Annotated in this window: 54 protein-coding genes and 1 tRNA gene (1 of these 55 running past the window's edge); 26 read left to right on the plus strand and 29 right to left on the minus strand. The window is 65.5% G+C overall.

What is annotated here, in order from left to right; all coding sequences use genetic code 11:
* Positions 1–78: 78 nt before the first annotated feature.
* A complete protein-coding gene (gene tsf / locus A1351_RS21270; RefSeq protein WP_024878975.1) occupies positions 79–1,002 on the plus strand; it encodes a translation elongation factor Ts in 924 nt (307 codons plus the stop codon).
* A 178-nt stretch (positions 1,003–1,180) separates the two neighbouring features.
* On the opposite strand, the gene A1351_RS21275 is transcribed toward tsf, so the two are convergent.
* Positions 1,181–1,807, minus strand: a complete 627-nt coding sequence (locus A1351_RS21275; protein ID WP_024878976.1) for an outer membrane protein — start codon at positions 1,805–1,807, stop codon at positions 1,181–1,183.
* 340 nt (positions 1,808–2,147) lie between these two features.
* Between A1351_RS21275 and A1351_RS21280 the strand changes: the two genes are divergently transcribed.
* Positions 2,148–2,738 carry a TetR/AcrR family transcriptional regulator gene (locus tag A1351_RS21280; protein ID WP_024878977.1) on the plus strand — a complete coding sequence of 197 codons (591 nt, stop codon included), beginning with the start codon at positions 2,148–2,150 and terminating at the stop codon, positions 2,736–2,738.
* Here A1351_RS21280 and A1351_RS21285 read toward each other — a convergent pair.
* The 5 genes from A1351_RS21285 to A1351_RS21305 form a co-directional block, all read right to left on the minus strand.
* Complete coding sequence (locus tag A1351_RS21285; protein WP_064033854.1) at positions 2,714–4,666, minus strand: methyl-accepting chemotaxis protein; 1,953 nt, start codon at positions 4,664–4,666, stop codon at positions 2,714–2,716. The genes A1351_RS21280 and A1351_RS21285 overlap by 25 nt on opposite strands.
* A gap of 225 nt (positions 4,667–4,891) precedes the next feature.
* A complete protein-coding gene (locus A1351_RS21290; RefSeq protein WP_064033855.1) occupies positions 4,892–6,829 on the minus strand; it encodes a methyl-accepting chemotaxis protein in 1,938 nt (645 codons plus the stop codon).
* 243 nt (positions 6,830–7,072) lie between these two features.
* On the minus strand, positions 7,073–8,527 hold the full coding sequence (locus A1351_RS21295) for a hypothetical protein (RefSeq protein WP_064033856.1): 1,455 nt from the start codon (positions 8,525–8,527) through the stop codon (positions 7,073–7,075).
* 36 nt (positions 8,528–8,563) lie between these two features.
* Positions 8,564–9,211, minus strand: a complete 648-nt coding sequence (locus tag A1351_RS21300; protein WP_157096429.1) for a bifunctional 2-polyprenyl-6-hydroxyphenol methylase/3-demethylubiquinol 3-O-methyltransferase UbiG — start codon at positions 9,209–9,211, stop codon at positions 8,564–8,566.
* Positions 9,212–9,403: 192 nt separating this feature from the next.
* The gene (locus A1351_RS21305) at positions 9,404–11,581 is read right to left on the minus strand and encodes a glycosyltransferase family 2 protein (RefSeq protein WP_245291703.1); all 2,178 of its coding nucleotides are present in this window, start codon (positions 11,579–11,581) and stop codon (positions 9,404–9,406) included.
* Positions 11,582–11,832: 251 nt separating this feature from the next.
* Here A1351_RS21305 and A1351_RS21310 point away from each other — a divergent pair, with 251 nt between their 5' ends.
* Both A1351_RS21310 and A1351_RS21315 read left to right on the plus strand, forming a co-directional pair.
* Complete coding sequence (locus A1351_RS21310) at positions 11,833–12,486, plus strand: ABC transporter ATP-binding protein (RefSeq protein WP_024878983.1); 654 nt, start codon at positions 11,833–11,835, stop codon at positions 12,484–12,486.
* Positions 12,487–12,494: 8 nt separating this feature from the next.
* Positions 12,495–13,769 carry a lipopolysaccharide biosynthesis protein gene (locus A1351_RS21315; protein ID WP_064033859.1) on the plus strand — a complete coding sequence of 425 codons (1,275 nt, stop codon included), beginning with the start codon at positions 12,495–12,497 and terminating at the stop codon, positions 13,767–13,769.
* Between the two features lie 7 nt (positions 13,770–13,776).
* On the opposite strand, the gene rfbA is transcribed toward A1351_RS21315, so the two are convergent.
* The 4 genes from rfbA to rfbB are packed head-to-tail and all read right to left on the minus strand — an operon-like array spanning position 13,777 to position 17,181.
* Entirely contained in the window at positions 13,777–14,646 is an 870-nt protein-coding gene (gene rfbA, locus A1351_RS21320) for a glucose-1-phosphate thymidylyltransferase RfbA (protein ID WP_064033880.1), read from the minus strand.
* Position 14,647: 1 nt separating this feature from the next.
* Positions 14,648–15,544 carry a dTDP-4-dehydrorhamnose reductase gene (gene rfbD, locus A1351_RS21325; protein WP_064033860.1) on the minus strand — a complete coding sequence of 299 codons (897 nt, stop codon included), beginning with the start codon at positions 15,542–15,544 and terminating at the stop codon, positions 14,648–14,650.
* An 8-nt stretch (positions 15,545–15,552) separates the two neighbouring features.
* Positions 15,553–16,110: a dTDP-4-dehydrorhamnose 3,5-epimerase gene (gene rfbC / locus A1351_RS21330; RefSeq protein ID WP_064033861.1), complete on the minus strand. Its 558-nt coding sequence runs from the start codon at positions 16,108–16,110 to the stop codon at positions 15,553–15,555.
* 18 nt (positions 16,111–16,128) lie between these two features.
* Entirely contained in the window at positions 16,129–17,181 is a 1,053-nt protein-coding gene (gene rfbB, locus A1351_RS21335; protein ID WP_064033862.1) for a dTDP-glucose 4,6-dehydratase, read from the minus strand.
* A gap of 342 nt (positions 17,182–17,523) precedes the next feature.
* Here rfbB and A1351_RS21340 point away from each other — a divergent pair, with 342 nt between their 5' ends.
* A complete protein-coding gene (locus tag A1351_RS21340) occupies positions 17,524–18,747 on the plus strand; it encodes a TCR/Tet family MFS transporter (RefSeq protein ID WP_064033863.1) in 1,224 nt (407 codons plus the stop codon).
* Positions 18,748–18,821: 74 nt separating this feature from the next.
* On the plus strand, positions 18,822–20,060 hold the full coding sequence (locus tag A1351_RS21345; RefSeq protein WP_064033881.1) for a M48 family metallopeptidase: 1,239 nt from the start codon (positions 18,822–18,824) through the stop codon (positions 20,058–20,060).
* Positions 20,061–20,063: 3 nt separating this feature from the next.
* Here the strand turns inward: A1351_RS21345 and phhA are convergent, their stop codons facing one another.
* Positions 20,064–20,930: a phenylalanine 4-monooxygenase gene (gene phhA / locus A1351_RS21350; protein ID WP_064033864.1), complete on the minus strand. Its 867-nt coding sequence runs from the start codon at positions 20,928–20,930 to the stop codon at positions 20,064–20,066.
* Between the two features lie 69 nt (positions 20,931–20,999).
* Entirely contained in the window at positions 21,000–22,367 is a 1,368-nt protein-coding gene (locus tag A1351_RS21355) for a tryptophanase (RefSeq protein ID WP_064033865.1), read from the minus strand.
* Positions 22,368–22,469: 102 nt separating this feature from the next.
* On the opposite strand from A1351_RS21355, the gene A1351_RS21360 reads away from it, so the two are divergent.
* Both A1351_RS21360 and A1351_RS21365 read left to right on the plus strand, forming a co-directional pair.
* Positions 22,470–23,201, plus strand: coding sequence for a cytochrome c biogenesis CcdA family protein (locus tag A1351_RS21360; protein WP_024878993.1), 732 nt, complete (start codon positions 22,470–22,472; stop codon positions 23,199–23,201).
* Between the two features lie 5 nt (positions 23,202–23,206).
* Positions 23,207–23,932: a class I SAM-dependent methyltransferase gene (locus A1351_RS21365; protein ID WP_083967448.1), complete on the plus strand. Its 726-nt coding sequence runs from the start codon at positions 23,207–23,209 to the stop codon at positions 23,930–23,932.
* Between the two features lie 277 nt (positions 23,933–24,209).
* Here A1351_RS21365 and A1351_RS21370 read toward each other — a convergent pair.
* From A1351_RS21370 to A1351_RS21395, 6 genes are all read right to left on the minus strand, one after another.
* Positions 24,210–24,285 (minus strand) — tRNA-Lys (locus A1351_RS21370).
* Positions 24,286–24,405: 120 nt separating this feature from the next.
* Positions 24,406–25,473, minus strand: coding sequence for a GTPase ObgE (obgE, locus tag A1351_RS21375; RefSeq protein ID WP_064033867.1), 1,068 nt, complete (start codon positions 25,471–25,473; stop codon positions 24,406–24,408).
* Between the two features lie 13 nt (positions 25,474–25,486).
* The gene (locus A1351_RS21380) at positions 25,487–26,089 is read right to left on the minus strand and encodes a GNAT family N-acetyltransferase (protein ID WP_064033868.1); all 603 of its coding nucleotides are present in this window, start codon (positions 26,087–26,089) and stop codon (positions 25,487–25,489) included.
* A 197-nt stretch (positions 26,090–26,286) separates the two neighbouring features.
* Positions 26,287–26,556 carry a 50S ribosomal protein L27 gene (gene rpmA, locus A1351_RS21385; RefSeq protein ID WP_024878997.1) on the minus strand — a complete coding sequence of 90 codons (270 nt, stop codon included), beginning with the start codon at positions 26,554–26,556 and terminating at the stop codon, positions 26,287–26,289.
* A gap of 144 nt (positions 26,557–26,700) precedes the next feature.
* Positions 26,701–27,018: a 50S ribosomal protein L21 gene (gene rplU, locus A1351_RS21390; RefSeq protein WP_064033869.1), complete on the minus strand. Its 318-nt coding sequence runs from the start codon at positions 27,016–27,018 to the stop codon at positions 26,701–26,703.
* Between the two features lie 147 nt (positions 27,019–27,165).
* Entirely contained in the window at positions 27,166–27,579 is a 414-nt protein-coding gene (locus A1351_RS21395; protein WP_371441515.1) for an ArsR/SmtB family transcription factor, read from the minus strand.
* 57 nt (positions 27,580–27,636) lie between these two features.
* Between A1351_RS21395 and A1351_RS21400 the strand changes: the two genes are divergently transcribed.
* Positions 27,637–28,386, plus strand: a complete 750-nt coding sequence (locus A1351_RS21400; RefSeq protein ID WP_064033871.1) for a glucose 1-dehydrogenase — start codon at positions 27,637–27,639, stop codon at positions 28,384–28,386.
* A gap of 63 nt (positions 28,387–28,449) precedes the next feature.
* Here the strand turns inward: A1351_RS21400 and A1351_RS21405 are convergent, their stop codons facing one another.
* From A1351_RS21405 to rfbF, 5 genes are all read right to left on the minus strand, one after another.
* Complete coding sequence (locus A1351_RS21405) at positions 28,450–28,947, minus strand: sigma-70 family RNA polymerase sigma factor (RefSeq protein ID WP_198162462.1); 498 nt, start codon at positions 28,945–28,947, stop codon at positions 28,450–28,452.
* 268 nt (positions 28,948–29,215) lie between these two features.
* Positions 29,216–29,539 carry a hypothetical protein gene (locus A1351_RS21410; protein ID WP_157096431.1) on the minus strand — a complete coding sequence of 108 codons (324 nt, stop codon included), beginning with the start codon at positions 29,537–29,539 and terminating at the stop codon, positions 29,216–29,218.
* 156 nt (positions 29,540–29,695) lie between these two features.
* The gene (rfbH, locus tag A1351_RS21415; protein ID WP_024879003.1) at positions 29,696–31,072 is read right to left on the minus strand and encodes a lipopolysaccharide biosynthesis protein RfbH; all 1,377 of its coding nucleotides are present in this window, start codon (positions 31,070–31,072) and stop codon (positions 29,696–29,698) included.
* Entirely contained in the window at positions 31,069–32,181 is a 1,113-nt protein-coding gene (rfbG, locus tag A1351_RS21420; RefSeq protein WP_064033882.1) for a CDP-glucose 4,6-dehydratase, read from the minus strand. The genes rfbH and rfbG overlap by 4 nt, the downstream gene beginning before the upstream one ends.
* On the minus strand, positions 32,178–32,951 hold the full coding sequence (gene rfbF, locus A1351_RS21425; protein ID WP_064033873.1) for a glucose-1-phosphate cytidylyltransferase: 774 nt from the start codon (positions 32,949–32,951) through the stop codon (positions 32,178–32,180). The genes rfbG and rfbF overlap by 4 nt, the downstream gene beginning before the upstream one ends.
* Before the next feature lie 204 nt (positions 32,952–33,155).
* Here rfbF and A1351_RS21430 point away from each other — a divergent pair, with 204 nt between their 5' ends.
* Both A1351_RS21430 and A1351_RS21435 read left to right on the plus strand, forming a co-directional pair.
* Positions 33,156–34,157, plus strand: a complete 1,002-nt coding sequence (locus A1351_RS21430) for a peptidoglycan-binding protein (protein ID WP_064033874.1) — start codon at positions 33,156–33,158, stop codon at positions 34,155–34,157.
* Between the two features lie 155 nt (positions 34,158–34,312).
* Positions 34,313–36,841 (plus strand): DNA translocase FtsK 4TM domain-containing protein, encoded by a 2,529-nt coding sequence (locus A1351_RS21435; RefSeq protein ID WP_083967446.1) that lies wholly within the window; start codon positions 34,313–34,315, stop codon positions 36,839–36,841.
* Between the two features lie 124 nt (positions 36,842–36,965).
* Here A1351_RS21435 and A1351_RS21440 read toward each other — a convergent pair whose 3' ends face one another.
* Positions 36,966–38,114 carry a hypothetical protein gene (locus tag A1351_RS21440; protein WP_157096433.1) on the minus strand — a complete coding sequence of 383 codons (1,149 nt, stop codon included), beginning with the start codon at positions 38,112–38,114 and terminating at the stop codon, positions 36,966–36,968.
* A gap of 246 nt (positions 38,115–38,360) precedes the next feature.
* Here A1351_RS21440 and A1351_RS21445 point away from each other — a divergent pair, with 246 nt between their 5' ends.
* A complete protein-coding gene (locus A1351_RS21445; protein ID WP_064033876.1) occupies positions 38,361–39,248 on the plus strand; it encodes an outer-membrane lipoprotein carrier protein LolA in 888 nt (295 codons plus the stop codon).
* Positions 39,249–39,325: 77 nt separating this feature from the next.
* Here A1351_RS21445 and A1351_RS21450 read toward each other — a convergent pair whose 3' ends face one another.
* Complete coding sequence (locus tag A1351_RS21450) at positions 39,326–40,381, minus strand: NAD(P)-dependent alcohol dehydrogenase (RefSeq protein WP_024879010.1); 1,056 nt, start codon at positions 40,379–40,381, stop codon at positions 39,326–39,328.
* 299 nt (positions 40,382–40,680) lie between these two features.
* Here A1351_RS21450 and A1351_RS24170 point away from each other — a divergent pair, with 299 nt between their 5' ends.
* Positions 40,681–41,007, plus strand: coding sequence for a HigA family addiction module antitoxin (locus A1351_RS24170; protein ID WP_024879011.1), 327 nt, complete (start codon positions 40,681–40,683; stop codon positions 41,005–41,007).
* Between the two features lie 28 nt (positions 41,008–41,035).
* Positions 41,036–41,497, plus strand: coding sequence for a hypothetical protein (locus A1351_RS21460; RefSeq protein ID WP_024879012.1), 462 nt, complete (start codon positions 41,036–41,038; stop codon positions 41,495–41,497).
* 36 nt (positions 41,498–41,533) lie between these two features.
* Here the strand turns inward: A1351_RS21460 and dgcA are convergent, their stop codons facing one another.
* Positions 41,534–42,517, minus strand: a complete 984-nt coding sequence (gene dgcA / locus A1351_RS21465) for an N-acetyl-D-Glu racemase DgcA (RefSeq protein WP_024879013.1) — start codon at positions 42,515–42,517, stop codon at positions 41,534–41,536.
* A 136-nt stretch (positions 42,518–42,653) separates the two neighbouring features.
* Here dgcA and A1351_RS21470 point away from each other — a divergent pair, with 136 nt between their 5' ends.
* From A1351_RS21470 to A1351_RS21505, 8 genes are all read left to right on the plus strand, one after another.
* Positions 42,654–43,799 (plus strand): ABC transporter permease, encoded by a 1,146-nt coding sequence (locus tag A1351_RS21470; protein ID WP_024879014.1) that lies wholly within the window; start codon positions 42,654–42,656, stop codon positions 43,797–43,799.
* A 4-nt stretch (positions 43,800–43,803) separates the two neighbouring features.
* The gene (locus A1351_RS21475; protein ID WP_024879015.1) at positions 43,804–44,643 is read left to right on the plus strand and encodes an ABC transporter ATP-binding protein; all 840 of its coding nucleotides are present in this window, start codon (positions 43,804–43,806) and stop codon (positions 44,641–44,643) included.
* 5 nt (positions 44,644–44,648) lie between these two features.
* On the plus strand, positions 44,649–45,533 hold the full coding sequence (locus tag A1351_RS21480; RefSeq protein WP_024879016.1) for an MlaD family protein: 885 nt from the start codon (positions 44,649–44,651) through the stop codon (positions 45,531–45,533).
* A gap of 330 nt (positions 45,534–45,863) precedes the next feature.
* Entirely contained in the window at positions 45,864–46,448 is a 585-nt protein-coding gene (locus A1351_RS21485) for an ABC-type transport auxiliary lipoprotein family protein (protein ID WP_024879017.1), read from the plus strand.
* Positions 46,449–46,636: 188 nt separating this feature from the next.
* Positions 46,637–47,026 carry a 2Fe-2S iron-sulfur cluster-binding protein gene (locus tag A1351_RS21490; protein ID WP_024879018.1) on the plus strand — a complete coding sequence of 130 codons (390 nt, stop codon included), beginning with the start codon at positions 46,637–46,639 and terminating at the stop codon, positions 47,024–47,026.
* 289 nt (positions 47,027–47,315) lie between these two features.
* Positions 47,316–48,350, plus strand: coding sequence for an NAD(P)/FAD-dependent oxidoreductase (locus tag A1351_RS21495; protein WP_024879019.1), 1,035 nt, complete (start codon positions 47,316–47,318; stop codon positions 48,348–48,350).
* A 40-nt stretch (positions 48,351–48,390) separates the two neighbouring features.
* Positions 48,391–49,053, plus strand: a complete 663-nt coding sequence (locus A1351_RS21500) for an O-methyltransferase (protein WP_024879020.1) — start codon at positions 48,391–48,393, stop codon at positions 49,051–49,053.
* A gap of 24 nt (positions 49,054–49,077) precedes the next feature.
* Positions 49,078–49,956 carry a hypothetical protein gene (locus A1351_RS21505; protein WP_024879021.1) on the plus strand — a complete coding sequence of 293 codons (879 nt, stop codon included), beginning with the start codon at positions 49,078–49,080 and terminating at the stop codon, positions 49,954–49,956.
* A 235-nt stretch (positions 49,957–50,191) separates the two neighbouring features.
* On the opposite strand, the gene A1351_RS21510 is transcribed toward A1351_RS21505, so the two are convergent.
* Together A1351_RS21510 and A1351_RS21515 are read right to left on the minus strand one after the other, a co-directional pair.
* Complete coding sequence (locus A1351_RS21510) at positions 50,192–50,578, minus strand: hypothetical protein (protein ID WP_024879022.1); 387 nt, start codon at positions 50,576–50,578, stop codon at positions 50,192–50,194.
* 163 nt (positions 50,579–50,741) lie between these two features.
* On the minus strand, positions 50,742–51,131 hold the full coding sequence (locus A1351_RS21515) for a DUF2946 family protein (protein ID WP_024879023.1): 390 nt from the start codon (positions 51,129–51,131) through the stop codon (positions 50,742–50,744).
* 201 nt (positions 51,132–51,332) lie between these two features.
* On the opposite strand from A1351_RS21515, the gene A1351_RS21520 reads away from it, so the two are divergent.
* The 4 genes from A1351_RS21520 (at position 51,333) to A1351_RS21535 (ending at position 55,322) form a co-directional block, all read left to right on the plus strand.
* A complete protein-coding gene (locus A1351_RS21520; protein ID WP_024879024.1) occupies positions 51,333–51,974 on the plus strand; it encodes a helix-turn-helix transcriptional regulator in 642 nt (213 codons plus the stop codon).
* Positions 51,975–52,171: 197 nt separating this feature from the next.
* Entirely contained in the window at positions 52,172–52,957 is a 786-nt protein-coding gene (locus A1351_RS21525) for a 3-hydroxybutyrate dehydrogenase (RefSeq protein WP_024879025.1), read from the plus strand.
* On the plus strand, positions 52,954–53,970 hold the full coding sequence (locus tag A1351_RS21530; protein ID WP_024879026.1) for a patatin-like phospholipase family protein: 1,017 nt from the start codon (positions 52,954–52,956) through the stop codon (positions 53,968–53,970). The genes A1351_RS21525 and A1351_RS21530 overlap by 4 nt, the downstream gene beginning before the upstream one ends.
* Positions 53,971–54,233: 263 nt before the next feature.
* A complete protein-coding gene (locus A1351_RS21535; protein WP_064033877.1) occupies positions 54,234–55,322 on the plus strand; it encodes a hypothetical protein in 1,089 nt (362 codons plus the stop codon).
* A 27-nt stretch (positions 55,323–55,349) separates the two neighbouring features.
* Here A1351_RS21535 and A1351_RS21540 read toward each other — a convergent pair whose 3' ends face one another.
* On the minus strand, positions 55,350–55,814 hold the 3' portion of the coding sequence (locus A1351_RS21540; RefSeq protein ID WP_083967447.1) for a bifunctional diguanylate cyclase/phosphodiesterase. Its footprint extends 1,656 nt past the window's final position; 465 of the gene's 2,121 nt are visible here — the last part of the coding sequence; the start codon falls outside the window, past its right edge; it ends in the stop codon at positions 55,350–55,352.

Genomic DNA, 55,814 nt, shown 5'->3' on the forward strand with positions numbered 1-55,814 from the left:
AGCGTCACATTCACGAAAGATTATCGCGCCGGCTCCCAAAGGGGCCGGCGTTAGCTCTAGCTAGAGGTGTCTAACCCCATGGCCCAGATCACCGCCGCTCTCGTCAAGGAACTGCGTGAGAGCACGGGCGCCGGCATGATGGATTGCAAGGCCGCCCTCAACGAGACCAATGGCGACATCGAGGCGGCCGTCGATTGGCTGCGCAAGAAGGGCCTCTCCAAGGCCGCCAAGAAGTCCGGCCGCGTGGCCGCCGAGGGTCTCGTCGCTGCGATCGTCGAGGACGGCGTCGGCGTCGTCGTCGAGGTGAATTCCGAGACCGACTTCGTCGCCCGCAACGACGACTTCCAGAAGCTCGTCAATAATATCGCGCGAGTCGCGCTGGAGACCGGCGCCACGAGCGCCGAGGAGCTCGCCGGCAAGCCCTATCCGGGCGGCGGCGTCGTCTCCGAGGCGATCACCACCGGCATCGCCACCATCGGCGAGAATCTGACGCTGCGTCGCGTCGCGCCGCTGAAGGTGGAGGGCGCGGTCAATCGCTACGTCCACACGCAGATCGCCGACGGCCTCGGCAAGATCGCGGTGATCGTGGCGCTCGAGTCCAAGGGCGACAAGGAAGTCCTGTCGACTCTCGCGCGTCAGATCGCCATGCATGTCGCCTCGGCCAATCCGCTGGCGCTCGACGCCTCCGGCCTCGACCAGGCGACGGTGGAGCGCGAGAAGGCGCTGCTCGCCGAGAAGAACGCGGGCAAGCCGGCCAATGTGCTGGAGAAGATCATCGATTCGGGCCTCAAGACCTATTACAAAGAGGTCCTGCTGCTCGATCAGGTCTCGAACCACCCGGATCACGGCGGCAAGACCATCACCCAGACGCTCAAGGAGCATGAGGGCAAGGCTGGCGCGCCTATCGCGATCAAGGGCTTCGCCCGCTATGCGCTCGGCGAGGGCATAGAGAAAGAGACCAGCGATTTCGCTGCGGAAGTGGCGGCGGCCGCCAAGGGCTGATCGCATCTGTCAAATCCCCGGTCGCTGCGGCGGCCGGGAATGGCGGGCCATAAGGCGCCGGCGATAAGACAAAGAAAAAGGCGAAGCGAGCCCGAGGGTCGCTTCGCCTTTTTGGTTTTGTCGCTGCCGTCCTCGCGCCCACATGGCCCCGTGTGGGGCCATGTGGCGCCTGCGAAGACTAGAACAGGTTGAAGTGGTAGTTGATGCCGGCGCGGACCGTGTGGAACTTGGCGCGCTGCGGGCCGATGGCGAAGCCGCCATTGTTGGTGAGGTCGGTGTAGAGATATTCGACCTTGGCCGACCAGTTCGGCAGGAAGGCGTATTCCACGCCGCCGCCGGCGGTCCAGCCGGTACGGGTGTCGCTGCCGAACGGCGTGTTCAGCTCGCCATAGGCGAAGCCGCCCGTGCCATAGACGAAGAGCTTCGACTCGAGCAGGGCGAAGCCGGCGCGGCCGCGCACAGTGCCGAACCAGGGCAGGCTGGCGTTGCCGAAGCCATTGTTGGAGCGCAGGCTCGTGCCCTGGAAGTCGGTCTCGAGGCCGACCACGAAGAGCGGCGAGATCTGGTAGTTGTAGCCGATCTGGCCGCCACCCACGACGCCGCTGACGTCGCCGCCGAAGCTGTTGTCCGCCTTGAAGCCGCCGCCGACATTGAGGCCGACATAGGCGCCCGTCCAGGAGAAGACCGGCGGCGGCGGCGCGAAGGCCGGCGCATCCTTGCGATAGGGCAGGTCGGCGGCGTGAGCGGCGCCGACGGAGAGAGCGGCGGCGACCGCGATAGCCGAAAGGCTGTTCTTGATATGCATGGAAACCTCCGAAGAGCACGAAAAAAGGACGCCCAGCCGCCGCCTCGGCTAGAACGTGACCATAGGCCGAAATTCGTCGAGTCGGCCTGATTTGTCAACCACTGTTGATATCTTCGGCGAGAACCCCGTCGAGCGCGTCGGACGTCTGGTCCGGTCGAGCCCCGCCGGAGGCTTCACCATGCGGTGGACGAGCGTGACCTTGGCCTGCGAAAGGTTCACATTTCCCTAATAGGTAAAATACCGCGAAATTTTGACGAGAAGTCGGCCGGTCGCTGGAATGCCGATTGACGGCGCGTCGCGCGCGATCGATTGTAAATACATATCGGGAGAAGGATTCTCGATGCGGCCGGATAAATCGGAGAAGCGTTCGGGGGAGGCGACGCGGCGGCGTATTCTCGCCGCGGCGATCGCGCGTTTCGCGCACGCCTCCTTCGAGGAGGTGAGGCTGCGCGACATTGCCGCAGATGTCGGCGTCGATGTGGCCCTGGTGCATCGCTCTTTCGGCTCAAAGGAGCAACTGTTCGCCGCCGCCGTCGTCGAGGCGTGCCCGGCGACTCTCCTATCGGCGGATCGCAGCCGGCTCGGCGCGGTGTTCGCGAGCTTCGCGCTCGAATCGCAGCAGCACGACGGGCTGCAGATCTTCATTCGCTCGCTGACGAGCCCGCTGGCGCGCGATCTCATTCGCGCCTGCTGCTATCGGGATTTCATCGGGCCGCTGGCCGCCAAGCTCGATGGGCAGGCGGCGCAGCAGCGGGCGGCGCTGTTCGTCTCCTGCCTCATCGGCTTCTCCATCATGCGGGAGGTGCTGCGGGTCGAACCGCTGCTCGCCGACGCCGACAGCGGGCCGATGATCCAGCGCCTGCTCGCCGCCTGTCTCGACGAGATCGGACCGCTCGTCGCGAGCGATCAAAACTCCTCCCAATCGTCCTGAGCCGGCTGCGGCTTACGCGCCGCGCCGCCGCCGCGTTCGGCGGAGACCGTCTTCAGCGCCGCCCGCGGCGCGTTGGCGTGCGTGCGGGAGCCGTGCTTGTCGCCGAGCTCGAAGCTCGCCACAGAGCGCGTCAGCGCCTCCGTCTCCTTGCGCAGGCTGTGGCTGGCGGCGGTGGTCTCCTCCACCATTGCGGCGTTCTTCTGCGTGTTCTGATCCATCTGGGTGACGGCGGTGTTGACCTCGGCGAGGCCCGTGGCCTGCTCGCGGGCGCCCGCGGCGATGTCGGCGACCACCTTGTCGATCTCCGCCACCTGGGCGACGATGGTGTCGAGCGCCTTGCCCGTCGCGCCGACGAGCTCGACGCCCTGATCCACCTCTACCGTGGAGGTGGAGATGAGGCCCTTGATCTCCTTGGCCGCCTCGGCGGAGCGCTGCGCCAGCGCGCGCACTTCCGAGGCCACCACCGCAAAGCCCTTGCCGGCTTCGCCCGCGCGCGCCGCCTCGACTCCGGCGTTGAGCGCCAGGAGATTGGTCTGGAAGGCGATCTCGTCGATGACGCCGATGATCTGGCCGATCTGCTGCGAGGAGCGCTCGATGCGGCCCATGGCGTCCACCGCCCGGCGGACGATCTCGCCGCTCTTCTCGGCCTCCATCTTGGTGGAGCCGACGATATTGCTGGCGTGAACGGCGCCCTCGGCGCTCTTCTTCACCGTGGTGGTGATCTCTTCCAGCGCGGCGGCCGTCTCTTCCAGGCTGGCGGCCTGCTGCTCGGTGCGGCGGGCGAGATCGTCGGCGGCGACGGCGATCTGGCTGGAGCCGGAATCGATGGCTCGCGCGCCGCCGGCGACGAGGCCGAGCGCGGCTTCCAGCTGGCTCATGGCCGCGTTGAAATCATTCTGCAGCCGGCGATAGGTCTCGGGCATGGCGTCGGAGAGCCGATAGACGAGATTTTTGGAGGCGAGCTTCTCGAGACCGTCGCCGATCGCCTGCAGCGCCGCCTCGCGCTCTCTTTCGACCACGGCCTGCTCGGCTTTGCGCCGCGAATCGGCCTCCTCGCTGCGACGGCGCTCCTCGGCGGCGCGGGCCTCGGCGGCGCGCAGCTCCTGCGCATTGCGCTTGAACGTGTCCAGCGCGCGCGCCATCGCGCCGACCTCGTCGCCGCGCTCCACGCCCGCCACGACGGCGCCGAGATCGCCCTTGGCGATATCGCCCATCTGCCCGGTGAGGCGCGCGATCGGCGCGCCGATTTTGCGGCCGGAAATATACAGCGACGCCGCGCAGCCGATGAGAACGGCGAGGGCGCCGACGCCGATCATCGTCCAGATCGTCTGCGCGGTCTGGCGGCGCAGCTCCTCGCCGACGCGCTTGTCCTCCGCCTCGGCGGCCCTATAGATGGAGCGCATCTCATCGACGATGGCGCGGATTTCCTCATCGGCGCCGCGCAGCAGCGACACGCATTTGGCGAGCTGCTCCAGCTCATGCGGCTTCAGGCGCGCGCCGAGCTCGAGCGCCGGCAGCTCCTGAGCGATTGCGATCGCGGGCTTCGCCTGCTCGAAGACCTTGGCGAAGCGGTCGCGATAACCTTTGATCTGCGCCGCATGTGCGGGATCGAGCTGCATCGCCTCGCCGAGCAGCGTGTCGACGCGCGGGCCGATAGAGGCGGCCTCCTGCGTGGCGGCGCGCGAGATCGGCGTATCCGCGTCATAAGCGATCATCTGATGGACCGAGAGGCCGAAATCGGTGATGGCGCGATTGGATCGCAGCAGCTTCACCACGGCGGCGTAGGAATGCTCGGTCAGATCTTCGTAGCGTCGTCCGAGCTCGCTCATGCGATGGACGCCCAGCCCGGTGACGCCGATGAAGAGCAGGCAGGTCAAAGCGAGTGGAAGAAGGCTCTTGGTGGTGAGCTTCAAATTGTCGAACCGCATCGAGAAAGCTTCCTTATGATCGACGGCGAGCCGGCGCAGTTGTCGCGGGAGTGGCGCTCGCGGGAATACGGTGGAGCCTAAGCAGCAAAAGGTTTCTGAAAAATCTATGTTTTCCTCTTTCGCATGCGCCGGCGCGGCCGGCGCGCAGCAGCCTCGGCGCCAAAAAAGAGAGGCCGCCGGGGCGTCCCCGGCGGCCTCTCGGATCGTCGAAAAGCGAGCGTCCGGTCAGAACTCCGTCCAATCCTCCTGCGCCGGGAGGGGCTGCGGCTTGCGGACCGCGCCGCCGCCGCCGGCGGAGACCGTCCTCAGCGCCGGGCGCCGCGCCTGCGGGCGCTCTGCGAGCCGGAAGCTCGCCACCGAGCGCGTCAGCCCCTCGGTCTCCTTGCGCAGGCTGTGGCTGGCGGCGGTGGTCTCCTCCACCATTGCGGCGTTCTTCTGCGTGTTCTGATCCATCTGGGTGACGGCGGTGTTGACCTCGGCGAGGCCCGTGGCCTGCTCGCGCGCGCCCGCGGCGATGTCGGCGACGACGCGATCGATCTCCGCCACCTGGGTGACGATCTTCTCCAGTGCGCGGCCGGTCGCGCCGACCAGCTCGACGCCTTGCTCCACCTCGACCGTCGAGGTGGAGATGAGGCTCTTGATCTCGCGCGCGGCCTCGGCGGAACGCTGCGCCAGAGCGCGCACTTCCGAGGCGACCACGGCGAAGCCCTTGCCGGCCTCGCCCGCGCGCGCCGCCTCGACGCCGGCGTTGAGCGCCAGAAGATTGGTCTGGAAGGCGATCTCGTCGATGACGCCGATGATCTGGCCGATCTCCTGAGAGGATTTCTCGATCCGCCCCATGGCGTCGACGGCGCGGCGGACGATCGCGCCGCTCTTCTCCGCCTCGGTCTTGGTGGAGCCGACGATGCCGCTCGCATTGACGGCGCCCTCGGCGCTCTTCTTCACCGTGGTGGTGATCTCCTCCAGCGCGGCGGCGGTCTCCTCGAGGCTGGCGGCCTGCTGCTCGGTGCGACGGGCGAGATCATCAGCGGCGACGGCGATCTGATCGACGCCGGAGCCGATCGCCTCCGCGCCGCCCGCCACCACGCCCAGCGCCGCCTCCAGCTGGCCGATGGCCGCGTTGAAATCGCTCTGCAGGCTGCGATAGGCGGCGGGCATGTCCTCCGAGAGGCGATAGACGAGATCCTTGGCGGCGAGCTTCTCGAGGCCTCTGCCTATCGCCCTCAGCGCCGCCTCGCGTTCCTTCTCGGCGGCCGCCTGCTCGGCCCGGCGCTCTGCGTCGGCCGCCTCGCCGCGCCGCTTCTCCTCGGCCGCGCGGGCCTCCGCCGCCCGCAGCTCCTGGGCGTTGCGCTTGAATGTGTCGAGCGCCTCGGCCATTGCCCCCACCTCGTCGCGCCGCGCGACGCCTTCCACGACGATGTCGAGATTGCCGCGGGCGATGGCGCTCATCTGTCCGGTGAGCCGCGCGATGGGCGCGCCGATCTTGCGGCTCGAGACATAGAGCGTGGCGGAGCCGCCGCCGAGCAGGGCCAGCGCGCCGACGATGAGCATGGTCCAGATCGTATGCTCGGTCTGGCGGCGCAGCTCGTCGCCGACATGCTGATTGTCCTCGAGCACCGAGTCGTTGAACTTCTTCATATCCTCGGTGAGCTTTTCCAGCTGCATGTCGACATTGCGCAGAATCGCCAGGCATTTGGCGAGCGCGTCGAGCTCGTGCGGCTGCAGGCGAGAGCCGACCTCGAGGCCCGGAACGTCCCGCGCGATGCGAACGGCGGGCTTGGCGTCCTCGATGATCTTGTCGATTCGCGCACGGAAGGTCTTGATCGCCGGGGCGCGGGCCGGATCGAGCTGCGCCGCCGCGTCGAGAAGCGCATTGACGCGCTCGCTGGCGGTCTCGAAATTCTTCTCGGCGAGCTTGAACAATTCCGTGTCGGATTCATAGGCGACCATCGAATGGACGGCATAGCCCACCTCGAACGCGGTGCGATTCGTTCGCAGCAGCCGCACCAGGGCGGCGTCCGAATGGTCGGTCAGATATTGGTAGCGGTGGCCGAGATCCTGGATTCGATAGACGCCGAGCGCCGTCACGCCGAGGAACAGCAGGCAGGTCAGGGCGAGCGGCAGCAGGCTTTTGGTGGTGAGCTTGAAATCGTCGAATCGCATGGAGCCGGGGTCCTTCGAGACGGAGATCGGGATGCGCGCCGTCGTCCGGCGAGCGCATTCGCTCCGCGGTGAGATGGGGACAGTCGCCGACGCGCTCGGAATCTCCGGCGGGCCTCATGCCTCGGGTCGGTCGAACAATATCCAGCCTAGACCCGGAAAAGTTTCAGAAATCTCTATGTTTTTGACAATACGGATGATTTTTGTATTTGAGCGACGAGACGGGGCGTCTGCTGCGGCGTCGCGTCACCCCTCGGCGCGGCGTTCCGGCGCGGCCCACAGCTCCTCCGCATAGCCGCGCCTGATCCAGCTGCGGAAGCGATAGCGGCGGGTAAAGCCGTAATCGGGCAGCAGCGCGCCCACCACCGATTGCCGGCCGGAGGAGCCGACCACGCGATTGGCCTCCTGATTGACGCTCAGCAGCAGCGGCGCCCAGCGGCCGATGCGGGCGAAATAGCTTCGGCAGACGGCGTCGCCCATCTCGGGAAAGGAATCGCAATTGACGATGACGTCGCTTTCGATGAGCGCTTCGTCGTCGATCTCCGGCGCGAGGACGAGATCGACGCCCACGCCGCGGGACGGCTCGCGCGGATGGCGGAACTGCACGCTCGCTTCGGGCAGGCCGCGCCGCAACGCGAAGAATTGCATGGCGGCGACCGTCGGCAGATCGACGATGGTGTAATGGCGCGCGCCGGCGAGCAGCGCATAGCGCGCCGCCTTGCCGAAGCCGCCGCCGATCTCGCAAATTCTGGGACGCGCGAGGCCGCTGGCCTCTATCGCGCGCAGAGCGAGATAGAGCGCCTGAATGTCGCGCCCATGCAGCACATTGCCGTCCATGGCGAGGCCATAGAGCCCGTCGAAGACGGCGGGCGGCGCGATGGGAAAGCCGAGCGCCGCCTCGATCTCGGCGACCAGCTCGCGCGAGGAGGCGACCAGCGTCTCGCCCACATAATCCTGCTCGGCGCATTCCACCCGCGCGAGGCCGATATATTGCGCGAGCGAGGCCAGCATGTCGTGGAAGGGCGCGACCGCGGCCCGGCGGCCCTCCGGCGAGGCGGCGAGAAAGTCCCGATAGGCCTGCACGCCCTGCTCGAGCCCGGTCGCGGCGGAGGATTTCTGCACATCGACGAGGCATTGCGCCAGCGCGCGAGGATCGCCGCCGTCGAGAAGCGCGAGCAGCGGCTGATGGCGATTCGAGACGATATCGGTCCACATGGCGCCGCCGCCGCCCAAGCGCCGCGCGCCGCGGCCGCTGGCGTGCTGCGCCCAGGCGCTCTGCAGCTCGGCGGCGATCTCTATGTCGCGCTCGTCGACCGGCCGCAGCGACAGCGTGGGCTCGAGCCGCGGCAGGCCGCGCCGCGTGGAATTGAGCAGCTCGGCCGCAAGGCTGCGCCGGCCCGCATTCTCCAGCAGCCAGAAATCCTCGCCGCGCACGCGGGCGGCCAGAGTCTCCTCGGGATAATCGCCGTTCGGCAGATCGAAATCGAAGCCGTAGCGTCCGTCGCCGAAGCCGGCGCGCGCCAAATCCTCGCGCGGCCGATCGGCGCGCGCGACGCCGATCACGGCGCCGGCGGAGCAGATCTCGACATCGAATCGATCGCGCGGCCGCAAACGGTCATAGACCCAGCCGGACACGCGGCCGCCGCTCGCGAGATCGACATAGCCCGAGAATTCCCGCAAGCGCTTGCGCGTGAAGAACATCGGCCGTGCTCCTATGGCGCGCGCGAGCGCTGCGTGTCACTTGCGCGCAAAAATCGAAAGCCCGGAGGAGTGGCCGCTCTCCGCCTCTCGTATGTTCGTAAAACCGGCTTCATGCAATGCGGCGATCAGATCGTCGCGGCGGAGCGAAGACGCCTCTCCACGCTGCGCGACTTGCGTGTGAATATACAGCGCGTCGGCGTGGCGCGCGAGAAGCGCTATGGCCGCGAGCGGATCGGCGAAACGGCGCAGCGCGTCGCAGGCGACGACGAGATCATAGCGCTTGTCCGTATCGCGCAGAAACGCCTCCATGTCGCCGAGCCAGAAGCGCGTTCGCGAGAGGCGCATCACCTCTTTGGCGACGAGGCAGCGGATGAATGCGGCGCGGCTCGGCTCGATCGCCTCGACGCGCGCGCCGGCGGATTCGAGAAGGAAGCTGTGGCCGGCCTCGCCGGGCGAAAGCTCGAGCACATTGCGGCCCTCGAGCGAGCCGAAGCAATCGATCGCCCATCGAATGCGCGCATCGTCGAAGGCTTCGATCCGACCGGCGGAGACGCCGCATGCGGGCGGAAAAGCGCAGCTCCATCCGCCGATCACATCGATGGCGTTCTGCAGGCGCGGAACGCTCGACACATAGGAGTCGAAAACCTCCGCCGGAGGACGCGACGCTCCGCGTTTCGGCAGCATGTCTCGCAGCTTCCTCAGCATCGATACGATCATCCCTCGGCGATGAGCAGAAATGCTTTCGAATCGCATCGAAAACACGACTGATTTTTCTGTTAAAGACATCAATTCCATGCGCGCCGGGAGCGCGCACGGGCGCCCGCGACGCGGCGCGACGGATTACGCTGTCGCGACGCTTTTGGCAATCGGCGGGCGTTACACGCGGAAATGACGGCCCGGCGGCAGGCTGCTGAGCAGTTGCAATCGCGGCGCCGCATTGTCGCGACTGTACCAGGGGTTGAATGCGGGATCGACATAATTGACGAGATCGTATTTTTTGCGCAGCGTGTCCTGCTCGCGGCGAAAGCGCGCGATATTGGCGTCGGTCTCGTCGCTGCCGCGGCTCGCCGATTCATGATGATAGAGCGTTGCGAAAGGCGTCCATACGACGCGAAATCCGGCGCGGCCGGCGCGCATGCAATAATCCGTGTCATTATAGGCGATGGCGAAATTCTCTTCATCCAATCCGCCGACGGCCTCGAGGCAGGCGCGTGTGATCAGCATGCAGGCGCCCGTCACCGCCGCCATGGATTGGCGGACGTCGAGCCGGCCCATGGGGCCGGGATAATCGCCGGGCATGCCGCAGAACCAATGTCCCGCCACCGAGCCGAGGCCCATGATGACCCCCGCATGCTGCAATGTTCCATTCGGATAGAGCAGCCGCGCGCCGACAATTCCCGTCGACGGATAGGCGAGGCAGGAGACCATCTCCTTCAGCCAGCCGGCGTCCATGACCTCTATGTCGTTATTGAGCAGCAGCACGCAATCGCCGCGCGCCGCCCGCAGGCCGCGATTGACCTGCCGTGAGAAGTTGAATTTCTCCTCGACGATGTCGACAGAGAAGAAAGAATGCGCCGCCTTCGTCTGCTCATAGAGATCGAGAACGCGCTCGTCCTTCGTGCCATTGTCGACGACGAGTATCTCCATGCGCGGATAATCGGTCCGCAAGGTGAGATCGTCGAAGAGGCGGGAGACGAGCGCGAAGGAATCGCGGCTCGGCACGATGATGGAGACGAGCGGCCAGGCGTCGTCCTTCGGCGAAAAGCGAACGCGATGCAGATCGGCGTTGCGCGCCGGCTCCACCACCGCCTGGACGCCGTCGAGGGCGTAGCTCTCCGCCAGCGAGCGGCGCGCGCTCGTCGTGGCGCGATCGAGAAAGCTCACCGAATAGCTCTTTCCGTCTCGGCGCCAGAGATAGGCGGGGTAGGGGAGATGGACGATCTCCTCCGTCGCGAGGCCGCGCGTGTAGCGCAGCAGCAGATCATAATCCTGCGAGCCTTCGTAGCCCTGGCGCAGGCCGCCGAGCGCCTGCAGCCGCTCGCGGCGATAGAGCGAGAGATGATTGACGTAATTGACGCCGGAGAGCAGCGCCGGATCGAAGGCGGGCTTCAGCGAGTAATGCTTGGGTTGCAGCTTGGCGTCGGCGACGATCTCGTCGGTGAAGACGAATTGCGCGCCGGGCGTGCGCTCGATCGTCTCCAGCAGCGCATCGACGGCGAAAGGCGCGAGCGCATCGTCGTGATCGATGAAGCCGACCCAATCGCCGCGCGCCGCGGCGAGGCCGCTATTGGTGGCGACGGCGATCCCGCCATTCTGCGCCGCGCGCAGAACCGTCACATGCGGCGTGTCGCGATGGCGCTCGAGCCAGTCGATCGTCTCGCGCGACGTCGAGCCGTCGTCCGAGAGGATCAGCTCATAGGCGCCGGCCCTTTGAATCCGAAAGGAGTCGAGCAGCTGATCGAGATAGAGCGCGGGCGCGTCATAGACCGGCGTTACAAAGGAGAATGCCGGCCGCTCGCCCGCCCATGCCGGCGCGCCGGCGTAGCGGGCGTTGCCCATGGCGATCACCTGCTCGAAATGCGGAGTCGCGCCGCGCACCTTGGCGACGCGCGCGCCGACGTCGGAAAGCTCCGGCGCGCCCGGCCGCGCTATGGTCTCGCAGAGCGGCGCCGCGCGCTCGCCCCGCGCGGCCTCGCGCAGCCTGCCGCCGACGAAGGCGCGCACGGATTTTTCATCATAGGCGATGAAGGCGCGAAAACGAAACCGTGAAGGGTAGGAGGAGGGATCGAAACGGACATGATGCACGCGGCCGAAGCTGCGCAGCGCGATCACATAGAGGCCGTCGCGCGTGTGCTTGAGCTCGATCTCGTCATCCGGCTCGAAGCCCTTGCCGAAATCGATATAGATGCGCGGGTCGAGCGTCTGATCGGCGTCGGCGACCTCGAGAATGATATAGGCGGCGCGCAAAAAGCCCGTGACGAAGACGAAGAGCGGGTCCGCATCCGTGGCCTGCCAGCTCTCCCAGCCGAGCCGGCGAAGGCCGGATCGACGCACAGAAGGAATTCTCAGCAACAAGACCGTGCTTTCCCGAATATGAGTCGCGGACCGGGGTTCCGCGCTCGCGTCATATAGTCGAGCCGCGGCGCCTTGGCCATAGCTCGGCGCCTGGCGCGCGTGATGCGGCCGTGGCGGAAAAGTGGCGAAATTAGGCCTTTGCGCCCGCGTGGACGCGGCGCTCGCGCTGGGCTATAAGGGCGCGGTTCGCGTCAATGGCGGTTCCCTGGCGAAGCCTGCTCGAAGAGAAGATGATCCAACTCTTAGACGTCTTCAAATTCTATAAGACCGAGCGACACTCGAAGGTCATATTGGATCATGTGTCGATGGTTTTCGACACGAGCTATTCCTATGGTCTGCTCGGCGTCAACGGCGCCGGCAAGACGACGACCCTCAAGGTCATAGCGGGCACCGAGCTGCCGAATTCCGGCAAGGTGCGACGCACGGTGCGCGTGTCTTGGCCGCTCGGCTTCGGCGGCGGCTTTCATCCGGCGATGACCGGCCGCGAGAATGTGCATTTCGTGGCGCGAATCTACGGCGCCGATCCGCGCAAGGCGGCGATGTTCGTCGAGGAGTTCTCCGAGCTCGGCGATTATTTCGACGCGCCGGTGAAGACCTATTCGTCCGGCATGGGCGCGCGTCTGGCCTTCGGCATGTCCATGTCCATCGACTTCGACGTCTATCTCATCGACGAGATCACCGGCGTCGGCGACATGCGATTTCAGAAGCGATGCCAGGAGGCTTTCGACCAGCGGCGCAAAAATTCGAGCGTCATCTTCGTCTCGCATTCGATGCAGGCCGTGGCGGATTATTGCGACCGCGGCGGCGTGCTCGTCGACGGCCGCCTCTTCATGTTCGACACGGTCGCCAAAGCGATCGAAATGTACAATCGAATGAACCGATAGAGGCGAGGATGGACGAACCTCCGAAGTCTCCCGATCTTCGCACGGTCAATGCGCTGGAGCGCGCCGAGGCCGTTCAGCGCTTCCTGGCCGAAGCCGCGCGGCGCGCGCGATTTTCGGCGCGGGCGCGCGGCGCCTATCAGAAATCCAGCTTCGCCGAGCGTCGCGGCGCAAAGGCGATGCGCATCGCCTTTCTCGTCCTCGCGATCGCCATGGTGGCGATCCCCAATGTCGTGGGCGGGCTCTATTACGGGCTGCTCGCTTCGGACCAATATGTCGCCGAGGCGAAATTCACCGTGAGCAGCGCGGCCATTCCTAAGCTCGACGGGCTCGGCTCCGTGACCGGCCTGCCGCAGATGATGATCTTTCAAGATTCGATGATCATCATCGAATATATCGAGAGCCGGACGCTGGTCGAGCAGCTCGAGCGCCAGGTGAATCTGCGCGAGCTCTATGGCTCGGATCGCGTCGATTGGTGGGCGCGCTTCAAAAAGTCGAAGCCGATCGAGAATTTCACCGAGTACTGGAAGAAGATGGCCACGGCGACGATCAGCTTCCCCTCCGGAATCGTCACGCTGACTGTCCGCGCCTTCTCGCCGGCCGACGCCAAGACGATCGCCGACAAGGTGATCGCCGACTGCGAGACTCTGGTCAATGATCTCAATGAGCGGATGCGTCAGGACACTGTGCGGGCCTCCGAGCAGGATGTCGAGCGCGCCGCCGAGCGGCTGAAGGTCGCGCGCGTGAATTTGGAGCGCGCGCGCAATACGGAAGGGCTGATCGACGTTCGCCAGACGAGCAAATCGCAGAGCGAAGTGCTCTCCGCCGTCCAGATCGAGCTGCTGAAATATCAGCAGGAATATCTCACCCAGTCGCGCTACGTCGATGAGAGCGCGCCGCAAATTCGTCATCTGAAGCGACAGATCGAATCGCTCGAGAAGCAGGTCGCGAGCCTGAAGGCGGAGATCACCACGCGCGAGCAGCAGGGGATCGACGCGCTGGCGAGCAAGACGCTCTCCGGCAAGATGACGACCTTCGCCAATCTCGACCTAGAGCATAAGATCGCCGAGACGAGCTATCAGATCGCGACCGCCTCGCTCGACGGCGCGCGGCTGTTCAGCGATCGCAAGCTGCTCTATCTCCATCAGATCGAGGCGCCTGCTCTGCCGGAGGACGCGCGCTATCCGCGGCGCTGGCTCTATACGGGCCTGCTGCTCGCCATTTCGCTCACCCTTTATGGCTTGGTCGTCGGACTCATCGCCTTCGTGCGCAACCATATGGCCTGAGCGCGCGTCAGCGCTCGCGCGCCACTTGCGTCAGATAGGCGCCATACTGGCTCTTGGCGAATTTCTGCGCGGCGGCGCGTAGCGTCTCGGCGTCGATCCAGCCTTGGCGGAAGGCGATCTCCTCGAGGCAAGCGATGCGCTGGCCCTGACGCAGCTCGATCGCGCGCACATATTCCGCCGCTTCCAGCAGCGAGGCCGGCGTGCCCGTGTCGAGCCAGGCGAAGCCGCGGCCCAGGCGCTCCACATTCAGCTCGCCGCGCTGCAGATAGATATTGTTGAGATCGGTGATCTCCAATTCGCCGCGCGGCGAAGGTCGCAGCTCCGCCGCATATTGCGGCGCGCGCTCGTCGTAGAAATAAAGGCCCGTGACCGCCCAATTGGATTTCGGCGCTTTCGGCTTTTCCTCGAGCGACAATGCGCGGCCCTGCGCGTCGAAATCGACGACGCCGTAACGCTCGGGATCGGCGACGTGATAGGCGAAGACCGTGGCGCCGCGGCGCGATTGCTTCGCCTTGCTCAGCGACTCCGTGAGGCCGTGGCCGTAGAAAATATTGTCGCCCAGCACCAGCACAGAGCTTTGCCCTTCGACGAAGCTCGCGCCGATGACATAGGCTTGCGCCAGTCCGTCCGGGCGCGGCTGCGCGGCATAGGTGAAGGAGACGCCCCATTGCGCGCCGGAGCCGAGCAGGCGCTTGAACGCCGCTTCGTCATCGGGCGTCGTGATGACGAGTATCTCGCGCACGCCGGCGAGCATCAGCGCGCTCAGCGGATAATAGATCATCGGCTTGTCATAGACCGGCAGCAATTGCTTGGAGACGGCGAGCGTCGCCGGATGAAGCCGCGTGCCGCTGCCGCCCGCGAGAATGATTCCGCGCATTTCATGCTCCTCCATCTGTGGGGCCGGCGAGCAGCCTGTCGACGCAGGCCGCGAGCGATGGGCGCCAGTCGGGCAGAGCGACGCCGTAGATTTGCGAAAGCTTCGTATTGTCGAGGCGCGAATTGGCCGGGCGCCGCGCCGGCGTCGGATAATCCGCCGTGGCGATGCGGCGAACGCGCACTGGCTTGCGGCCATGCGCTTCTGCGCGCGTGAAGATCGCTTCCGCCACATCGGCCCAGCAGGCGTCGCCCGCGCCGGTCATGTGAAAGACGCCGCGCAGCTGCGGCGCGCCGTCGCTGCAAAGGCGCCTCGCAATGCGCAATGTCGCCTCGGCTATGTCGATTGCGCTCGTCGGATTGCCGAGCTGATCGGCGACCACGCCGACCTCCTCGCGCGTCTCGCCGAGCCGCAACATCGTGCGCACGAAATTCGCGCCGAAGGGGCTGTAGACCCAGGCCGTGCGCAGTATAGCCGAGCTTGGACAGAGCGCAGCGACGCGCCTTTCGCCCTCGAGCTTGGAGCGGCCATAGGCGCCGAGCGGCGCCGTGGGATCATCCTCGCGATAGGGGCGCGCAGCGGAGCCGTCGAACACATAATCGGTCGAGAAATGAATGAGCGGAACGCCGAGCGCTGCCGCAGCCTCGGCGACATGGCCGGCGCCTTCGCCATTGACGCGCATGGCGAGCGCTTCTTCCTGTTCCGCTTTGTCCACCGCTGTATAGGCGGCGGCGTTGACGATCACATCGCAGCGCGCATCGTTCAACGCCGCGCGCACGCTATCGCGATCCGTCAAATCGAGCTGCGGCCGTCCGAGCGCGATGACTTGTGTTTCTTCGGACGCGCGCTCGCGCAGAGCGGTGACGATCTGGCCCTGCGTTCCAGTGACGGCGATGCGCATGGGCGTGCTCACGCGAATGTATCCGTGAGATCGCGCAGGCGCGGCCAGCGTCGATCCTTCTCCGACAGTATGGCGCGTGTGGGCGCGATCGGCCAGGCGATGTCGAGATCGCCATCGTCGAAGGCGAGGCCGCGATCATTGGGCGCCGAATAGAAATTCGTCACCTTATAGACGACCTCCGTATCCGGCTCGAGCGTGCAGAAGCCATGCGCGAAGCCGATGGGAACGAGCAATTGCCGCCAATTCTCGGCGGAGAGCTCCACCGCGACATGACGGCCGAATGTAGGAGACGAGCGGCGAATATCGACCGCCACATCCAATATGCGGCCGCGCGTGACGCGCACCAGCTTGTCCTGCGCGAAAGGCGCGGTCTGAAAATGCAGCCCGCGTATGACGCCTATATCGCGGGAGAGCGAATGATTGTCCTGAACGAAGCGCAATGGCGGCAGGCCGCGCTCCTCCCAGCGCCTTTCATTATAGCTCTCGGAGAAAAAGCCGCGCGCATCGCCGAAGCGATCGGGCGTGACGATCTTGACGCTATCGAGCGCCGTATCCTCGACTTTCATGCTGTCCTCACGCGCGCGTCAGGCGACGCAGCCGAGCCGCTCGCCGCGATATTTGCCGGAGCGTATGGCTTTCCACCATTCTTCATTTTCGAGATACCAGCGCACCGTCTTGGCGAGCCCGCTGGCAAAGCTCTCCTTGGCGCGCCAGCCGAGCTCGCGCTCGATCTTGGAGCAATCGATCGCATAGCGCAGATCATGGCCCGGCCGATCCTGCACGAAGGCGATCAGCTCGCGATAGGAGCCGCGCGCGCGGGGCCTCAACTCGTCGAGACAGTCGCAGATCGCCTGCACCACTTCTATGTTGCGCATCTCCGAGCGGCTGCCGACATTATAGGATTGTCCGACGACGCCGGCGCGCGCGACGGTGAGCAGCGCCTCGGCGTGATCCTCGACATAGAGCCAATCGCGCACATTCTCGCCGCGTCCATAGACGGGCAGCGGCTTCTCCTCGAGCGCATTGAGAATGGTGAGCGGAATGAGCTTTTCCGGGAAATGATAGGGGCCGTAATTATTGGAGCAATTGGTGACGATGGTCGGCAGCCCATAGGTCTCGCGCCATGCGCGCGCGAGATGATCCGAGCCCGCCTTGGATGCAGAATAAGGCGAGTTGGGCGCATAGGGCGTGTCCTCGTGGAACAGCCCTTCCGCGCCGAGCGCGCCGAACACTTCGTCGGTCGAGATATGCAGAAAGCGAAAACCGGCGGCGGTCTGCGCATCGAGACGGCGCCAATAATCGAGCGCCGCGGCGAGCAGAGTGAAAGTGCCGACGACATTGGTCTCGATGAAAGCGCCCGGCCCGTCGATGGAGCGATCGACATGGCTCTCGGCGGCGAGATGCATCACGACGTCGGGCCGAAACTCCTCGAAGGCGGCGGCGACGGCGTCGCGGTCGCATATGTCGGCGCGGCGGAAGCAATAGCGCGGATCGCCGGCGATGGGCGCGAGCGAGTCGAGATTGCCGGCATAGGTGAGCTTGTCATAGACGAGCAGCTCATGCGGCGTCGTCTCGATGATCCGGCGCGAGACCGCCGAGCCGATGAAGCCGGCGCCGCCGGTGACGAGAATGCGCATCTAGCGCCCGATCCGGGCGGCGTTCGCCGCTGTCTCATGGAGGAAGCGAGAGGGAAGACGCATCCGCGAAAAGCACCTTGTTCCTGGTCCCGAGGATTCGCCTCGTCGCCGCCGCCGCAAGATTTTTCTCTTCTATTCACGCCTATTGAAAGATCGCGGCGCTGGCTGTCAACTCCGGCGCGCCGAGCGAAAATATGTTTTTTATGCGGCGTTTTCCGGCGCGCTGGCGTCGGTTGCGAGAATTTGGACTCGTTCCAGACTGCTTGCGCAGCGTGTCGGTTTCGCGCTATCCCGCGATAGATCGGGCCGCGACGGATCGCCGGCCGTACAGAAGAGTAGTCGATGTTTCAGCGTCCCGGCAAGGCGGCCTTCGTCTTCATCCTCATCACTGTCGCGCTCGACATGCTGGCGCTCGGCGTGATGATCCCGGTGCTTCCCAAGCTCATCGTGGAGTTCGAGGGCGGCGATCTGCAAAGCGCTTCTATAGCGACGGGCGTCTTTGGTTTCGCCTGGGCCTTCATGCAATTTTTGTTTCAGCCCATGCTCGGCGCGCTGTCGGATCGTTTCGGCCGTCGGCCGGTCGTGCTGCTGTCCAATCTCGGCATGGGGCTCGATTATGTGTTCATGGCGCTCGCGCCATCCTTGTCCTTCCTCTTCATCGGCCGGCTGATATCGGGCGTGACGGCGGCCAGCGTCTCGACGGCGACGGCCTATATCGCGGACATCACCGAGCCGGAGAAGCGCGCCGGCCGCTTCGGCATGATCGGCGCGGCGTTCGGCGTCGGCTTCATCCTCGGCCCGGCGCTCGGCGGCGTGCTCGGCAATCATGGCTTGCGCTACCCGTTCTGGGCCGCGGCGGCGCTGAGCCTGCTCAATGCGGCCTATGGCTATTTCATCCTGCCGGAGTCGCTCTCGCCGGAAAAGCGCACCAGCTCGGTCCTCTGGCGCAGCGCCAATGTGCTCGGCTCGCTGGACTTCCTGCGCCGCGACCGCTCGCTCGCGCTGCTGGCGCTCGCCATCTTCCTCTCCTATCTGGCGCATGAATCGCTGCCGAGCCTCTTCGTGCTCTACACGGAATATCGTTACCATTGGGACGCGGAGACGACCGGCTGGGCGCTCGCCATCGTCGGCGTGTCGCAGACGGTGGTCTCCGGCGGATTGGTGCGGCCGGCGGTCAAGCGCTTCGGCGAGCGCGCGACGCTGGTCGTCGCTCTGGCGGCGGGGGCGCTCGGCTTCGCGGCCTACGCCTTCGCGCCCACGGGCGGGATCTTCATGGCGGCGCCCCCGCTCATCGCCCTCTGGGCGATGGCCAATCCGGCGTTCCAGGGCCTCGCCACGCGCTTCGCCTCGGCGTCGGAGCAGGGGCGGTTGCAAGGCGCGCTGTCGAGCTTGCGCGGCGTTTCCGGCATGGTGGGGCCGCTGTTCTTCACGCAGATCCTCTCCCTCTCCATCGGCGCCGGCGACTTTCCGGGGGCGGGCTATTTCGTCGCGGCGCTGCTGCTCGCGGCGAGCCTCTTCGTGGCGCGCAACGCCGTGAGCGGAGCCGTGCAGCCTCCCGCCGTCTGACGTCGCATTCCGCCGCGCGGCCGCTTATATTGAGGCCGCGCGCGGTCCATCGGCCGGCGCTTTCGGAGATGCGCATGAGCTTCGTCGCTGCGGCCGTTTATTTCGCCATTCTCGCCTCCGCGGCGCTGGGCGTCTATTTGAAGGCTCGCCAGAGCCGCGCCGCGCGCGCCGATCGCGATGCGCCTCCACCCGAATTCGCGGAGACGATCACTCCGCAAGAGCATCGCCGCTCCGCCGATTACACAGTCGCGCGCATGCGCCTCTCCGTCGGCGAGACCTTGCTGGACGCGGCGATCTCCGTCGCTTGGCTCGCTTTTCTGCTCGGCCCGCTCTATGCGCTGCTTGCGCAATTCATCGCGCCGGGCCTGACGCTCAGCGTCGCCGTCGTCGTCGCGGTGGCGATCGTCGATCATCTGCTGCGCCTGCCGCTGTCGCTGGTCGAGACTTTCGGCCTCGAGGCGCGCTTCGGCTTCAACCGCACCACGCCTTTCATGTTCGTCCTCGATGAGGCGAAGGGCGCGGCGCTCTGGCTGCTGTTCTTCATTCCCTTGCTCTATGGGCTGTTCTTCGCGGCGCGCTTCTCGCCCGATTATTGGTGGCTGGCGGGCTTCGTCGCGGCGGTGGCGCTGCTGCTGGCCATGACGGTGATCTACCCTTCCGTCATCGCGCCCATGTTCAATCATTTCACCCCGCTCGAGGATGCGGCGCTGAAGGCGCGCATGGAGGAGCTGCTGGCGCGCTGCGGATTTCAGTCGGGCGGGCTCTTTGTGATGGACGCCTCGACGCGCTCCACCCATGGCAACGCCTATTTCTCCGGCTTCGGCAAGGCGAAGCGCATCGTCTTCTTCGACACGCTGCTGCGCAAGCACAGCGCCGACGAGATACTCGCCATTCTCGCCCATGAGCTCGGCCATTATAAATTCGGCCATGTGCGGCAGCGGATCTTCCAGGCGGCGAGCTTTCTCTTCCTCGGCTTCGCGGCTCTGCATCTCGCCTTCGAGCGGGGGCTCGGCGGTGCCTTCGGCCTGCCCGATGATCCGGGAATCATTCTCGTCATCGCGCTGACGGCGGCCGCGCCCATTCTGCATCTTCTGTCGCCGCTCACCAATTTCCTGTCGCGCCGGGCGGAGTTCGAGGCCGACGGCTTCGCCAAATCCATTTATGGCAAGGAGCCGATGGTGAGCGCGCTCACCAAGCTCTCGCGCGACAATCTCTCGACGCTGACGCCGGACCGGCTCTATGCGCTGTTTTATTATTCGCATCCGCCGGCGCCGATCCGCATCGCCGCGCTGGAGGAGGCGAGGGGCGCCTGACCTTCAGGCGGCGTGCGCCTTGCCGCGGAAATAATGGAAATCGCCGCGCGTGATCAGCGCATCGCCGGGCGCGATCTCATGCGGCGCGAGATCGGCTTCTGACCGCAGACGGTCGTAGATGGGGCCGAAATCGCGATAGCAGGCCTCGAGCAGGCGCTCGAATCCATCGACGACGAAATAGCACTGCTGGAAATCGTCGATGATGTAATTGGTGCGCATCACCCGCTCGAGATCGAAGCCGATGCGATTGGGCGACGTGTCCTCGAGCGAGAAGACCGTCTCCGCCGGCGAGGAGAGGATGCCTGCGCCGAAGATGCGCAGCCCCGCAGGCGTCGCCAGCAGCCCGAACTCCACCGTATACCAATAGAGCCGCGCCAAATTGGCGAGCTGGCCGCGCGCCAGCGCCCGCCGTCCGCCCTCGCCATAGGCCTGTAGAAAGCGCGCATAGACGGGGTTCGCCAGCAGCGGCACATGGCCAAAGACGTCGTGGAAGACGTCCGGCTCCTCGAGATAATCGAGCTCCTCCTCCGGGCGAATGAAGGCGCCGGCGGGAAAGCGCCGATTGGCGAGATGCTCGAAGAAGACGTCGTCGGGAACGAGGCCGGCGACCGGAACGACGCGCCAGCCCGTCAGCGGCGAGAGCCGCGCGCTCAGCACGTCGAAATCGGGAACGCCGGCGGGCGAGAGCGCGAGCGCGTCCATTGCGGTGAGATATTCGTCGCAGGCGCGGCCGGGCAGAAGCTCGGCCTGGCGGGCGTAGAGCCGGCTCCAGCGATCATGCTCGGCCGCGCTATAGGAGGGCCAATTCTGCTCGATCGTCCAATCGGCGCGGCGGGGCGCGTCGGCGTAGCGGTTTTTGCCCTTCTCCATGCGGCCCTCCTTTAGCGAAAGCCGGGTTCTCGAAATAGATAGGCGCGCGCCGGCCGGCCGCAAAGCCGCTCAGCCGGGCGCGAAATGCGCGGTGAAATGGCGCAGGAAGGGCGCCTGCCTCACGATACGAAACGGCGGGATGGCGGCGCGCTCGCGGAATACGTTCTCGATCGCCTCGATCACATAATCGAAATGGCTCTGCGTGTAGACGCGGCGCGGAAAGGCGAGGCGCACCAATTCGCGCGGCGCCGGCGTCTCCGTTCCGTCTTCCGCGCGGCGGCCGAACATCACGCTGCCCAATTCGACGCCGCGCACGCCGCCCTCGAGGTAGAGCGCTGCGGTGAGGCCGACGCCCGGAAAATCCTTCGCCGAAAGATGCGGGCAAAAGCCCGCGGCGTCGATGAATACCGCATGGCCGCCGGCCGGCCGCACGATCGGAACGCCGCGCGCGATGAGGCGGGAAGCGAGATATTCCACCGTCGCATGGCGATAGCGTTGGTATTCCTCCTCCAGCGCTTCCTCGAGCCCAACGGCGATCGCCTCGAGATCGCGGCCCGCGAGTCCGCCATAGGTGGGAAATCCTTCCGTCAATATCAGCAGATTACGAAAATCCTCCGCCCAGCGATCGTCATTGCAGGCGAAGAATCCACCTATATTGGCGAGCCCGTCCTTCTTGGCGCTTATCGTCGCGCCATCGCAGAGAGAGAACATCTCCCGCGCTATGTCGATGAGCGCGCGATCCGCATAGCCGCGCTCCCAGAGCTTGATGAAATAGGCGTTCTCGGCGAAACGGCAGGCGTCGAGCACCAGAGGTATTCCGCGCCGCGTCAGCAGAGCCTTGGCCGCGCGAATATTGTCGAGAGAGATCGGCTGCCCGCCGCCTGTGTTGTTTGTCGCGGTGAGCATGCAGAAGGGAATTTTCTTTCCCTCGCGCTCCAGCGCACGCTCCAGCGCCGCGAGATCTATGTCGCCTTTGAAATGCGTCTCCGCATGAATATCGGCGGCCTTTGCGCTGGGCAGATCGAGCGCCGTCGCGCCGACATATTCGATATTGGCGCGCGTCGTATCGAAATGGCTGTTGTTGGGGACGATATCGCCGCGCTTCAGCCGCGTCGCAGCGAGAATGCGCTCCGCCGCGCGGCCTTGATGCGTAGGAAAAATATGCTTGAAACCCGTGATGTCGCGAATGGTCTTCTCGAAGCGGCGCCAGGACCTGCTTCCCGCATAGCTTTCGTCGCCCATCATGAGCGCGGCCCACTGCCGATCCGACATGGCGCCCGTGCCGCTGTCGGTCAGAAGATCGATGGTGATGTCTTCCGCATCGAGCAGAAAAACATTGTAATGCGCGGCCTTCAGCCGCTCCTCGCGCGTGTTCCGCCTTGTGATCGGCAGAGCTTCTGTCATCTTGATGCGGAAGGGCTCGATGATGGTGCGCATATGCCGCCTCCTTCGAGATGCGAAATAGGGCGCGGCGCCGACGCCGCTTTACGTAGCCTCGCCGGCTGTGGCAAAACCGTCGGCGCGATAAGAGGAGACCTCATGGCGGCCGACGTCACTTATCCTGCCGCTGCTGCGGCGGGCGTGCTCTCTTTCCTCAGCCCTTGCGTGCTGCCATTGGTGCCGCCCTATCTCACCTTCATCGCGGGCGCGACGCTCGAGGATCTCGCGGTCGAGGGAAAGAAGCGCGCCCGGCGTGACGTGTTCCTGGCCGCGATCTTGTTCGTCGCCGGCTTCTCCACCGTGTTCGTGGCGCTCGGCGCGACGGCGAGCGCGTTCGGACGAGCGCTGCACGCCTACCAATGGATATTGGAGAAAGCCTCAGGGTTCGCCATCATCCTGATGGGCCTGCACTTCCTCGGTGTCTTCCAGATCGGCCTGCTCTATCGTGAGAAACGCCTCGAGGTCGCAAAGCCGGTCGGCCTCCTCGGCGCCTATGTCATGGGCCTCGCCTTCGCCTTCGGTTGGACGCCCTGCATCGGTCCGATCCTCGCCGCCATTCTCGCCGTCGCCGGCTCGCAGGAGACGGTCGGCCGCGGCGCTGTCCTGCTCGGCGTCTATTCGGCGGGTCTCGGCCTGCCCTTCCTCGCCGCCGCGGCGGCGATGGGGCCGTTCATGGGCTTCATGCAGAAGTTCAAGAAGCATTTCGGCAAGGTGGAGAAGGTCGTCGGCGCGCTGCTGGTGCTCACGGGACTCGCCTTCCTCACCGGCGGAATGCAGAGCTTCTCCTTCTGGCTGCTCGAGACCTTTCCGGGTCTCGCGAATTTCGGATGATCGCCATGTCACAGCGCATCGATGAAAATCTCTTCACCGGGCCGATCGGCGCCGAATATCGCATGCTCGAGCTCATCTGCCCCAATGCGGCGCTGCTCGCCCGCCGCGTGGCGGAGCGCGTCGCGCATTGGCGCGAGGGTGTCGCGCTCGAGGTTCTGGAGATCGGCTGCGGCACGGGCGTGAGCACGCTGCCGCTGCTCGCCGGGCGCGACGATCTCCATGTCACCGCGATCGACAGCGCCGCCAAAATGCTGGATCAGGCGCGCTCTCACCTCGCGGGTTTCGTCGCCGCTGGCCGCGTGCAATTCGTGGAAGCCGACGCGCTCGCCTATCTTCGCGGCCTTCCCGCGGCCAGCGTCGATGTCGTCTCCTCCAATTACGCCGTGCATAATTTCCTCGACGATTATCGTCGGGAATTTCTCGCCGAGATTTTCCGCGTGCTGAAGCCAGGCGGCATCTTCGTCAATGGCGACCGCTATGCGATGGACGATCGCGCCGCGCATCTCTCCGCGACGCAGGCGGAGGTGCGCAGCTGGTTCGCAAAGCTCGGGACGATTGGCCGCTATGATCTGCTCGAGGATTGGGTCGCGCATCTCTTCAGCGACGAATCGCCCGAGCATGTGATGTATCTGGCGCCGGCGCTGGAGCGCATGACGGCGGCAGGCTTCGCCGATGTTCGTGTCGAATATCGCGAAGGCGTGGACACGCTGCTGACCGCGGTCAAGCCGTAACGGGTCCCAGAAAAGAAAAACGCCGGACGTACCTCCGGCCCGGCGTTAGAGCCCGCGGTGGCATGTAGCCATCGTTTGCTCTTCGTCACAACTAGCGCCGCGCCATGACCGGACAATGACAAGAGCGCGGCAATCCTATGATTGTCGGAGAGCGTGGGCTCTGCCTCGTCCCGCATGAGATTGGCTGAGTGAAGCGCAGCCGAGGCGGCTGCACACTAATGATGCGAAGACCGCGCTCTTACGGGTCTCGCCATGCCGATATCGGCTTTGATTTTAATGGTGGGCGCACAAGGGCTCGAACCTTGGACCCGCTGATTAAGAGTCAGCTGCTCTACCAACTGAGCTATGCGCCCGTCCGTCGCTTCGGCTTGCGCTGAATGAGCGGAACGAGGTGGCAAATACCCAATGACGCCGCTCATGTCCAGCGCTGAAAAGAAAAATCGTCACATTTTCTGTGTCGATCTCTCTTCGCCTCAGGGCCGCCATTCCGGCGCGGGTTCGGCCGCCGTCGCCTCCTCATGCGCCGCCGTCTCCTTGGCGACCGCCAGGGCGCGCAGAGCCGCCGTCACGCCTTCGCTGGTGGCAGAGGATAGCAGCAGCAGGGTAGGGCGCTCAGCGGCCCCCGCAGGGCCGGCGGAGGCCATTGCGCGTTTGAGCCGCTCTTTCTGCTTCTTCAAATGCTCGGGGTCGGCGGCGTCGATTTTCGACAGCGCGACGATCTCCCGTTTCTCGTCGAGCTCGGCGCCATAGGCCGCGAGCTCGCGGCGGACGATCTTGTAATCCTTGCCGGCGTGCTCGCCGGTGGCGTCCACGAGATGCAGCAGCGCGCGGCAGCGCTCCACATGGCCGAGGAAGCGGTCGCCGAGCCCATGGCCGTCATGCGCGCCCTCTATGAGGCCAGGAATGTCGGCGAGCACGAATTCGCGATCATCCACCCGCACCACGCCGAGGCCGGGATGCAAAGTGGTGAAGGGATAATCGGCGATCTTGGGCTTGGCGGCGCTGACCGTGGCCAGAAAGGTCGATTTGCCGGCGTTGGGCAGGCCGATCAGCCCGGCGTCGGCGATGAGCTTCAGCCGCAGGATGAGCGTGCGCTCTATCCCCTCCAGACCGGGATTGGCGCGGCGCGGGGCTCTGTTCGTCGAGGTGGTGAAGTGCAGATTGCCGAAGCCGCCATTGCCGCCGCGCGCGATGATCGCGGTCTGCCCGACCTCGGTCAGATCGGCGATCAGCGTCTCGCCGTCCTCCTCGAGAATCTGCGTGCCGGCGGGCACTTTCAGCACCGCGTCGGCGCCTTTCGCGCCATGGCGGTTCTTGCCCATGCCATGAACGCCGGTCTTGGCCTTGAAATGCTGCTGATAGCGATAGTCGATGAGCGTGTTGAGCCCATCGACGCAGATCGCCAACACATCGCCGCCGCGGCCGCCGTCGCCGCCGTCCGGCCCGCCGAACTCGATGAATTTCTCGCGACGGAAGGAGACGCAGCCGGCTCCGCCATCGCCCGAGCGCACGTAGATTTTCGCCTGATCCAGGAATTTCATGGCTGTTTCGAACTCATGTCGCTTGCAGCTTCGGGCGCCGAGCGCCGAAGCTCGTCGGAATGGCGCCGCGGCGCAGGTCGAAAAGCTCCACATCGACCTCGCCGCCGCGCGCCGGCGCCGGGAATTTGCCCTGTCCCGCGCGGGTGAAGCCCAGCTTCTCATGCACCCGCAGCGAGGCGGCGTTGCTCGGCAGCGCGCTGGAGACGATTCGCTCCAGCCCGGTCATGCCGAACACCATATCGATGAAGGCGCCCGCCGCTTCGCTCATCAAACCGCGTCCCCAATAGGGTTGTCCCAGCCAGAAGCCGATCATGCCCGCCCCGCGCGCATTCGCCCCATGCACGCCGATCACGCCGATCGCCTCGTCCGCCTGGCGCTTTTGCGTCAAGGCGAGGGTGAGGCCGGCGCCGCTGGCGTTCTCGGCGCGCGCGGCGAGAATGAAAGCCTCGGCGTGATATGCTTCATATGGGTGCGGAATGCGCGCCGTCTTCAAGGCGACCTCGGGATCGCCGGCCAGACGGCAGATCGAGCCCTCATCGGCGGCGCGCGGCCAGCGCAGCCACAGCCGCGAGGTCTCCAATCTGAAAATGTCGTCGCGGGCAATTTCCGGAAACATCCGAGGCTCCATAGCGGCCGAGTGCGAAAAAGGGCCGAAAAATGACGAAGGGGAAGCGGGCGTTCCGCTTCCCCTATCGACCCTTTGAGGCCTTTTTCCGGATTTTGCGCCTGGAGCGTCGCCTTTATCGCGACTGCTCGAGGACCAAATCCGCCGGGGATCGAAACGCCGGCGGAAGGTCCTCGCAGATCCTCCGCCTATTCGGCGGCTGCGGCCGCCGGCTCGACGACCGATACCGAGGCGCGGCCGCCGCTGGACTTGAACAGGACCACGCCATCGACGAGCGCGAACAGCGTGTGATCCTTGCCGATGCCGACATTACGGCCGGGATGCCATTTCGTGCCGCGCTGGCGAACGATGATGTTGCCGCCGATCACGGCCTCGCCACCGAACTTCTTCACGCCGAGACGGCGACCGTCGGAGTCGCGACCGTTGCGCGACGAGCCGCCCGCTTTCTTGTGAGCCATTGTTCTCGCTCCTCGATTTTCACGCCGAGCCGGCGCCCGCCGCTCGGGGGGACCGCGCAGGGCGGCCGCTGAATTGTCGCGCGCGCCGAACGCGCGGCGCGCTTGGTTCTTCTATACGCCGCTGGGCGGCGTTACGCCAAACTCTCAGGCGCCGGCTTCGATGCCGGTGATGCGCACGATCGTCAGGTCCTGACGATGGCCGCGCTTGCGCTTGGAGTTCTGGCGGCGGCGCTTCTTGAAGGCCAGCGTCTTGGGGCTGCGCGCCTGCTCGGCGATCTCGCCCGAAACGCTCGCGCCCGCGACCAGCGGCGCGCCGATCTTGGCGGAGCCCTCGGCGCCGACGAACAGAACCTCGTCGAAGGTGATCTTGTCGCCCGCCGCGCCCTCGAGGGCCATGACGGTTATCGTGTCTCCGGCGGTGACGCTATATTGCTTCCCGCCGGTCTTGATGACTGCGAACATCTCTTTTTCCTGTGTTCGTCCCGGCTCTGGCGACGATGCGCCGGCCGGCTTTTTTGCAGTTGACCGGTTTTTGCTCCGCTCCTCGCGCCGAAGCGTCGACGCAAAAAGAAAATCGCGGCGAAACCGCCGCGACGAAGCGGGAAAGGCCTAGACGGGCGCGGCGTCTTTGTCAATCGTCGGTCGCGGAGCCGATTCGGCCGCCGCCTCGATCTTCTGCCGCTCATAGGCCGAGATGATCGACTGCACCATGGGGCCGAAGCGCTCGGCCAGCTCTGCGCAGCGAGTCGAATTGATGAGCTCCACGCCGCGGCGCTCGCTGCGGATGAGCCCGGCCTCCCGCAAAATGCGGAAATGCTGCGAGAGCGTCGATTTGGCGAGCGGCGCCTGCTCGAGAACATTCAGGAATTGCGAGCAGTTCTGCGCGCATTCCGACGCCGCCAGCCGGGTGAATATCTGCACCCGCACCGGATCGGCCAGGGCGTAGAGAATCCCTTCGACTGTGATCTCTTCCGGCCGCGGATGGTGGAGCTTCCTCATGCGCCACACTAGCACGATTGACATTCATTCAGTAGTTCCGTATTACTGAACTAATGAATTTAGCGCGAAAGGAGCGCGGACATGGGTCGTCTTTCAGGAAAAATCGCGGTCGTCACCGGCGGCAATAGCGGCATAGGCCTCGCCACGGCGGAGCTTTTCGCCAAGGAGGGCGCGCAGGTCGTCGTCACCGGCCGGCGGAAGGCGGAACTTGACGCCGCGGTCGCGCGCATCGGCTCCGGCGTCGTCGGCGTGCAGGGGGATGTTTCGTCGCTCGAAGATCTCGATCGGCTCTACGCCGAGGTGAAGGAGCGCTTCGGCCGCATCGACATTCTCTTCGCCAATGCCGGAGTCGTCCGTCTCGCGCCGATCGAAGCGGTGAACGAGGCTTTCTTCGACCACATGTTCGACATCAACGTCAAAGGCCTGCTGTTCACCGTGCAGAAGGCGCTGCCGCTGTTTTCCGACGGCGGCGCGATCGTGCTCAACTCGTCGATCGCCAATACGGTGGGCACGCCCGGCTTCGGCGTCTATTCGGCGACGAAGGCGGCCGTGCGCTCCTTCGCCCGCACTTGGACGGCCGAACTGAAAGACCGCAAGATTCGCGTCAATGTCGTGAGCCCCGGCCCGATCGAGACGCCGATCTTCGACACGATGGGCCTCTCCGAGCAGCAGCACGACGAATTGGCGGGACAATTGGAGACCAGTGTTCCGCTCGGCCGCTTCGGCAGATCGGAGGAGGTGGCCGAGGCCGTGCTCTTCCTCGCCTCCAGCGCGAGCAGCTATGTCGCCGGCGTCGACCTCTATGTCGATGGCGGGATGGTGGCTGTCTGATCGACTCATTCTGCATGCGCCGCCGCCATGCGTCGGACCGACGCATGGCGGCGGCTCTTTCGTTCACGCGCCGAGATCACGCCTGATCTCGTCATTGGCCCGGGCGAGATGACGCTCGACTGTGCGGACAGACACGCCGACGCGGGCCGCGATCTCGGCGCTGGTCAGATGCTCGAGGCGTTTCAGCAGAAGTATTTCCCGATAGAGCGGCGGTAGCCGCTCCAGCGCGGCGCGCAGCTTTTGAAATTCCATGAGCGTGGCGATCGCGTCGCCGGAATTCGACCGCTCCGCCTGATCGGCGTCGCGCGCGGCCTCCTCTGCATAGCGCGAGCGGATGCGATCCCGGCGCATCGCGTCGACCGAGAGATTGGCGGCGATGCGGAAGAGATAGGCGCGCGGGCTGTCGAGCTTGGCGACATCGACGCGCTGCAGCGCGTGGAGATAGATGTCCTGCACCATATCTTCCGACTCTTGCATGCCGACGCGGCGACGCGCGAAGCGGCGGAGGGCCGGCGCATAATCCTGATAGAGCGCGCCGAGGGCTTTCTCCGAGGCGGTCATCGCACGCCCTCCCGCGTCCCGATGTGAGAAAATCTCGCGGCGGCGCCGCATGAGGATTTCGTTCTCGGCATTGGAAAATCCCTTCATCGAGGGCGGGGCTCCGTCGAGCCGCCATTGTTTTTCAAAAAAAAGCGACGTCGGGCGCTGCGCGCGACGAGCGTCGCGCACGACAAATCTCTGGCCGCGCGACAGGGCTCGCGGCGCGACATGTCCGGCCTCGGTGAGCGGCGACGCGCGAAGGGAATCGATAATGAGCGGTAGATGGAGATCAGATCGCGGCGGGCGGCCCGCGCGCGACGAAGAGAAGATGTGCAATCAGCGGGCGCGACCGCGCATCGCCCGGACGGCGCGTCGGCGTCGGCTTCGACCACGGGACGAGATGCGCCGAGGCGAACGCCGTTTCGAGCCAAGACGCGTCATGCAATGCGCAGCCGAACATGCAGCAGTCGAGCGTTCGGCAATGACGATCTATAGGCGCATCGCTCTTTTCCGTCGCGCTCGACGCGCAGGTCGAAGCCACAGCGTCATGCTGCGGCCGCGGCGCGGGGACGAGCGCGAACAGCGATTGAAAGACGAGAATGCAGAGCAGCATCGCGATATTTCGCGAAGCGCGGCGAGACAGGAACAATCGGCCGAAGATGCGCTGCATGTCGACGAAACTAGCATCGACGGCGCACAAATACAACTAATACGTGTGTTCAGAAATATTGCAATCTCATGCCGTAGGAGCCCGCCGCGTTTCGCGCCCTCAGGCGGCGCGCCAATGTCCTGCATCCGCGAGAAAGGCGCCGATCGACTCGGCGATATAGGCGATATGCGCCTCGCTCAATCCGGGATAGACGCCGACCCAGAAAGTGCGGCGCATGATGACATCGGTGGCGGAAAGCGCGCCGGCGACCCGATGCGGGCGGTCCTTCATATAAGGCTGGCGCAAAAGATTGCCGCCGAACAGCAGCCGCGATCCGATGCGGCGCTCGGCGAGATGCTGCAGCAGCGCCTCGCGTCCAAAAGGCGCATTCTCGCGCAGCGTCAGCGCGAAGCCGAACCAGGAGGGATCGCTGCGCGGCGTCGCCTCGGGCAGCAGGAAAACATCCTCATAGGGGCGCAGCGCCTCTTTCAGCAGCGCGAAATTGCGCTTGCGGGCCTCGATGAAGCCCGGCAGGCGCTCCATCTGCGCCAGCGCCACGGCGGCCTGCATATCGGTGATCTTCAGATTATAGCCGAGATGCTGATAGACATATTTGTGATCATAGCCGAAGGGCAGATCTCCTGATTGCCACTCATAGCGCTTCTTGCAAGTGTCGTCCTTGCCCGGCGCGCACCAGCAGTCGCGGCCCCAGTCGCGGAAGGATTCGACGCTGCGGCGCAGCACGGAGCGCGAGGTGAACACCGCGCCGCCTTCGCCCATTGTGATGTGATGCGCGGGATAGAAGCTCAGCGTGCCTATGTCGCCGAATGTGCCGACCTGGCGTCCATCATAGAGCGAGCCGAGCGCGTCGCAGCAATCCTCGACCAGCCACAGGCCGTACTTCTCGGCGATGCGCGTCACCTCTGCGAGATCGAACGGATTGCCGAGCGTATGGGCGATCATTATGGCGCGCGTGCGCGGCGAGATCGCCGCCTCTATGAGATCGGCGCGGATATTATAGGTCGGTATGTCGACATCGACGAAGACGGGCGTCATCCCATTCTGCAAAATGGGATTGAGCGTCGTCGGAAAGCCGGCGGCGACGGTGATGACCTCGTCGCCGGGCTGAAGCGCGCGCTCCTTCAGCAGCGGCGAGGTCAGCGCGGTGAGCGCCAGAAGATTGGCCGAGGACCCGGAATTGGCGGTCAACGCATGCCGGACGCCGATGAACTTTTCCAGCGCCTTCTCGAAAGCCGCATTGAATCGTCCGGTGGTGAGCCAAAAATCCAGCGCCGAATCGACGAGCGTCTGCATCTCGCGCGCACCATAGACCTTGCCGGAGACCGGGACGGCCGAGGCCCCGGGGCGAAACTCCGGCGTCGCATGGGCGATCTCGGCGTAGCGGCCGACAAGCGCCAAAATCTGCTCGCGCAGCGCGTCTTTCTCATCCGCCGTCTCGGCGGGGGCGTGCGAGGCGGCGGCTGCGGGCGGCGTCATATCATTGCTCCGGGCGTGCTCGCGCCGCGCTCAGCGGCGTCCATGCGTCTCTCATAGGCGTCGATCTGGGCGAGCGATGTGGTCGCCACATCCTCGCCGCGGCGGCGGCGCGATTCCCAATCGACGATCGCCTCCAGCGCCTCGAAGATCGACCATTGCGGGCGCCAGCCGAGCCGGCTGCGCGCCTTGGCGGAATCGAGTTTCAGCAAATGCGCCTCATGCGGCTCGTCGCCGCCGCTCTTCGTCCAGCCGGCGCCCTCGCCATAGGCGCGGCAGAGCGCGTCGGCCATCTCTCCCACCGTGCGCTCGCCGGAGGGATCGGGGCCGAAATTCCAGGCTTCCGCGAAGGGCGCGCCATCGCTCCACAGGCGCTCGGCCAGCGTCAGATAGCCGGCGAGCGGCTCCAGCACATGCTGCCAGGGACGCACCGCGCGCGGAAAACGTATTTGCGCCGTCTCGCCGCGCTCCAACGCGCGCAAAATATCGGGCACGAGCCGATCCGCCGCCCAATCGCCGCCGCCGATGACATTTCCGGCGCGGGCCGTGGCCAATGCTGCGCCTCGTGTGGGGTGATCGGCTGTTGCAAAATAGGAATTGCGGAAGGAGGCGGCGACGAGCTCCGCGCAGCCTTTGCTGGCGCTATAGGGATCGAAGCCGCCCATCGCCTCATTCTCGCGATAGGCCCAGGGCCATTCGCGATTCTCATAGCATTTGTCGCTGGTGACGATGACGATGGCGCGGGCCGAGGGCGCGCCGCGCAGCGCCTCCAGCAGATGCGCAGTGCCGAGGGCGTTGACCTCGAAGGTCTCGATCGGATTGGCGTAGGAGTAGCGCACGAGCGGCTGCGCCGCGAGATGGAAGACGATCTGCGGCTCGAGCTCCCGCACCGCGCGCGCCAGCCGCGCGGCGTCGCGAATGTCGCCGATGACGCTCGTCATCTTCTGGTCGAGGCGCGCGAGCGCGAAAAGGCTGGGCTCGGTCGGCGGCGCCAGGGCGTAGCCCGCCACATTCGCGCCGAGTCGCATCAGCCATAAGGAGAGCCAGCCGCCCTTGAAGCCGGTGTGCCCGGTGACGAGGACGCGCTTGCCGGCCCAGAAGGAGGCGTTCACGCCCAGACCTTCCAGGGCGCCTCGCCGCCGCTCCACAATTGCTCGAGGAAACGCTTGTCGCGCAGCGTGTCCATGCATTGCCAGAAGCCGTCGTGGCGATAGGCGCGCAATTGCCCGTCGGCCGCGATGCGGGTCAGCGGCTGCTGCTCGAGCGCGGTCAAATCACCGTCGATATAATCGAGCGCCTTCTTCCACATCACGAAGAAGCCGCCATTGATCCAGCCGCCGTCGCCGCGCGGCTTCTCGTCGAAGGAGAGAATGTGGTCGCCGTCCATGGTGACGGCGCCGAAGCGGCCGGGCGGACGCACCACCGTCATGGTCGCGAGCCGGCCATGGGCGCGGTGATAGTCGATCTCGCCGGCGATATCGATATCGGCGACGCCATCGCCATAGGTGAGGCAGAAGGGCTCGTTATCGGGGAGATAATCTGCGATGCGCTTCAGGCGTCCGCCGGTCATCGTCTCTATGCCGGTGTCGACCAGCGTGATCCGCCAGGGCTCGGCCATTTTATTGTGGACGATGGTCTTGTTCTCGGCGAGGTCGAAGGTGACGTCGCTCATATGAAGGAAGTAGTTCGTAAAATAGTCCTTGATGAAATAGCCTCTATAGCCGAGGCAGACGATGAACTCGTTGACCCCGTGCTGCGAGTAGATCTTCATTATGTGCCACAGGATCGGCTTGCCGCCGATCTCGATCATGGGCTTGGGGCGATTGTCGGTCTCCTCGCTGAGGCGCGTGCCGAGACCGCCTGCGAATATTACGGCCTTCACGCGCGGTCTCCTCGAGAATGCGAGGGCGCTCCTCGGCGAATCGGGACGCGCCTTTCACGCAGTCTAGCCGCGCGCCTTGCGCGAGCCTGTCGCTCTTGCCGCCTTCGGCGCGGCGGCCTCGCATCCTCTCGTGCGGGGCCGCACATTATTTTTCGTCGTGGCGGACGAGGATCGTTCTTCTTCGATCGAGGGCGGGGGCCGCGAATGCGTTGGTGTGTTTGCAAATCGCATGGCATTATCGACTATCGTTCCGCCGATGCGCCGCCCGCGCGCAAGCCGGACGAGGTTCGGATTTCCGAATCCGTCGGTCTCGGCGGCGTCAATTCCTATTCTGACGTGCTGAAGATTCAGCAGCTTCTCGACAAGATTCCGAAGATCAACGGCGGTCCCGCGCCGCCATTGGCGACAGACGGAATATGCGGACCGCTGACGCGAGGCGCTATTCTCGACTTCCAAAAGAAGCAGTTTCCGGCAAATCCGCAATTCCATGACGGCTGGCGCCCGGATGGGCGCGTCGATCCTGGAAAATGGACGATCGACAAGATGAATGTCATCGCCAATTGGGGGAGCCGAACCGATTTGCTGGAGATCGCGCGGAAACAGGCTCCGGTCGCGCGAGCGCGGGTGATGAACGCCCTCCACCGCCTTTCGGTCGTGCGGTCCTCCTACGCATTGCCGAGCCCGCTATTCTCCAACGCGCAGCTGAAACGCCAGGCGGATTGGCATTTCAAATTCCACAAGGCGACGTATCCGTTGGACAATATCGATGCGGTGTCGACGATCTACCAGCGTATGAACGCCGCTTTGACCAAATTCATCGCCGGCAGCTTCCCGCTTTTCCAATTGTCGGATCACTATCGCGAGGACGCTCTCGCCTATGCGCATGTGGGCGGATATTCTTTCAGCATCGCAGAAATCGAATCCGGCGAGCAGGGCGCTTACATTTATGTCGCCAATGAACGGTTCGGCAGCCTCCCGGTGATCATCCACGAGCTGGGTCATTATTGTGGCGGCCGTTTCCGATCCGGGCGCGAGATCGATCACGTCAGCACGCCGCATCCCAAGCCGAATGGCGCGGCGCGCGAAGCCGGACGGCACGACTACCGGCGCATGACGCCGCAGGAAGCATTGAAAAATGTCTATAGCTATCAGGTCTACGCCCTGCCGGAGATGGGCTATGGCCCGCCCGAGTCGGGACAGATCTGAGCGCGGCGGCCGGAACCGGCCGATGAGGCGGCGTCAGGGTTAATCGCCCCTTAACCCCGCCTGCCTACCCTCGGCCGTCACGTCAGCCGAGCGCGCCCGTTTTCGGCGCGCTTCGCTGTATTTTTCGATTCGTCGCACGAGTGGGCTCGTTCGTCATGATGCGCAGCAACGCATTCCGTCACGTTTCCGAGCCGGTGCGCGAATTCACGGCGCGCCGAGCCGCGGAGCTCGCCGGCGCGGCGCTGATAGCGGCCTCGGTCGCGGCGGCTCTGGCGCTGGTCTCCTGGTCGGCGCGCGATCCCTCCTTCAATCATGCGACCACCGGGCGGGTGCGCAATCTGCTCGGCTCCGGCGGCGCGGTCGCCGCCGATATATTGATGCAGCTGTTCGGCCTCGCGGCGATCGCGGCGATATTGCCGATCGCCGCGCAGGGCCTGCGGCTCGTCACGCAGCGCGCGCTGCATCGGCCGCTGCTGCGCTTCGGCTTGTGGATCATCGGCGCGCTCGCGGCGGCGGCGGTCGTCTCGCTTCTGCCCGTCACCGACCGCTGGCCGCTGCCCACCGGGCTCGGCGGCGTGCTCGGCGACGCCGTACTGGCGCTGCCGCGCCGCTTCTTCGGCGAATCGGCGGCGGCCATGGCGCTGGTGGCGCTGGTCGGCGCCGCAACCGCCATTCTCGCCCTCACCGGCGCCGCCGGCTTCGGCTTCGAGGCCGCCGCATCCGCCCATGCCGAGGACGAGCCCGCCGACCACCGAATCGACGAGGAGGAGGATGACGAGCCCGGCGTCGCCATCGTCTCGCTGGGCGCGCTCATTCACGCCGGCCTCACGATAAAAACGCTCGTGACGCGTCGTTTCGCCGCGCTGCTGGCGCGCCGTCGTAAGCCGGTCGAGATCGAGGAGCCGTCCGGCCCGCCTTTGCTCTCCGCCCGCCGCGAGCCGGTTTTCGACGCTTTCTCCTTTGTCCCGCCGCCGGCGCCCGCGCGCGCCGCCTCGGCCGCCGCTGCGCCGCGCGAGGAGGATTACGACGAGCCGCCGCCGGCCTCCGCCCGCGTGATGGAGCCCGTCGGTCCGCTGAAGCAGGGCAAGCGCGTGATGCGCGAGCGCCAGCCCACTTTGTTCGAGAGCCGCAATGAGCAGCATCGCTACGAGCTGCCGCCGCTGCTGCTGCTGAGCGAACCCAAGAAGCAGGCGGCGGCCGCCAAAATCTCGCAGGATGCGCTCGAGCAGAACGCCCGCCTGCTGGAGGGCGTGCTCGAGGATTTCGGCGTCAAGGGCGAGATCATCAACGTGCGGCCAGGCCCCGTGGTCACGCTCTATGAGCTCGAGCCCGCGCCGGGGATCAAATCGTCGCGCGTGATCGGCCTCGCCGACGATATCGCCCGCTCCATGTCGGCGGTCTCGGCGCGCGTCGCCGTGGTCTCCGGCCGCAACGCCATCGGCATAGAGCTGCCCAACCATCGCCGCGAGACCGTCTTCCTTCGCGAATTGCTCGCCTGCGAGGATTTCGAGAAGACCAAGCATCGTCTCGCCATAGCGCTCGGCAAGACGATCGGCGGCGAGCCGGTCATCGTCGATCTCGCGCGCATGCCGCATCTTCTCGTCGCCGGCACGACCGGCTCCGGCAAATCGGTCGCCATCAACACGATGATCCTGTCGCTGCTCTACCGGATGAAGCCGGAAGAGTGCCGCCTCATCATGGTCGATCCGAAAATGCTGGAGCTTTCTGTCTACGACAACATTCCCCATCTGCTGACGCCCGTCGTCACCGATCCCAAAAAGGCGGTGGTGGCCCTCAAATGGGCGGTGCGCGAGATGGAGGACCGCTACAAGAAAATGTCCAAGCTCGGCGTGCGCAATATCGAGGGTTTCAATCAGCGCGTCGTCGAGGCGCAGGCCAAGGGCGAGATCATCACCCGCACAGTGCAGACCGGCTTCGACCGCGAGACCGGCGAGGCGATCTTTGAGCGCGAGGAGATGGAGCTGCATCCTCTGCCCTTCATCGTCGTCATCGTCGACGAGATGGCGGATCTGATGCTCGTCGCCGGCAAGGACATTGAGGGCGCGATTCAACGCCTCGCGCAAATGGCGCGCGCGGCCGGCATTCACCTCATCATGGCGACGCAGCGTCCCTCGGTGGATGTCATCACCGGCACGATCAAGGCCAATTTCCCGACGCGCATCTCCTTCCAGGTGACGTCGAAGATCGACAGCCGCACCATTTTGGGCGAGCAGGGCGCCGAGCAGCTCTTGGGTCAGGGCGACATGCTCTATATGGCCGGCGGCGGCCGCATCTCGCGCGTGCACGGGCCTTTCGTTTCGGACAATGAGGTCGAGAAGATCGTCGCGCATTTGAAGACGCAAGGGCAGCCGCAATATCTCGACGCTATCACCACGGAGGACGAGCCCTCCGAGGAGGCGGTGGAGAGCGCCGCGCCCGGCTCCATGGATGCGGAGGAGGGCGCCGATCTCTACGACCGCGCCGTGGCGATCGTGCTGCGCGACCGCAAATGCTCGACGAGCTACATTCAGCGGCGCCTGTCGATCGGCTACAATAAGGCCGCCTCGCTGGTGGAGCAGATGGAGCGCGAAGGCGTGGTGGGCCAGGCCAATCACGCCGGCAAGCGCGAGATTCTGGTGGGCGGCGGGATAGATCGCGGGGCGTTCGACATAGACGCGGCGTGAGGGATTTCAGCGAATGTGGGGGTGAAGCTTTCCTCATCCTGAGGAGCTCGCGAAGCGGGCGTCTCGAAGGACGAGGAAAGCTTCACTTGCGCCTTTTGGAGCTCCCCCTCGCGCTTCGCGCCGCTCATCTCACGAGCATTCGGCCCATCTCGATCGCTTCCTTTGCGAGGTTCGTCGCGACGATCCGCACGCTCAGCACGGCGCCTTGCGCAGGCACGATCCGAACCCAGCTCTGCGCGCCGACTTTCAACGTCTCGACGGCCGCTCCGGCGGCGACCTCTATGTCGATATAGGTTCCGACGCCTGTCGCTCCCGCGTGCCAGGCGTAGACGCCCTCGCCATAATGGGCCGCCGCGCCCGTCGAGAGCCGCAGCGAGCCTTCCATCTCGATCCGCGCATAGCTGACGCCCGGCAGTTCCGATGTGAGCGTATGTCGAAATCGACGCGGCGCGGTCAGCAATTCGGCCGTTCGAATTGGGTTCTTGTCCTGCAGATCGGCAGCCGTCTTGGCGAGGCGGACCATCGCAGGGTGTAGAGCGTTGCGCTCCAAGGCCTTGCGGGCGGCCCTTTGCGCGAGCAGCTTCAAGACGACTCTGCCGCCCTTCGCAGCGAGCTTGACGAGACCATAGCCCGCTATCACATAGCTCAGCGGGTCTTCCGAAACGAGTCCGGGCTCGCTCCCGCCGGAACCAAGGATCGCCAGGATTCGGCCCTCGGGGTCGATCAGCAGCTCGAAGTAATTCGGCCCGATATTGTTGAAGTGAGCGAAGGAGCCCCAATCGCCCGCATTCGGATAATCCTCTTCCACATAGGCGATATCTTGATCCAATATCGCCCGAAGTTCCTTTATGCGCGTCTCGCCGTCGTTCTTGGTGGCGAATTTGCGTTGAACGATGATGTTCTCGACCAACACTCTTCCGATATGTCCGATCACCGGATAGGCGGCGAATTTGCCGACGACCGGATAATCATAAGCGTAGAAGGGCTTTTGATCGACGACCGGCGCGAGCGACATTTTCGTGCTGCGGTTGGCGAAGAGGAGGCTGTAGCGCTTCTCCCACCTCGTCGCGAAATCCTCGAATTTCGTGCTCGGCGAACGATAGAGATCCAACGGCCGCATTTGCGCGGGAAGCAGCTGAAAGCCCTGGATGGAATCCTGAAAAGGCACGCGAACCCGGCCGCCATGGGCGTTGTCGCCTACGGTCACCCATTCCTGCCGGGCCCATAAGGTCGCGTCGAGCAGGCTGCGGCTGGCAATGGCTTCGTAATCCATGAAATTCTCCGGCGGCAATTGGAGCGTTCTCGCTCCGGCGCCGTGATCTTGCGCGGATGCGCGCCGGCGACTGTGCGTCAGAGCACGCTCGCGCGAGAGCCGCCGCTCGCCGAGAGGGCGCCGACGTCAGGGCGACGCAATCGTGCTCCGCGTATATGATCCAACATTAGCCATATCGCCGTCCTAGTGAGGACGGCGGACGGCTCCCGATCAGCCGCGCCGAAATCGTCTGGAGCACCAATTCCTGTGAAATCGCCTCTCGCCGCCGCGCTGGTTCTCACCCTTCTCGCCGCCTCCGGCGCTCAGGCCGTGGAGCAGAAGAAAAAGCCGCATCCGACGCCGGCCGCCAAGGCTCAGGCGGGAAAGCCGGCGGCCAAGGGCAAGCCGGCCGCCGACGCCAAAGCGAAGCCGAAGCCCGCCGATCCCAAAACCGCTCAGGCCAAGCCTGCCGACCCCAAAGCCGCTCCCCCCGCCGCCAAGCCGCCTGCCCCGGCGCCCGCGGTTCCGGATGCGGCCAAGGCCGCGGTGGGCGCCGTCGCAGTGGGCGGAGCCGCCGCCGCCGTCGCTGTGGCGGCTCAGCCCCAGGCGCCGCTCACCCGTGACGAGGCGATCAAGCGCGCCGAGGCCTCGCTCAACTCCTCTCCCGTCATGACGGCCGATTTCGTGCAGATCGGCGGCGACGGCCGCCGGGCCGAGGGCAAGCTCTATGTGCATAAGGTCGGGCGCATGCGCTTCGAATATGCGCAGCCGGCCACGATGGAGGTTGTCTCCGACGGCGTGCAGGTCGCCGTGCGCGATCGCAAGCTCAATACGCAGGACCTCTATTTCATCAATCAGACGCCGCTGAAATTCCTTCTCAACGAGAAGATCGATCTGCAAAAGGATGTGAAGCTCGTCGATGTCGTGATCGACGACGCCGGCGCCTCCATCTCCATAGAGGACAAGGCGACCTTCGGCGGCACGTCGAAGATCAAGCTGATCTTCGATTCCAAGACCTTCCTGCTCAAGCAATGGCAGGTCTCCGACCCGCAGGGCTATGAGACCTTGGTGTCGCTGTTCAACGTCGACCGCAGCAGCGCGCCGGACGCCAATCTGTTCAAGATCGACAAGGGCTCGCTGCTCGACTTTCATTAGAGCGTTTCCAGCCGAAGTGGACGCTGGTTCGGCGTTGGAAACGCGTTGAAACTAGAGCCGGCGAGCCCTCGTGATGCTCACGCGGCTTTCAGCGACGCCATATCGATGACGAAGCGATATTTCACATCGCTCTTCACCATGCGCGCATAGGCCGTCTCGATCTCCTGCATGGCGATCGTTTCTATATCGGCGACAATGCCCTTCTCGGCGCAGAAATCGAGCATTTCCTGCGTCTCCTTTATGCCGCCGATCAGCGAGCCGGCGATCTGCCGCCGCTTGAAGATCAGCCCGCCCGCCGATGGCGAGGGATGCGGCGTCTCCGGCACGCCCACCAGAGTCAGCACGCCGTCGCGCTTCAGCAGATTCACATAGGCGTCGAGATCATGGCTGACGGCGACCGTATCGAGAATGAAGTCGAGGCTGCCCGCGCGGGCCGCCATGGCCTCCGCATCCTTGGAGACCACGACCTCGTCGGCCCCGAGCGCGAGAGCGGCCTCGCGTTTCGACGGCGAGGTGGTGAAGGCGACGACATGCGCGCCCAGCGCATGGGCGAGCTTCACGCCCATATGGCCGAGCCCGCCAATGCCGACGACGCCGACCTTCTTGCCCGGCCCGACGCCCCAATGTTTGAGCGGCGACCATGTGGTGATTCCGGCGCAGAGCAGCGGCGCGACGGCGGCGAGCTGCGCCTCCTCGTGATGAATGGCGAGCACGAAATGCTCGTCGACGACGATCGCCGTCGAATAGCCGCCGAAAGTGTTCTCGCCGGAGCCGTCGAGCGCGCCGTTGTAGGTGGCGACAAAGCCATGCTCGCAATATTGCTCGAGCCCATCGTCGCAGGAGACGCAGTGGCGGCAGCTGTCGACCATGCAGCCGACGGCGGCGATGTCTCCCACTTTGAACCGTGTCGCCTCCGCGCCGACGGCGGTCACGCGGCCGACGATCTCATGGCCCGGCACGCAAGGGTAACGCGTGCCCGGCCATTCGCTGCGCGCCGTGTGCAGATCGGAATGGCAGACGCCGCAAAAGAGAATGTCGATCGCGACATCCTTCGGTCCCGGCGCGCGGCGCTCGATGGAGAAGGGCGCGAAAGGCGCGGTGGCGGATTGGACCGCATAGGCCTTGGTGGGCATGGGTGGGCCTCGGGATTTTCGAAGGGGGGACTCGCCTCGGGCGGAGGCGGTTTCCAATAGCATGTTTCGAGGATTGGGTCGAAGGTGCGGAAGGGCGATCCCCCTCGCCCCTCACACTGAGGAGGCGGCGAAGCCGCCGTCTCGAAGCGCGAGGGCTCCAGAGGGCGGCGCTGACGGCTTCCTCGTCCTTCGAGACGCCCGCTTCGCGGGCTCCTCAGGATGAGGAAACCTTCGACCGGCGCCGTGGGGTGGACAATAGATGTCGATTTCATCGACTATCACTGATGAAGGCGCGGGCGATGATGAAAAATCCTGCCCATCCCGGTGGGCTCATCCGAGACAATATCGAGGAGCTGGGCCTGAGCGTCGCCGAGGCGGCGAAGGGGCTCGGCGTGACGCGGCAGCAGCTCTATCGACTGATCAACGGTCATCACGGACTCACGCCGGAAATGGCGCTGCGGCTCGAGCAGGCTTTCGGCGGATCGGCCGACGCCTGGATGCGGATGCAGATCGCCTATGACCTTCGCGCGGGCGCGGGCGCGCGCGAGCGTTTCCATTGCTCGGCTCGCGCCGAAGGTGGCGTGAATTCGTCAGGCTCTGCGAGGTCACATGCTCGAACGCGATAGACGAATTTATGGTCGATGTGTTCGACTGATGATCGATGGCGTCGAATCGCTTCTGTGTCATGAACCCGGCGAACTGTTTCGCGACGGGCGCGAAATCCCGCTCGCCACGCCATATTTCTTTCATGCATTTCAATCGGATCTGGAAGACTACGCCGAACAGCTCGAAAAGCTCGGACTGTTGCGGCCCTTGATCGATCCTCCGGGCCATGCCTGCTGCTTCGAGCTTGTTTGCGGTTCCGAAGAAGCAGAGCGGATCGCATATGAGCGCGCTTCGTCAGGGGCGCCGCTGCCGAGGCTCCTCGCGAGCCTGTTCTATTTCGCGAGCGACAAAGTAGGCATGACCGACGAAATCGGGGTCGAGTTTCCGCTCGGCTGCTACGCGCGTGACGTGATGCCCGATATGTGCGAACTCGGCTACGCCGCTCGAAAAGGGCAGGGGTACGTCTGGCTGCCTCGATTTCAAGAAATTCTCGATATCAAAGTCGTATAGCCGCGTCTGACGTCGTTGGTCTCGCTCCTTCGTCGCTCACCCCCACAGCTCCTTCTCCGGAGGATACACCAGCGACCCCTCGTACCGCAGCCCCGGCTCGCGGTCCTTCGCCAGCAGCAGCGGTCCGTCGAGATCGACGAACTCCGCCCCTTGCGCGACGATCAGCGCTGGGGCCATGGCCAGCGAGGTGCCGACCATGCAGCCGGCCATGATCGAGAAGCCGAGCCGCCGCGCCTCGGCGGCGAGCGCCAGCGCCTCGGTGAGGCCGCCGGTCTTGTCCAGCTTTATGTTCACCGCGTCATAGCGCCCGACCAGCGCGACGAGGCTGATGCGGTCGTGGACGCTCTCATCGGCGCAGATCGGCACGGGGCGGGGGAGGCGCGCGAGCGCTTCATCGGCGTCCGCCGGCAGCGGCTGCTCGATCAGCTTCACGCCGGCTTTCGCGCAAGCTTCGCTATTGGCGACGAAATTTTCTTCGCGCCATGCCTCGTTGGCGTCCACGATCAGCGCCGAATCGCTCGCACCGGCGCGCACGGCCGCAATGCGCTCGGCGTCGCCATCGCCGGCGAGCTTCACCTTCAGCAGCGGGCGATGCGCGGCCTTGGCCGCGGCCTCGCGCATTTCTTCCGGCGTTCCGACCGAGATCGTATAGGCGGTGACGAGCGGCTCCATGCGCAGGAGGCCGGCGAGCCGATAGGCGGAAACGCCGGTGCGCTTCGCCTCCAAATCCCAGAGCGCGCAATCGGCGGCGTTGCGGGCCGCGCCCGGCGGCAGCAGAGCGGCCAGCGCTGCGCGATCGGCGCCGGCCTCCAGCAGATCGCGCACGCTCTCCAGCTGATCGACGACGCTCTCGACGCTCTCGCCATAGCGGGCGTAGGGCACGCATTCGCCGTGGCCAATGGCGTCGCGGTCGGCGAGCTGAGCCACCACCACGACGGCCTCGGTCTTGGCGCCGCGCGAGATGACGAATCGCCCGGCGATGGGGAAACGTTCGACGGAAATGGTCAGTTGGACGCCCATAGCGATTTTTCCAGTTGAAACAGAGAGACTGCGGGCGCCGCGGCCAGGCTCGCGCTCGACTCTGGCTGCGGCGGAAGTTAAGACGCTGCGGGGCGCGGAGAAAGGGAGCCGCCGGCCCATAGGGCCGAAAATAGGCATGGCCACGGACCTCGACCATACGGCCCGCCTCTCGTCGCGACGAGAGGGCGAGACCGCGCGCTTCGCGCTGGGCGGCGAATGGGTGCTCGCCGATTCCGCCGCGCTGGAGAAGGACGCCGCCGGCATGGCCGCCGCCGCCCGCGGCGCCGCTCGCGCTATCGTCGATCTCGCGCAAATCGTCCGGCTCGACACCGCCGGCGCCTGGATCATCGGCCGCGCCATGGACGAGCTCGCCCATGCCGGGGTCTCCGTCTCGCTGGAGGGCGCGCGGCCGGAGCATGTCATCTTGCTGCAAGAGACGAAGTTTCGTCCCTTCGAGGCGCCGTCGCGCTGCCGTCGCCTGCTCGTCGTCGATATTCTCGCCGATCTCGGCCGCTCCGTCGTCTCGGCGGCGCAGGACGCCTATAGCGGCGTGGGCTTTCTCGGCGAGTTCGTCGTCGCCTCGGGCGTCTCGCTCATGGCGGCGGGACGCTTTCGCTTCACCTCGCTCGTCTATCATATGGAGAGCTTCGGCTTTCGCAGCCTGCCGATCATCGCGCTCATCAATCTGCTCGTCGGCGCCATTGTCGCGCAGCAGGGCATATTCCAGCTGCGACGCTTCGGCGCCGGCGCCTATGCGGTCGATCTCATCGGCATTTTGGTGCTGCGCGAGCTCGGCGTGCTGCTCACCTCCATCATGATCGCCGGCCGCTCCGGCTCCGCCATCACCGCCGAGCTCGGCTCGATGAAGATGCGGGAGGAGGTCGACGCCCTGCGCGTCATGGGCCTCTCGCCGGTCGAGGTGCTGGTGACGCCGCGCGTCTTGGCGCTGGTTCTGTCGCTGCCGCTGCTCACCTTCATCGCCGATATGTCGGCGCTGTTCGGCGGCCTTCTGGTGTGCTGGGTCTATGAGGGCATCAGCCCGGCGGCCTATCTCTCGCTGCTGCAGGCGGCGATCGGCCGCAACACTTTCATCGTCGGCCTCATAAAGGCGCCATTCATGGCGCTGGTCATCGGCATGGTGGCCGCTATGGAGGGCATGGCGACCAGAGGCTCGGCCGAATCGCTCGGCCGCCATGTCACGGCTTCTGTGGTGAAGGCGATCTTCATGGTCATCGTGCTCGACGGCTTCTTCGCCATCTTCTTCGCCGCGATCAAATATTAGCCCGATGACCGACCTCGCCTCGCAGACGATCGAAAAGCCCGCCGCGACGCGCGAGACGGTCATTCGCGTGCGCGATCTCTTCGTCGCCTTCGGGCAGAGCTTGGTGATGCGCGGCCTCGATCTCGATGTCTATCGCGGCGAGGTGCTGGGCTTCGTCGGCGGCTCGGGGCAGGGCAAATCGGTGCTGATGCGCACCATTCTCGGCCTCGTCGATAAGCGCTCCGGCCTCATAGAGCTGTTCGGGCGCGATCGCGACGCGCTGACCTCGGCCGAGCGCCGGCGCGTCGAGCGGCGCTGGGGCGTGCTGTTTCAGAACGGCGCGCTGTTTTCCAGCCTCACCGTGCGGCAGAACATTCAAATGCCCATGCGCGAGACCGGGCATATTTCGGCGCGGCTGATGGACGAGCTGGCGATGCTGAAGCTCGAGCTGGTCGGCCTGCCCGCGAGCGCGGCGGACAAATTTCCGGCCGAATTATCGGGCGGCATGATCAAGCGCGCGGCGCTCGCCCGCGCGCTCGCCCTCGACCCGGAGCTGGTCTTTCTCGACGAGCCGACCTCCGGCCTCGACCCCATAGGCGCGGCGGAATTCGACGAGCTGATCGCCACTCTGCAACATACGCTCGGATTGACCGTCTTCATGGTGACGCATGATCTCGACAGCCTCTATTCCATCTGCGACCGCATCGCCGCGCTCGCCGAGGGAAAGGTTATCGCCGCCGGGCCGATGGAGGAGATGCTCGCCTGCGAGCATCCTTGGCTGAAGGCTTATTTCCACGGCGTGCGCGGATCGCGCCTCTCCGGCGCGCTCGACGCGCGCAAGACGAATATGCGAGGACGAGAGTAGGCCCCATGGAAACCCGCGCCAATTTCGCCCTCATCGGCGCTTTCACCCTCGCCGTGGTGTTCGCGGCCTTCGGCTTCGTCTTCTGGTTCTCGGGAGCGAGCCAGACGGCGCAATACAAGACCTATGAGGTTCATTTCAACGGCTCGGTCAGCGGGCTGCTGCGCGGCGGCGACGTGCGCTTCAACGGGCTGAAGGTGGGCGAGGTGACGCAGCTCGCCATTTCCGAACAGGATCCGAGCCGCGTCGACGTGCTCGTCAGCATAGACCGCAAGACGCCGGTGAAGACCAACACGCGCGCGCGTCTCGAGCAGGCCGGCTTCACCGGCGTCTCCTATGTGTCGCTCACCGGCGGCACGTCGGGCGCGGAGGAGCTGCGCGCCAAGCAGGGCGAGACCTATCCCGTCATCGAGGGCGAGCGCTCCGAGTTTCAGAATATTCTCGAGAATGTGCAGAAGCTCTCGTCCACCGCCACCGAAGTTCTCGAGAGAGTGGGCAAATTGCTCGACGCCAATTCGCAGACCATCTCGGACACGCTGCGAAACACCGAGAAATTCACCAAGGCGCTCGCCGATAATTCGGGCGGAATCGACTCCTTCATCCATGACATGTCGGAGATCAGCGCCTCGATGAAGCCGCTGCCGGCGCGTATCGACAAGCTTCTCGCCGCGATCGATCCCAAGAAGCTGAACAGCATTGCTGCCGACATCGCCGGCGCCTCGGCCAATCTCAAGAATTTCTCCGGCGGCGGCCTGAAGCAATATGAGCAGCTCGCCGTCGATGCGCGCAAGACGCTGGAGACGGTGGAGCGCGCCGTGCGCTCGCTGGAGAAGAATCCGCAGCAGGTGATCTTCGGCGCGAGCCCGTCTCTGCCCGAATATCGCGGCAAGTGACCGAGCGCTCGGGTGAGACGCCACGATCCTCGCCCTCATGCCGAGGAGGCTCCGCAGGAGCTGTCTCGAAGCACGAGGGCGAGCCCCAGAAGGCGGCGCGTGACGCTTTCCTCGTCCTTCGAGACGCCGGCTTCGCCGGCTTCTCAGGATGAGGAAAGCTTCGTTCAGCCGTTCTCGAGCGGCTTTGATGACCAGCGACGTTCGAGTAAGCTTGGAATCACGACAGCGTTCCAGCCGAAGTGGACGCCGGTTCGGCGTTGGAAACGCGTCGAAAAAGGTAACAGGGAAAGCGGCGCGGCGTCGCGCGCGATCAGCGGGAAGGATCGGTCCATGACGCCGTCGAGAGCGTCGCTCTCACTCATTCTGCTCGCCGCTCTGGCGCTCGCGGCTTGCGGCGGCGCGCCGCAGCGCGAGAGCTTCGATCTCGGCGGTCCCGGCGAGGCTGGGCGCGCGCTGGCGCGGCCCTTGCGCGGCACGCTCGCCGTCGCCGAGCCGCAGGCGGTGCAGCCCATCGACTCCGATCGCATCGTCGTGCGCACCGGGCCGAACGAGGTCGCCAATCTCGCCGAGGCGCAATGGGTGGATCGGCTGCCGCGGCTCGTGCAGGCGCGGCTCATCGCCGGCTTCGACATCGGCCGCCGCGCCGGCTCGGTCGTGCGCGCCGGAATGATCGCGGATCATGTGCTTTCGACCGAGATTCGCCGTTTCGAGATCGATGTGACGACTTCCGAGGCGGTGGTCGAGATCGCCGCCAGAATGCTCGATTCGCGCGGTGCGCCGGTGGGGCAGGGCCGCGTCTTCTCGAGCCGCGCGCCGGCGCCCCATTCCACCGGCGCGGCGGCGACGCAGGCGCTGGACGAGGCGCTGACCGCGACCGTCGGCCAGATCGTGCGTTGGACCGCGGCGCAAGTCTGAGCGCGAGCCTGCGACATGACGCCGTCGCAGGCTCGAGGAAAGACTAGCGCGTCCGCCCTACCGATGATAACTGATCGCGCGATAGGACGAGCGTCGGGCCGAAGCTTCGGGCGAGGGACTTCGGCGGCCCGCCGAATTTTGCGCCAGCGGCAGGCGCGCCGACACGTCAACGGAAGAGACAGAGCACCATGGTGAAGACCAGCCTCTACGACCAAGCGAACCGCTATGGCGCCGAGCCCGGCGGCGGCGCTCCGACCAAGGCGAAGATCACTTTCGTCGATTCGCATGGTCAGGCCCGCACGGTCGAGGGCGAGACAGGCTCCACGGTCATGGAGACGGCGCGCCGCAACGACATTCCCGAGATTCCGGCCGAATGCGGCGGGGCCTGCGCCTGCGCCACCTGCCATGTCTATGTCGACGAGGCTTGGGTCGAGAAGGCCGGCAAGCCGTCGCAGATGGAAGAAGACATGCTGGACTTCGCCTTCGACGTGAAGCCCAATTCGCGCCTCAGCTGCCAGATCACCGTGCGGCCGGAGCTCGACGGCCTCGTGGTGACGACGCCCTCGCAGCAGGGCTGAGGGCTCCGCGAGGACGCAAGCCGCCGATCTTCGAAGGACGAAAACGCCGCCCCGTCGCGGCGTTTTTTTTTGCGTTCGTTTTGATCTCCCGAAGACATTTGCATGACGGCGCGGATGCTATAGACCATGGCCGTGAAGGGATCGGGTTTCGACCGGAGCTGGCCGCGCCGGCCTGCCTGTTTCGATGGCGGCGGCCATGGTCGATCGAAGCGCGCTCGGCGCATTTTGGTCCGACGAGAGTCGCCCCGCCCTCGCGAAATTTCGTTTCGAACGCGGCGAAGGATGGACAATGACTGAGACAATCGAGACCGACGCGCTGATCGTCGGGGCCGGCCCGGCCGGTCTGTTCGCGGTTTTCGAATTGGGCCTTCTCGATATTCGGGCTCATGTCATCGATATTCTGCCGCGCGCAGGCGGCCAGTGCTCCGAGCTCTATCCGGAGAAGCCGATCTACGACATTCCCGGCCATTCGCTCGTCACCGGCCAGGGCCTCACCGATAATCTGCTGGAGCAGATCAAGCCCTTCAATCCGACCTTCCATTTCAATGAGATGGTCGAGACGCTGACACCCACGGGCACGCCCGAGCAGCCCTCCTTCGAGGTGACGACCGACGCCGGAACGAAATTCAAGGCCAAGGTCGTGCTCGTCGCCGCGGGCGGAGGCTCCTTTCAGCCGAAAAAGCCGCCAATCGCCGGCATCGACGCTTATGAGAACAAGTCGGTCTTCTATGCGGTGCGCCGCATGGAGGATTTCCGCGACCGTGACGTCGTCATCGTCGGCGGCGGCGATTCGGCATTGGATTGGACGCTCAATCTGCAGCCCATCGCCAAGAGCCTGACGCTCGTCCATCGCCGCGATCAGTTCCGCGCCGCGCCGCATTCGGTCAATGCGCTGCAGGAGCACATCGCCGCCAAGCGGGTGGACTTCCGTCTCGGCCAGGTCACGGCGGTCGAGGGCGTGGACGGCGAGCTCTCCTCGGTGACGATCCGCGGCAATGACAATGTCGACACGGTGGTGTCGGCGCATCGCCTGATGCCCTTCTTCGGCCTGACGATGAAGCTCGGCCCGGTGGCGGATTGGGGGCTCAACCTGCACGAGAATCTCGTTCCCGTGGACACGGAGAAATTCGAGACCAATCACCCCGGCATTTTCGCCATCGGCGACATCAACACCTATCCGGGCAAGCTGAAGCTCATTCTGTGCGGCTTTCACGAGGCGGCGCTGGCCGCGCAGAAGGCGCATCGCTACATCTTCCCGGACAAGAAGCTGCTGTTCCAATACACGACGTCCTCGACCAATCTGCAGAAGAAGCTCGGCGTCTGATCGCCGAGCCTCGTCCTTTGGTCGCGCGGAGGAGGGGCGAATGTCATCGCAGGCCTGGGGTGAAGTCGACGCCTATATCGCCGATCGGCTGATCGGCGCCGACGCCGATCTCGATTCGGCCCTCTCCGCCAATGCCGCCGCCGGCCTGCCGGCGATCGACGTCTCGCCGCCGCAGGGCAAGCTGCTGCATCTGCTGGCGCGCTCCATCGGGGCGAAGCGGATTCTCGAGGTGGGCGCGCTCGGCGGCTATAGCACCATATGGCTGGCGCGCGCTCTGCCCGAGGGCGGCCGGCTGGTGACTTTGGAGCTCGAGCAGAAGCACGCCGATGTCGCTGCCGCCAATCTCGCGAAGGCCGGTCTCGCGAGCCGTGTCGAGATTCGCGTCGGCGCGGCGCTGGACACTCTGCCTAAGCTCGCGGCGGAGGCGGCCGGTCCCTTCGACCTCGCCTTCATCGACGCCGATAAGCCCAATAACGCCAATTATTTCGCCTGGGCGCTGAGGCTCGCGAGGCCGGGGAGCCTCATCATTGTCGACAATGTGGTGCGGGACGGCTCGGTGCTCGCGGGGACGGACGCCAACGCCGCCGGCGCGAGAGCGCTGTTCGAGGCGATCGCCGCCGAGCCCCGCGTCACCGCGACCGCCATTCAGACGGTCGGCTCCAAGGGCTGGGACGGCTTCGCCATCGCGATCGTGAACGGCTGACGCGGCGCTCCGATACGAGGACGGATGCAGATGGCGCGCCTCTACAGCGACCAAATGGTCGGCTATTGGCGGAAGGGGATGCGCGAGCTGAATTTCGGCGATGCGCTTTCCGAGCTGCTGTATCGAGAGCTGACCAAGCGCAGCATGCGCGACCGACGCGCCGGACGCTATAAAAGCGATTTCGACGTCGTTCGCTTGATCGGCAGCGTCATTTCCGATCATCAGATCGAGATCGATCTCACCCATTCCCGCGCCTATCGCGCGCCGAAGATCGCCTTTTGGTGCTGCGGCAAGCGCGACCCGCATCCGCTGAACGAGGAGTTCCGGCGGCATTGCGTCTTTCTGGGCGCGCGCGGACCGCTCACGCGCGATGCGCTGGGCCTGCCGGCGGAGACGCCGCTCGGCGATCCCGCATTGCTGCTGCCCTTGCTCTATGCGCCGCGCATCGATCCGGGCCTGGCCGACAAGGCGATCTGCGTGCCGCATTTTCTCGAGCCGAAAACCGATCGGCAGCTGATCGAGGAAACCGGCGTCGATCTCGTCGTGCGGCCGAATATCGCCGCGAGCCTGGACGCCATTCGAGCGACGATCGACCAGATCGTGAGCGCGCGTTTCGCGCTCTGCGGCGCTCTGCACGCAGCTATCCTGCGCTGCGCCTATGACGTCCCTTTCGGCTATCTCGACAGCGGCTACGTCGATGTTCCATTCAAATGGGACGATTTCGCCGCCTCGATCGGCGTCGGCGCGCGCTTCGCGTCGAATCTGCCGCAGGGCGAGGCCTTTTATGCGGAAGATTTCGCCGGAAAAATCCGTAAGCCCGATCTTCTGGCGATTCTCGATTGCGCGCCCATCATCGCGCCCCGCGCCTTGCGCGCCCGCGTCAAGGCGCTGAAAAAAGACTAGGCTGGAGGTCGGTCGCGTCTTTCGGCTACGCCTCCGCCTGCGGAAGCGCCGCATCGGCGGGGGCGGGCGAGCGCCAGCGCGCAACCGGCCGGCCGCAGAGATCGACGCGGTGGTCTTGTCCGCTCGAAAAGCGCCCTGAAAATGCGAAAGCGCGGTCCGGTTCGATCGGATCGCGCTTCGAGGCCGAGGGCGGCGCTTCGGCCGCCCCTGCCGATATCGATATTTCGATCTGCTCTCAGCAGGCGTCGGCGAGCGCCCGATCGCGCGCAGCCGCGCCCTTTTGGACCGGCTCGCCGGCGGCGTCGAAGAAGGAGGCGTCGATCTGGCGGCCCCTCTCGTCATAGCGCCAGGCGATTTTGGCGACGCCGAGGCCCTTGCGCAGGGTCGGCTTGCCGTCAGCGTTGAAATAGGCTTCCTCGACCTTATTACCGCGCTCGTCATAGCGGCGGGCGACACGCGCCGCGCCTATGCTCTTGCGCTTCACAGGGCGGCCGTCGGCGCCGAAGTAAGTCTCCAGCACCTCGATCCGCCGGCGCGTCGGCGTATTGGACTGGTCCTGAGCGGGCGCGGCCGCAGTTCGCGCGGCGCGCCGTCCTTCGCGGGGGGCAACTTCATAATCCATTGTCTCGACTCGGCCTCTCGAGCGATTTTCGAGTCGATCCCCGCGCATCGTGGCGCATGCGGAATCGATCACGAATTCGCTTTTGTCTTCTGATGGATGCGCCTTCACTCCGCTGGGGGCGGGAGCGGAAAGGCGCGCCAGCGGCGCAGCCTCCGGGCTGCGTTCAGACGGCGAGGACGGGCGGAGCGCGCGCTCCGACAGGAAGTTGGGCGAGACGTTTATGACCGCCGGATTCGCGCAGAGGCAGGAGAATTCCCGCCTCGGGCGAGTGCGGCGGCTCGAGCTCGGCGAAGCTGCCGATGACGCCGCCGTCGAGCCCCGTGCAATGCTGGATGCAGCAGGCGTCCATGCCATGCGCGGGAGCGCGCGGACCCTGCGAGCGCTCGTCCACCGCCTTGGCGGTGACGCAGATCGCGCTGCCGAGGGCGTTCTGTCCGGCGCGGGCGCCGACGACGAGGCCCGCGGCCAGTCCCTGCAGCACGAGCAGATAGGCGACGAGCAGCGTCGCCGCCGTCTGTCCATACTGCCGAGATTTGTCGCTCTGCTGGGTCACGATCGCTCCAAGATAGGCGGGCCTGGCGACATGGTCAATGGAGCCTTGCGGGGCTATCCTCGGAATTTGCTGAAAATGCGAGGATTTCTGGCGGAAAAAAGACCGCGCGGCGCCACGTTGGCGCTTTTGCCGGAGGGCAAATCTCGAATTGCGGAGCGGAGGCGACTGTTCTATTCCTAGCTTTAGGAATGAGGTCCGCCAATGGCTGAGATCCTGACGCATGCGCAAATCTGGGCGGCGCTGGACGCGCTCGGTGAGCGCTATGGCCTCACCGCCTCCGGCCTCGCCCGCAAGGCCGGGCTGGACCCGACCACTTTCAACCGCTCCAAGCGGCAGACCGCCGATGGGCGGCTGCGCTGGCCCTCGACCGAATCGATCGCCAAGGTTCTGCAGGCGACCGGGGCGAGCCTGGACGAGTTCATGTCTCTGGTCATGGCCAAGGGGCAGCGGCCGACGCGCAGCGCCCGCCCGCTCATCGGCCTCGCCCAGGCCGGGGTCGGCGGCTATTTCGACGACGCCGGCTTCGCCACCGGCACGGGCTGGGACGAGATCGACGTCTTCGCCGACGCCGACGAGCATTCCTACGCGCTCGAGATTTCCGGCGACTCTATGGCCCCTCTCTATCGCGACGGCGACATCGTCATCGTCTCGCCGGCGGCCCCGGTGCGCCGCGGCGACCGCGTGGTCGTGAAGACCACCTCAGGAGAGGTGCTCGCCAAAGAGCTGAAGCGCCAGACATCACGCACGGTGGAGTTGAAATCCTTCAACCCCGCCTATCCGGACCGCGTCCTGCCCAAGGAGGAGGTGAGCTGGATCGCCCGCATCCTTTGGGCGAGCCAGTGAGCCGGCGGCGTCATGTTCCCTCGACGTCGAGACGCTAGAGCATTATCCGATCCGATCGGATAATGCTCTAGCGTCTCTCTTTTGGAGCGAATTCTGATCGATCGAACGGTACCGTTCGATCGGAACGCGCTCTAAATTGCGTCCCGACGCATGATTTCCGGCGCCATTGGTCGGCGCGTTTTCACCAAGGAGCGCGAATGTCTCTCGCCAAACGCAACGCCGTCGTCACCGGCTCCACCAGCGGCATCGGCCTCGCCGTCGTCCGCGCCCTCGCCAAGGAGGGGGCCAATGTCGTCCTCAACGGCTTCGGCGACTCCGCCGAGATCGAGAAGGAGCGCGCGGCCATTGAGAAAGAGTTCGGCGTCACCGCCATTTACGACGGCGCCGACATGACAAAGCCCGAAGAAATCGCCGCCATGATCCAAAACGCCGAGGCGAAGCTCGGCTCGGTCGACATTCTGGTCAATAACGCCGGCGTCCAGTTCGTCTCGCCGATCGAGGATTTCCCGATCGAGAAATGGAATCAGATCATCGCCATCGATCTCTCCTCGGCCTTCCACGCCATTCGCGCGGCGACGCCGGGCATGAAGAAGCGTCGCTGGGGCCGCATCATCAACACCGCCTCGGCGCATTCGTTGGTCGCCTCGCCTTTCAAGGCCGCCTATGTCGCGGCGAAGCACGGCATAGCCGGGCTCAACAAGGTCGTGGCGCTGGAGCTCGCCACTTTCGGCGTCACGGCGAATTGCATCTCGCCCGGCTATGTGTGGACGCCGCTGGTCGAGAAGCAGATTCCCGACACGATGAAGGCCCGCAACCTCACCCGCGAGCAGGTCATCAATGATGTGCTGCTGCAGGCGCAGCCGACCAAGGAATTCGTGACCGTCGATCAGATCGCGGCGCTGGTCCTGTTCCTGTGCTCGGACGCCGCGGCGCAGATCACCGGCTCCAACATTTCCATCGACGGCGGCTGGACCGCGGGATGACCGACGAAAAGAAGAAGGTCACTCTGGCCTTGCAGGGCGGGGGCGCGCATGGCGCCTTCACCTGGGGCGTGCTCGACGCTTTTCTCGAGGATGGGCGGCTGGACGTCATCGGCATCAGCGGCGCCAGCGCCGGCGCGATGAACGCCGTCGTCTATGCCGATGGATTGCGCGAGGGCGGCCCGGCGCGCGCCCGCGCGCAGCTCCAGGAGTTCTGGCGGACGGTCAGCCTCGGCGGCGATCTCAGCAAGGCGCAGCGCGAGCTCTGCGACATGGTGTTCGGCTTCTGGGATCCGTTGAAGCTGCGCAAGACGATCGCCCAGAACGCCGCCAATTATTTCTCGCCCTATGAGTTCAATCCGCTCGACATAAATCCGCTGCGCGATCTCATCGACGGGCTCGTCGATTTTACGGCGCTGCGCGCCACCGACAATCTGAAGCTGTTCATCTCGGCCACCAATGTGCGCACCGGCAAGGTGCGCATCTTCCGTCGGCCGGAGCTCACCATAGACATGCTGATGGCCTCCGCCTGCCTGCCCACTCTGTTCCAGGCGGTGGAGGTGGAGGGCGAGGCCTATTGGGACGGCGGCTATATGGGCAATCCGGCGCTCTTTCCGCTCTACACGGAGACCGATTGCTGCGACATTATTCTGGTGCAGATCAATCCGGTCGAGCGCGACGAGATTCCGCGCACCTCGCAGGAGATCATGGACCGGCTGAATGAGATCACCTTCAACGCCTCGCTCCTGCACGAGTTTCGCGCCATCGACTTCGTGGCCCGTCTCATCGACGCCGGACGGCTGAAGGGCACGCATTATAAGAAGGTGCTGCTGCATCTGGTGGAGGGCGGGGCGGCGATGAAGCGCTTCGGCGCGGACACCAAGCTCGACGCCGATTATGATTTCCTGCGCTCGCTGTTCGATATCGGCCACGAGGCGGGCAAGGCTTTTCTCGATGAGCATTATGACGCGATCGGCGTCACGGGAACGGCGCAATTGAAGGAGCAGCTCGTCTGAGCGGGCCGGGGCTCGCCGGGTTTTTCGCAGAAAACCGCTCCGTGCCGCCCGCGGGCGCCGCAGCAATCGGCGGGTCGTGGCAAAGATCGGCCACATTTCTCTCTATTCCTGGTGGAGCGCGGCGAAGGCCGCAATGGAAATTTCACGCCGAGAGGGGTGTTTCGCGAATATTCGTGAAGGCCGCGATCGACGAAAATCGCGAATGATGGCGTCGAGCGCCGCGGGCTTCGGACCGACGCGCCGACGCAATCGGAGGACTGAAGATGAACGCGCCCGCCGACGAGAAGCTCATCGCCGAGTTCGAGGAGTTCAAGGAGCTGTTGCGTCACACCCCGCAACCGGCGGAGGAGGCGGCTCATCTTCGGCTCGATCATCCGGCCGAGCCGCCGCCGGCCGCCGCCGCCGCGCCCGAGGCCGTGCGGGCGCCGAACGAGGTCGATCGGCAGCTGCGCGCGCGGCGCAGGCCGAAGGCGGACAATTTCCAGAGCGAGCGCGGCGCGGCGCCCCGGCGTGGGCGCGGATGGCTGATCGCCGCCGCCATCGTCATTCTCGTGGTCGGCGCCGGCGCCGTCGCGACCGTCTTCCTGCCCAGCGACGCGGAGGACGAGCCTATCGTCTCGGCGACGCAGCGCGATTCCATCGATCCCGCCGATCCCGCCGATCCCGCCGCCACGGACAATGCCGATAGCGCCATTGCCGCGGAATCGGCTCCCGCCGCAGCGGAAGCCGCTCCCGAGACCGAGACGCCCGCCGCCGATGCGCCCGCGGCTGTCGCGCCCGCCCCGGCCCGCGCGCCATCGGCTCTGCCGGAGGGCGCGCTGAGCCCGCCGGCCGCCAACGCCGTTCCGCTCACTACCCCGACCGCCGCTCCGATCCGCATCATTCCGACGCCCAGGGCGCCGCCGCCGGCCGAGCCCGTCGCCGCCGAGCCCGTGATGGCCGAGCCCGTGATCGCCGAGCCGCCGGCGCCGGAGCCCGTCGTCGCCGCGCCGCCGCCTGCCGCCAAGCCCCGCGCCGCCAAGCCGGCGCCGCAGCCCAAGCCGCCGGCGGCGCAGCCCGCCAAATCCGCAGCTGCGCCGTCGGCCAAGCCCGCCGCTGCTCCGGCCAAGCCCACCGCCCAGGCGAAGCCCGCCAAGCTCAAGCCCGAGACCAAGCCCGGCGCGACTCCCGCCGCGGTCGCTCCCATCGCCGCGCCGGCCGCGACCGCTCCCGTGGCGGAAGCGCCGGCCGCCGCTCCGCCGCCGCCGCCCGCCCCTCCGAGAGAGCAGCCCGGCTTCATGGAGCGCGCGGTCGATACGGTCACGGGCGCGGTCGGCGATCTCGGCCGCATGGCGACCGGCGTCATTCCCTGATTTTAGGAAGATAAATGGCCGCGTGGCTCAGGCCACGCGGCGATCGGCGCGTCGGCGGCGTAGCAGTTTCGAGGCGTCGCCGATGGTCATCGCCTTGCCGAAATAAAAGCCCTGGCCGATCTCGCAGCCATTCTCGGCCAGGCGACGCAGCACCTCCACGGTCTCGACGCCCTCGGCGACCGTCGTCACGCCGAGATGCTTCAGCAGGCTCAATATCGCATCGACGATTCTGCCGGCCTCTTCATCGTGCTGCATGGCCAGCACGAAGGAGCGATCGATCTTCACCTTGTCGAAATGAAAGGCGCGCAGATGATAGAGGCTCGAATAACCCGCGCCGAAATCGTCGAGCGAGATGCGCACGCCTTCCGCCTGCAGCGCGGCGAGCGTCGCGCGCGCAGTGTCGACATCGTCGATGAGCGCGCTCTCGGTGATCTCGACATCGAGACGCGAGGGCGGAAACCTCTCCTCCTCCAGCGTCGACAGCAGGCGTGA

It is taken from the genome of Methylosinus sp. R-45379 (genome assembly GCF_001644125.1).
Taxonomy (GTDB): Bacteria; Pseudomonadota; Alphaproteobacteria; order Rhizobiales; family Beijerinckiaceae; genus Methylosinus.

Bases quoted from the DNA above. Each gene is read 5' to 3' on its own strand.
- A1351_RS21500 (WP_024879020.1), top strand. From the start codon at position 48,391: ATGTCATCGCAGGCCTGGGGTGAAGTCGACGCCTATATCGCCGATCGG.
- A1351_RS21460 (WP_024879012.1), top strand. From the start codon at position 41,036: ATGATCGATGGCGTCGAATCGCTTCTGTGTCATGAACCCGGCGAACTG.
- A1351_RS21480 (WP_024879016.1), top strand. From the start codon at position 44,649: ATGGAAACCCGCGCCAATTTCGCCCTCATCGGCGCTTTCACCCTCGCC.
- A1351_RS21280 (WP_024878977.1), top strand. From the start codon at position 2,148: ATGCGGCCGGATAAATCGGAGAAGCGTTCGGGGGAGGCGACGCGGCGG.
- obgE (WP_064033867.1), bottom strand. From the start codon at position 25,473: ATGAAATTCCTGGATCAGGCGAAAATCTACGTGCGCTCGGGCGATGGC.
- A1351_RS21440 (WP_157096433.1), bottom strand. From the start codon at position 38,114: ATGGATTACGAAGCCATTGCCAGCCGCAGCCTGCTCGACGCGACCTTA.
- rfbD (WP_064033860.1), bottom strand. From the start codon at position 15,544: ATGCGCATCGCCGTCACTGGAACGCAGGGCCAGATCGTCACCGCTCTG.
- A1351_RS21485 (WP_024879017.1), top strand. From the start codon at position 45,864: ATGACGCCGTCGAGAGCGTCGCTCTCACTCATTCTGCTCGCCGCTCTG.
- A1351_RS21520 (WP_024879024.1), top strand. From the start codon at position 51,333: ATGGCTGAGATCCTGACGCATGCGCAAATCTGGGCGGCGCTGGACGCG.
- A1351_RS21360 (WP_024878993.1), top strand. From the start codon at position 22,470: ATGGCGGCCGACGTCACTTATCCTGCCGCTGCTGCGGCGGGCGTGCTC.
- A1351_RS21365 (WP_083967448.1), top strand. From the start codon at position 23,207: ATGTCACAGCGCATCGATGAAAATCTCTTCACCGGGCCGATCGGCGCC.
- rfbC (WP_064033861.1), bottom strand. From the start codon at position 16,110: ATGAAAGTCGAGGATACGGCGCTCGATAGCGTCAAGATCGTCACGCCC.
- A1351_RS21450 (WP_024879010.1), bottom strand. From the start codon at position 40,381: ATGCCCACCAAGGCCTATGCGGTCCAATCCGCCACCGCGCCTTTCGCG.
- A1351_RS21430 (WP_064033874.1), top strand. From the start codon at position 33,156: ATGCGTTGGTGTGTTTGCAAATCGCATGGCATTATCGACTATCGTTCC.
- A1351_RS21505 (WP_024879021.1), top strand. From the start codon at position 49,078: ATGCAGATGGCGCGCCTCTACAGCGACCAAATGGTCGGCTATTGGCGG.
- A1351_RS21530 (WP_024879026.1), top strand. From the start codon at position 52,954: ATGACCGACGAAAAGAAGAAGGTCACTCTGGCCTTGCAGGGCGGGGGC.
- rpmA (WP_024878997.1), bottom strand. From the start codon at position 26,556: ATGGCTCACAAGAAAGCGGGCGGCTCGTCGCGCAACGGTCGCGACTCC.
- A1351_RS21535 (WP_064033877.1), top strand. From the start codon at position 54,234: ATGAACGCGCCCGCCGACGAGAAGCTCATCGCCGAGTTCGAGGAGTTC.
- A1351_RS21290 (WP_064033855.1), bottom strand. From the start codon at position 6,829: ATGCGATTCGACGATTTCAAGCTCACCACCAAAAGCCTGCTGCCGCTC.
- A1351_RS21525 (WP_024879025.1), top strand. From the start codon at position 52,172: ATGTCTCTCGCCAAACGCAACGCCGTCGTCACCGGCTCCACCAGCGGC.
- A1351_RS21340 (WP_064033863.1), top strand. From the start codon at position 17,524: ATGTTTCAGCGTCCCGGCAAGGCGGCCTTCGTCTTCATCCTCATCACT.
- A1351_RS21345 (WP_064033881.1), top strand. From the start codon at position 18,822: ATGAGCTTCGTCGCTGCGGCCGTTTATTTCGCCATTCTCGCCTCCGCG.
- A1351_RS24170 (WP_024879011.1), top strand. From the start codon at position 40,681: ATGATGAAAAATCCTGCCCATCCCGGTGGGCTCATCCGAGACAATATC.
- A1351_RS21380 (WP_064033868.1), bottom strand. From the start codon at position 26,089: ATGTTTCCGGAAATTGCCCGCGACGACATTTTCAGATTGGAGACCTCG.
- A1351_RS21490 (WP_024879018.1), top strand. From the start codon at position 46,637: ATGGTGAAGACCAGCCTCTACGACCAAGCGAACCGCTATGGCGCCGAG.
- dgcA (WP_024879013.1), bottom strand. From the start codon at position 42,517: ATGGGCGTCCAACTGACCATTTCCGTCGAACGTTTCCCCATCGCCGGG.
- A1351_RS21475 (WP_024879015.1), top strand. From the start codon at position 43,804: ATGACCGACCTCGCCTCGCAGACGATCGAAAAGCCCGCCGCGACGCGC.
- A1351_RS21405 (WP_198162462.1), bottom strand. From the start codon at position 28,947: ATGACCGCCTCGGAGAAAGCCCTCGGCGCGCTCTATCAGGATTATGCG.
- phhA (WP_064033864.1), bottom strand. From the start codon at position 20,930: ATGGAGAAGGGCAAAAACCGCTACGCCGACGCGCCCCGCCGCGCCGAT.
- A1351_RS21395 (WP_371441515.1), bottom strand. From the start codon at position 27,579: ATGTCAATCGTGCTAGTGTGGCGCATGAGGAAGCTCCACCATCCGCGG.
- A1351_RS21315 (WP_064033859.1), top strand. From the start codon at position 12,495: ATGGACGAACCTCCGAAGTCTCCCGATCTTCGCACGGTCAATGCGCTG.
- A1351_RS21400 (WP_064033871.1), top strand. From the start codon at position 27,637: ATGGGTCGTCTTTCAGGAAAAATCGCGGTCGTCACCGGCGGCAATAGC.
- rplU (WP_064033869.1), bottom strand. From the start codon at position 27,018: ATGTTCGCAGTCATCAAGACCGGCGGGAAGCAATATAGCGTCACCGCC.
- tsf (WP_024878975.1), top strand. From the start codon at position 79: ATGGCCCAGATCACCGCCGCTCTCGTCAAGGAACTGCGTGAGAGCACG.
- A1351_RS21355 (WP_064033865.1), bottom strand. From the start codon at position 22,367: ATGCGCACCATCATCGAGCCCTTCCGCATCAAGATGACAGAAGCTCTG.
- rfbA (WP_064033880.1), bottom strand. From the start codon at position 14,646: ATGCGCGGAATCATTCTCGCGGGCGGCAGCGGCACGCGGCTTCATCCG.
- rfbH (WP_024879003.1), bottom strand. From the start codon at position 31,072: ATGACGCCGCCCGCAGCCGCCGCCTCGCACGCCCCCGCCGAGACGGCG.
- rfbB (WP_064033862.1), bottom strand. From the start codon at position 17,181: ATGCGCATTCTCGTCACCGGCGGCGCCGGCTTCATCGGCTCGGCGGTC.
- A1351_RS21435 (WP_083967446.1), top strand. From the start codon at position 34,313: ATGATGCGCAGCAACGCATTCCGTCACGTTTCCGAGCCGGTGCGCGAA.
- A1351_RS21510 (WP_024879022.1), bottom strand. From the start codon at position 50,578: ATGGATTATGAAGTTGCCCCCCGCGAAGGACGGCGCGCCGCGCGAACT.
- A1351_RS21285 (WP_064033854.1), bottom strand. From the start codon at position 4,666: ATGCGGTTCGACAATTTGAAGCTCACCACCAAGAGCCTTCTTCCACTC.
- A1351_RS21275 (WP_024878976.1), bottom strand. From the start codon at position 1,807: ATGCATATCAAGAACAGCCTTTCGGCTATCGCGGTCGCCGCCGCTCTC.
- A1351_RS21495 (WP_024879019.1), top strand. From the start codon at position 47,316: ATGACTGAGACAATCGAGACCGACGCGCTGATCGTCGGGGCCGGCCCG.
- A1351_RS21310 (WP_024878983.1), top strand. From the start codon at position 11,833: ATGATCCAACTCTTAGACGTCTTCAAATTCTATAAGACCGAGCGACAC.
- A1351_RS21470 (WP_024879014.1), top strand. From the start codon at position 42,654: ATGGCCACGGACCTCGACCATACGGCCCGCCTCTCGTCGCGACGAGAG.
- A1351_RS21300 (WP_157096429.1), bottom strand. From the start codon at position 9,211: ATGCTGCCGAAACGCGGAGCGTCGCGTCCTCCGGCGGAGGTTTTCGAC.
- A1351_RS21410 (WP_157096431.1), bottom strand. From the start codon at position 29,539: ATGCTGCTCTGCATTCTCGTCTTTCAATCGCTGTTCGCGCTCGTCCCC.
- A1351_RS21295 (WP_064033856.1), bottom strand. From the start codon at position 8,527: ATGTTCTTCACGCGCAAGCGCTTGCGGGAATTCTCGGGCTATGTCGAT.